Source organism: Maritimibacter dapengensis (assembly GCF_019218265.1).
GTDB lineage: Bacteria > Pseudomonadota > Alphaproteobacteria > Rhodobacterales > Rhodobacteraceae > Maritimibacter > Maritimibacter dapengensis.
The window spans coordinates 1,182,311-1,236,032 of sequence record NZ_JAHUZE010000001.1 but is presented as its reverse complement, the minus strand read 5'-3'; the positions used below and the strand labels follow the sequence as shown (position 1 = coordinate 1,236,032).

Below are 53,722 nucleotides of genomic sequence, written 5' to 3'. Positions count from 1 at the left end.
AACATCCCCAAATCGCTCCCTCAATCCTTTGAGGAAGCTTCTGAACAGAAATATCAGGGGGGTCACTTTTGGACGCCGATTACCCCAATACAGGGGTCAATCTTGCATGCCGGTTCACAGCCATCGGTCAGGGTAAGTGGGTCAACTGGATGCAGAACCAGATGGAGAGGGTTCCAGCCCAGGCTGGCACTCTGGGACGTTATGCCATCGTGGCACGGGACACAGCGCTTTTCAAAGGCATGAGCCGGGCCACCATGTATGGCGACTTCCTGGCCAAGGCGGTGATGTACGATCACATCGTCAAGGAGGAGAAGAAGACCCATGAGCGGGCAATGGAGGAGATCACGGAAGAATTCGTGAACTACAACCTCCTGCCCGGCCGGACGCGGAGCTATGCCGAGAGCATGGGCCTGACGTGGTTCTGGGCCTACAAGCTGCGTTCCATCAAGATCGCCCATCGCCGGATCCGGGATAACCCGTTCCGGGCTTTGATGACGACTTTGGGATCGCCGTTCCTGCCGGAATTGCCGGGGATCTCGATCGGGTCTCCGATCACCGACAACTTCTTCTCGACATGGGCGGATGGACGTCTGGGATACTCGGTGGGGCCAGGCATGGCGTTCAACGCACCGGGCCTGAACCCCTGGGTGAACCTGGCTTACTGAAGGGCCTGACGAAGCCTTTCTGCAAATTTCCAACCGTCCGGGGTGAGCGAGATGACGCGAAGCCTCCGGTCGGTTGGGTGCGGTTCGACAGTGAGCATATTCGGCCCGCTGTTGACAAGACCTTGAATCAAAAATAAAATTCTTTGACAGGCGTGACACAACGGCGCGTTTCTAACAGTCGTTTGTCGCCTTAATGGGCCTTGCCAAAGTGCAACCCAAGTCTACGATTAAAAACGGCGCCCTCCCCGTTCGATCAAACACACGATCGACTATCTCCGTGCGTCTGTTCTCCTGAGGAGTGTCTAATGCCATTCAAACGAAAAGGTTCGCCCTTCTATCAATACGACCTCCAAATCGGAGGTGTTCGATATCGCGGATCTTGCGGCACCGAAGACTACGAAGAGGCGAAAGCGGTAGAAGCTCAGATTCGGATGGATGTGAAGTCCGGCCAAGTCAACACCGACCGCTTCACGCTCGGACAGGCCTTCGGCACCTACCAGCATGACGTCATTTCCGGAAAGTCTTCTGAACGCACACACCTGAGCCAGGCTCGAGCCGTCATCGGCATCCTTGGCTCGGACACGCCCATAGACAAGATTACCCAGGCTGACATCGTGCAGCTCGTCACGTCGTCGAGGCGCCGTGTAACACCCGCCACGATCAATCGGTGGCTGGAGCACCTGAAACGGGCGATCGAGCATATGGGCGCCACCCATGCGGCCGCCCTTCCCAAGATCGACTGGAAGAGGCTCAAGCAGAAGGAACCAAAGGAGAGGATCCGGGAGCTTTCCTTCGACGAACAAGGTCGATTGTTCCACCATCTTCGGGAGGATCTTCACCCGATGGCGTGGTTCGCCCTGATGACCGGAGCCCGGCGAGAAACTGTCTGCACGCTCCGCTGGAACGATATTCATTTCGACCGCAACCGGATGCACCTACCGGTCAAAATGGACAAGACCCTCATCTTTCCGATGAACCAGGAGATCCGAGAGCTTCTCACGAATATGCCTCGGGCAAACACCCCTGGAACCAGAGGCTACGTCTTCACATACCTAGGCACCGATGGCAGCCGTTACCCGATCAATCCGACGGGCGGGTACATCTGGGTTCAATGGCGAAAAGCGCTCTCTGACGCCGAGATCGAGGATTTCAGATTCCACGATCTGCGCCATACGTTCGCCACAAGGTTGTTAAGACAGACTGGAAACCTCAAGCAGGTGAGCCGTCTTCTTGGCCATGAGAGTATCGAAACCACCATGCGATATGCTCATGTTCTCGAGACCGACCTCGAGGATACTATGAACAGCTTCTCGGCGGCCTCTCCCACAGTTTCTCCCACACTTTCTAATAACGTATTGAAATTTAAGGACTAGACGTCAACTTCCCAAGCTGACGACGAGGGTTCGATTCCCTTCACCCGCTCCATCTCCCAGTCAAATAGATCATCATGGTTCGCGGACTTTCTCGCAGTCTCCGAAGGCACTTTCGTTTCCCATTAGCGGCCATGGACGGCCGGTTTGACAGACGCAGAGCTATGGATCGATTTTACAGCCCCTCCCATCAAACGCTCGGGGAAATTTGGCCATTTGCGCCGTGCTCGATGATGAAGGGAAACCTTACAAAAAATTGCCTAAATAAGTAGCTGACATACCGTCGCTCACGGGGATCAGTGGGTTCAACCACCCACGCCTGCCACTGGAGGAAATAATTACGAGTATGTTTCGTTTGGCATGAGCTCAGTGTCCCGAAACCACGGACAGGCCATTCGAGGCCAACGTGGAAAATAAGTCGCTCAACGATCCATCTTTTTTCGGTGAACGGTAGTGCAAAGCTTGTTACGATCCTTGGCAGAGGATTAGGAGTTTGTCATGAATTTTAGGATGAGAAAGTCTGTCGCAACTCCGCTTGCGCTCTTGGCACTTTCGTTTTTCCAAGTAGGCGACGTGCAGGCGCAAACGTCTGCAAGTGAGTTGATCGCCAAGGCTACTGGCCAATCGGAGGAAATCGGTCTGGTCCTCGAGACACTCCAGAACGGTGATAAGTCCACGCAATACGCCTTGGTCAAACTGTTGTTGGAAGAACAAGATCCCGCGCTAAGGCGCGCTGGCCGCGAGTTCGCGCTTTTTTCGACCGACCCGGTGCTGAGGAACCTGGCTATTGTCTCCGTCTTCAATACGAACAGCGCATTGCGCCTCGAAGTCTACGATGCAGAAGATCCCAGTGTTTATGGTTGGGTCGAACAGGTGGGTGGTGCCTCGAATGGCGAACGTGCAGCAGTCGTGTTGGAGACCCTCGAATTCGACGGATCATGTTGGGGAGGCCGAACTTGTCGGTGGCAGGTGCGAGGAGACCATGTTCAATTCACCGACAAGTTCAATAGTAGGTACGCGCAGGCCGATCTTACACTGGGTTCTGATGGCGTGCTGCGCGGTGCGATCGTTATGAATACGGGGCGGGCGCAACTGGCAATTGATCTGAAGGAATAAGGTGGGGACTGAATAGGGTTGGATCAGACTCGAAAGTAAAGAATCAAACGCAATTTTGGTCACCAAAGCGCACACGACAGCACCATTTGCGCGGGAACCTAACGCAGTATTATTTCACTTAATGATACCGGACGGCCGGAGTCCCATACGGTGTTTATCTTCAATTTGACCCGTCGAGCAAACGTACCGCCGGTATTGATTGTCAGTTCGCCGGTCGGCGGCATGTCCGGGGCTGAGATATCTCGCCAGAAAGGTGCATCGGGGGTACCCACATCTACTGTCACGCTGATATTCTGTGGTGCCGTGCTGTCTGCATCATCCAGGCCCACGCTCTTGAGTTCGATGATATCCAGCGGCACAGGGTCGCCGTTCGACAGGGTGAATTCGAGCACAATGGGCTCTCCGCTCCAATGCCATCGGGTTTCCCCCTCGAGCCCGCGCAAACCATCATCCGTCTCCACAACCCGTCCTGTAAGCCGATACCCCAAGCTGTCTTCCGAAGGCGAAATCAGGTTTGAACCTGGATGCGCCGGGCCTCGTCCGTTCAGTATGCCATCCAGCAAACTGTGAATATGGTCAAGGCGCAGAAACCGTGCCGTCGTGTTCGTCTCGGCGCTGAGAGCAATACCGAGTGGCACATTGCCTTTCTCGTACAATGTGCCGCTCACACCACTTTCGATCTGGCCCTCGGCCAGCCCACCTTCCAATGCGATATGGAAATGCGTGTTGTCCGCATCGAACACCGTTGCAGCGACACGATCCAGAAACACGCCCCCGAAGTTGATCCGGACGAGAGATCCCGGAGTCGGTTCGGCAAGCACTGCGCCCAGAGGAAGAGATAGAGACCTCCAAGTCAGGCCGCACTCCACAGACAGGTCGCCCTCGACGTAGGCAAGCGCGAGATCCTCATCTGCGTCGCGCCAGAAAACTTGGCCGAGTCCGTTCTTCTGCGGCAAGGCGGACACCAGCGAAACCTCGTCTTTTACAGCCACGTGGCTGGGGATTAGGGCAAAGCAATTGCCGCTGTGGGAGACCAAGACCGCATGACCCCGTTCGCGGTCGACGGCGACCACATCTGCCGAATAGGCCGCGTGGGCCGTGAGGCCGAGGACAAGAAAAGTTGCCCTGACTGGGTCTATGTGCTTTCTTTTTTTTATATTTAGCTGCCTTGTCTCGGAACCGCTTCAGATGCTGACACTCATACGTGGTTCGTTGGTTTTCATCTCAACGATGACACCTGTTCTCGTCATGGGGCAAGACTTACAAACGGTTTCCCCGAACTATTTCGAAGACGTCGATCGCGGCGAAGCGTTGATATCCGCACCGCATTGGCTGCGCGGGGCCTTCTTCGAAGCCGAGCCTTCGGGAAAGTCCCCAAGGCTTTTGGCATTCTTGCCTCAGCCAAACAGTTACGGGGTTCTCTGCGTCGAGGCTACGACTATTAACGGTCGATATGAGGCAACCGCCGAGTACGACGTCGAGTCCAGCAAAGGCGGTTCGGTAGTGGAACTGGCATATAACACTGGCTTCCCCGAGGTCTGGGCAAACTCGTCAGCACAGAATAGTGGCGTCGTCATTTCGACTGGCGCGTGTGATGAGATGGCCTCTGAAACGGAAACCGTGATATTGCCATCCGTGCTCAATGGCGTCGAAAACATCAAGCGTACTGCCGCCGGAGAGACCGTTTTGATCCTCAACCTCCATGCGCGCGGCGCACAGGAAGTGACTGGTAACCTCGCCTATCGGGACGCATCGGTCGAAGTGGAATGCAGGAGGCTGGACCCCGATACCGCGATCGAGTTCAATTTCACCTGCAAGGCGATGCTTCCGCCTGATGCCAGCGGTCGCGCTGAATTCAACTTCAAGAAAATAAGTCGTGGACGCGAAGTCGACGGTCCAACAGCGTTTATCGATATTCCTGAATTTCCATGAGCACAAACCGCCAACAATTGCTCAGCATCGCTCGCCGTCTTGCGGTTGGACCCAATCTACAACGCTCGGTCAGCATATTGCTTACGGTGATGTTCGCACTCGTCGTGGTTTACTACCTGCTTGTTCGTGAACAGTCCTTCACGGTCTACGCACAAACCAATTACGCCGCGTTCGAAGTGACGACGAAGCGACCGCAGCTCTGGATGATCGGCGACGCCACGCTTTGCCAGCGTAGGGTGAAACGTAAGGCCGAAGCGGACCGTGACGGGCTGTGCGACGGACGGCTTTTCGATGTGCAACCCGCCGAATTGGCCGAGATCACCTGGACCGAGGGAACGAACTTCACTTTGTTCGGCGACACCGGCAACCTTGCGGCATTGGCATTCCAAGGCGGCGAAGAGAGTGGCGCGTTTTTCAATGGCGAACCAATTCGTGGAGAAAGTATTCTGTACTTCGCCACTGACTCTCTGGCCAAGGTGGAAACTCTTGTGCTGTCCGCCAAAGTGACGATTGGTGCCAATGCGGAAACTGGTGAAACGGGGCTTTTGCATGATGGCCGGTACGAAATCCGCGAGGTCTTGGCGTTGACATCAGGCGCATCTGTCGTTGCGACCGGAACATTTCTTCCGGGAGATCAGATCCGCGTGATTGACAAAGATGGGTCGCGCCTCTCCATGCGATTGCTGATCATGCCGAGCGACACATCACGCGCAGCATTCGGGATCGTTGCGACGTCTTCGCCTGAGGTCAGCAGCATCGCAATCGACAGAGTGGGGGCTGCGAGAACCCACATCACATCGAAATGGACCGATCGCTTGTCAAACGACTCTCTGCCTCTCGCGCTCTCCATTTTTTTGGGGCTGTTCGGTGCCTCTCTTGGTATTGCGAAAAGCTTGACCGGGGTGCGCGAAAAGTAGCGAAACGTCGAACTGGGTGTGGCGTGGCTGCTCCTGCACAATGGTCAGCGACAACAGGACCCTGGCCAATTGGGCGTTTCGCGAACGCCTGAGTGTCAGCCTCTTCGCTTGTACACTTTGCGCAGAACCTCGCGAAACAAGTGCGAGTTCAGTCCCAAGTCGCACTATTAACTACAAAAGTGCCTCTCCACGAAACCGTGCTACACTCGACATGAGCGCCCTCCCATCAAGGTGGGTGTTATTTGGCGTGATTCCGCAAATTGGACAAAAATATTGAGGACAAGCATGATTTTCAAAACACATCTGAAAGCTGGACGGTCGTTCAGAAGCCTTCTGCGCGCGTTCGCCTTCACGAAAAATACACTTCAAACTAAACGTTCACAGCGTTGCCCGACTGCCATGTGCCTCATCTTGGCGGCGTGTTCGATCGCGATTGCCAATCCGGCAAAGTCCGAGTCAGCTTTCGATCGAGGATACGCCCTACTGCTGAAAGGGACACCTGACGACGTCGCACGTGCCACGCACGAATTGGTCGCAGCGTCGAATGAAGGCGACCTAAGAGCAACATTCATCATCGGCACATTGTTACAGTACGGCGTCGCATACGAGCGCAATGAAGCGGCTGCTTTAAAATACTACCTCCACGCCGCCGACCGGGGTCTACCTGCGGCAGCATTGGCCGCGTCCGACCTTTTTTACTTTCCAAAACAAAACAAGAGCCTGACAGACAACGAGCGCGCTTTTCACTATGCGAAGCAAGCGGCAGCGGCCGGATCGTCTGATGCCATGACGCATCTTGCCAACCTCTACTGGCGAGGGACTGGGGTCGAGGAAAGCCAATCGGAGGCCGTGAGGCTCTTGCATACGGCGATGGAGCTCGGGCACGCTGACGCAGGTACTTGGTTGGGTCGACTGTATCGCGAAGGCACTATAAGCACGGACGGCTTCGACCAGATTGTGCGTAAGATAACGCCTTTGGCTGAGTCAGGAGATCCCGCCGCACAAGTTTCCCTGGCGCGTATCGTCCACTCTGGATGGAATGGCGAGCCAAACCGAGAGGTCGGTGAGAACCTGTTTCGGCGAGCGGCGGATGCCGGGAACTCACAAGGACAGTTCACGATGTGTCGCTTCGCCCGTCGCGACGGTCAAGCGTCTGCCGCCTACAAGTGGTGCAGCCTCGCCGCGCAACAGGACCACGTCGGGGCTATGAACCTCCTGTCCTTCGCGCATCTTAAAGGCGATGCAGCTCCCCGCGACACCTCCGCCGCTTTGCACTTGGCTTGGAGCGCCGCAATTATGGGTTCCCGTGAAGGTCAGAGACTGGTCAAACGCGTCTACGACGAAATCGCGAAACAAAAGGTGCTCGCAGCCGAGGCGGCTCGAAGAGAAAAGAACCGAGAAGCCATTCTTAGGTTCATCGGTTGGGCACTGACGCCCCCCCCTCCCGAGAAAGATCCATATCTCTCGAGACAATGGGATCAATTCCAACAGGATCAACAGCGACTGCAAAGGCAGGTCAATGAGCTGTCCGCAATCGCGTGGTCCGGCCTGTAAGATTTTCCCGAAGGGACGCTACGGCAAGAGCTTCCAGAAGGACGGACGCGTTTCGGAAAAGACCTCTGATCTGCACGCGCGCTGCAGGACGAAAGAGCTTCGCCCGCGACCTGTGGTTGGACTCTGCATTGCCACTCGGGCCGCGCTCATTTCATCGGTGGAGACAGCCCTTCGGCCTCCAACGTTACTTGAAGTTTGGCGTCGCGCTCAAGCGCTCTCTGCACGCTCGGACGCGCCTCCATCCGTTCGGCATGGGCCGCCCAATTGGGGTAATCCGTTCCGGGAAAGCCAACGCCGGTCACGCGGAACCAGACCCAGTAGACATAGGCGTCCTGTATCGACCATTGATCGCCATACCACCACGGCCCCTCTCCGATGGCCACATCGATCGCAGCCGCATGGGGGGCCAACGCGTCCATCGCCTTTGCGCGCACCGAGGCTTGTGCCTCTTCGCCGTCGGCCATGAATATCGGCATCCGCATTCGCGTCACGATGGGATGCAGGGTTGACGCGACATAGGCGAGGTTCGCAGTGATTTTCGCCTCTTCAAAGGCATTTGCCGCCTCCGGCAACAGACCGGGGAAGTGCCCTGCGAGGTAACGCGCGATCGCCACGTTCTCGGACAACGGGCCCTCGGGCGTAATGAGCAACGGCACCTTGCCCGCAGGGTTCATGGCCAGATATTCGGCCGTGCGATGCGCCCCGCGCATGAAGCGAACAAGCTCGATCTCGAACTCTGCTTCCGCCTCTTCCAGGGCCATCATCGGAACGCGGCTGCACGCACCCGGTGCGGCGTACAAAGTGTAGGTCAATTCCCTGCCTCCTGTTCAGATCGGTTGCGCCATCAGCCCCATGGTCTGCCCGTTCAGGGCCCCCACGTCTACTGGCGGCACCTTGCCCATTTGCGCGTCGCCTATCAGGATCGAGGTCTTGGCCACATGGACGACACGCGGCATCCGGCGCGCACGATAGGCACTGAACGCCGCGTCCGGTGTATCGTGCTTGCCCAACTCGTCCGCCAGAACCAGCGCGTCCTCAATCGCCATTCCAGCGCCCTGCGCCAGATGCGGGGTCGCGGCATGGACCGCATCGCCGATCAACACCACGCGTCCCTTGTGCCAGTCGTCGTCCAGCAAGATCACCTCCAGGGGCCGCGCGACGACCTCGGCATCATCCGTGATCTGGTCGAGATACGCCGCGATCTGGGGCGGAGCCATGGTGCGCCGCGCCCGTTCCTGCATTGCCGCCGCCGAACCTTTGACCGGCAGCTTGAACCCCTCCGGTTCTTCGCTCAAGAGAAACATGTACATCAGATCCTCGTTCAACGGCGTCAGCCCCGCGTTGCACGGACCAGCGAAGATGTGGATGCCCTCGACCTCGGGCGGTCGCGGCAGGTTGTAGCGCCACACCCATTGCCCCGTGTAGCGGGGGGTGGGCGCATCCGGCAGGATCATCCGCCGCGTCGTCGAAAACACACCGTCCGCACCAACGACGATGTCATATCGGCCTGAGGAACCGTCCGAGTAGGTCACGTCGACCCCGGTCCCGTCGTCATCCATATCGGTCACGGTCAGCCCCAGGCGCACGTCACAGCCAACCTCGGCCACTTTGTCACCCAGCACTTTCTGCAGGTCCCGGCGCAAGATGCCCGCGTTCGACGGATACTCGGCGCCCGCCAGTCGCGGCGCGTCGAACTCGGCCTCTTTGTGGCCCTGCGGTCCGACGAAAAGCGTAGTGCGGTCGAACCCGTATGCCCGCGACAGATAATCATCGAGCACCTGAAGCTCGTGCATTGCGCGGATCGAATTCATCTGCTGGATGATCCCCACACCGTAAACCGACCATTCCGGGTCCCGTTCGATGATGTCGACCGCGATGCCCTTTTGCCTGAGCGCGATCCCCGCGCAAAGACCACCGATACCGCCGCCTATGACGAGCGCGTTCCTGACGTCCATGTCCAATGTCCTCCCTGTTTGGCGCCAAGGCTAGAGAGGCATCACGCATTTCGGAAATTGAAAGGTCGGATGCGGCCCATCCACAGGATGAATATCAATCCACCGCGGGGAGGGCCGCCGCAGCTTCAAGCACCAGATCCCGAAGCCAGATCAGACCGGGGTCTGTGTCACGCAGCACATGCCACTGGATGATCTGGCGCAAGGGCGGCGCGTCGAACGGGAACGGATGAACGACCAACTCGTCAGCGTCGGGGATCATCGCCGCCAACCGCCCGTGCACCGTCGCGATCCGGTTGGTGCCGCTGATCAGACTTGTGAGAGAGGTGAACGCGAAGGTCGTCACCTCGATCCGCCGGTCGACCCCATGTTCGGCAAGGGACACGCCTTCGACCGTCTGTGCCTTTTGCGGCGGCACCATCACCACGTGACCGGCCTTCTCATAGCGCTCACGGTCCAGCGTGCCCTTGCCATATGCACCGTGTTTCCATGCGACCACCTTGTATTGGTCCTCATAGACCAGCGCCGAGGGATGCTCGGACGAGGTGAATTGTTCCGGCGCCACTAAGAGGTCGACCTCCCCCCTTTCGATCAGCGTATAGGGGGCCGCGGTCTGTGCCCGCAGGTTGAATTTCACCGTGGCGTCATGCGCTTCGGCGCGGCGTAACACTTCGGGCATCAGCACGTTAAGCGCGTAGTCGGACAAAAGCAGGTTGAACGTCCGGTCCGAGCGATCAGGGTGGAACTGGGGCCCCCGATCAATGGCCGCTTCGACCCGCACCAAGACGTCGCGGATCGCAGGACGCAAGGCTTCGGCCCGTGGGGTCAGCTCCATGCGCCGCCCGACCTGAACCAGAAGCGGGTCGTCAAAATAGGTGCGCAACCGCGTCAGCGCATTCGACATGGCCGACTGCGACATGAACATGTGCTCCGCAGCCTGCGTGACCGAGCGGTGCTCCAGCATGTGATCCAGAGCCACCAGCAAATTGAGATCGAGTTTCTTGAACCGCATTCAGATCCTTCGGCGCTTGGCATTTCCCTGATCCATTAAATACATCGAAATTATCCATTTTTGAAATGAGTCGATTTCCCCTAACCTGCTTCGACGGTTTGGGGAGGACAGATCTTGGAAGAAACACTGAACGCACCCCAAGGGGCCGACCGCTGGGTGCGCGATATCACGGGGGCCATTGCAGTGGTCGCCATCGCCGGCGTTCTCCTCGGAGCCGGCGTCATCGTCATGGATGTCTTGGGAAAATGGGTCTTCAACAAGAACGTTTTCGCACTGAATGAAATCATGTCACTCGTGTTCGCCATGGCCGTCGCCGCGACCTTCCCGGCAGGTGCCGCGAACCGTGTGAACCTGCGGATCGACCTCCTCGCCCCCATAACCGGACTGCGCATGACGGCCTGGCTCACAGTGCTCGGGTCAGTCGTGCTTTTGTGTTTCTACCTGATGCTCGCATGGAGCATCTGGGGCCTCGGGCTGCGTTACAGCGATCAGGGCCGCGCCACCGCATTGCTCGAAGTGCCATTGGCCCCCGCCTACTTCGTGATCTCTGTCGCCATGTGGGCCTCTTCAGCGGTGCAGGTGTTCAATCTCGTCGAAGATACGCGCAAGGCCTTGGCAACACCCAGGGGCCGAGGCACCGGCGGCGTTGTCATCGCCCTAATCATTCTGTTCGCCGCGCTGTGTCTGGGCATCTTTTACTGGACCATGACCGACATGGGCAGCCTCACGAATTTCATGTTCACCAGCCCCGGACTGGCCGTGCTTATCGCCTTCGCGCTCTTGTGGCTTGGCGTGTTTCTGCAAATACCTCTCGCCTCTGTCACCGCGATGATCGGCGTGGTCGGTGCGCTGACGGTGCTCGGGCCGAATGCAGCGATGAACACCTTCGGCGGCGATTCCGCCGACTTCCTGCGCAACGATCAGGTCGCCACCCTGCCCCTCTTTCTCATCATGGGTGCGTTTTCGGTCGCGGCGGGCGTGTCACATGACCTGTTCCGGTTGGGCCACGCGCTTCTGGGGCCGTTCCGAGGCGGGCTGGCCTATGCCACGATCGCCGCTTGCGCGGGCTTCGGCGCGGTCTCCGGCAACTCCGTCGTGACGTCGGCCACCTTCGGGCGCATGGCGCTCCCCGAGATGCAGAAGCTGGGCTATGCGCCCACGCTCGCCACCGCCACCGTTGCCGCTGGCGGCACTTTGGGCGCGCTCGTGCCTCCCTCCGGCGTCATCATCCTCTTCGCGCTTCTCACCGAGGAAAGCATCGGCGCGCTCTTCGTGGCCGCCATGCTCCCCGCCGCCCTGGCCATCTTGCTCTACATCGGTGCGGTCTTCGCAACGGTGTCCCTGTCGAAAGAGACCGTGCCGGCCGCCGCCCCCGTGCCCCTGTCGGAAATCCGCTCGGCGTTCATTGCCGCGGGCCCCGTTGTCGGCATGTTCGCCGTGGTGATCGGCGGTCTCTATTCCGGCCTCTTCACCGTCACCGAAAGTGCCGCAGTCGGCGCCGTGTGCGCGTTCCTTCTCGCCATATTCCGAGGCCGCCTGAACCGCGCCACACTCCTGCGCGTGTTCTCGGAAACCACCACGACCGTCGCCATGATCTATGCGCTGATCTTCGGCGGACTCATGTTCGCCTTCTTCGTGAACCTCAGCGGCGCGCCCGACCTTGTGGCAAACTGGGTCTCGGGCATCGACGCGAAACCCGTGCTGATCCTCGCGCTTCTCGTCGTGATCTATCTGCTGCTCGGCTCGGTCATGGACAGCTTCGGCGTCATGATCATTACCCTCCCGGTCGTGACCCCGATCATCCTGCATATGGGCTATGACATGCTTTTCTGGGGCGTTCTGATGCTGGTGGTGGTCGAGATCGGCATGATCACTCCACCCTTCGGCATGAACCTGTTCATCATCAAGAACATCGACCCGAAGATCAGCCTGACGACGGTGATGAAAGGCGTCTTTCCCTTCATCATCGCGGACCTCGTGAAGATCATCCTGATCATCGCCTTCCCCGCCCTGTCGCTCTGGCTGCCCTCGACGATGAATTAGACCGCGCGCATTGACCGCTGCCCCACGTTCCACGCACAAAAAAAACGCCGGTCAGGATCACCCCGACCGGCGTTTTCGCCTCTAGTCCAGCGGGATCTTACGACCCGTCACCAAGCTCGGCCCGTGCCGCAGACACGGCGTCCTGCCACTTGGCCACCAGATCGGCGCCACCCGGCACCCGCTCGTCAAATCCTTGGACGATCATCGGGAAGACGTTCTCCTGCAAAGCCGCCAGCTCGTTCGGATCCACTTCGTTGAAGGTATGGCCCTCTTGCGACATGACGAACCCCTTGGAGTCCGCCTCCCACTGATCCACGATCGCGCCCACCTCACGGGTCTTGTCGCAACCGCCGTTGGCATCGAGCGCCGCTTTGGCGTCGTCCGAGAGCGCCTCGTATCTGGACTTCAGCATGAAGACCATGCCCGTCGCGCCACCCAATGGCACATCCAGATGGTCGGTCGTGACCTCATGCAGCTTGAAACCCGGGAATGCGGTGTAGTTCATGAACGTCCCGTCCGCATTGCCGCGCTGAAGCGCCTGATACTGCTCTGGCAGGATCACGGAGAGCGGCGAGCCGCCATTGGCCGACACGATCGCAGCCGCCACCGGCGAACCTGTCGCCACCTTCTTTCCCGCCAGATCCCTGACCGAGGTGATCGGCGCGTCTTTCATGTGGATGTTGGTCTGCGGGAACGGAACGAAGAACACCGGATGATAATCCGCGAACTCCTCGCCGAAAGCACCCTCTTCATAGAGCGAGCAGAACGCCATCGCAGTGGCTTCGGCCTTGCCCTCGATGAACGGCGTCGTCGAGACGAGCGAGCGCGGGAACCGGCCCGGATCGAACACGAGCATACCCCACGCCAACTGGACAACGTCGTCCATCACGCGGTCAACATAGTTGTTCGGGCTGACGATCGTCGGACCGTGACGCACCTCGATCTGAAGCGCATCGCCGCCCGCTTCGTTCACCGCGGCGGCCCACGGCTCCATGATGCGCTGGTTGATCGGGTGCATCGGCACGTTGCCGGTGCCAAAGACCAGCGTTTCGGCAATTGATGCCAGCGGCGTCAATGCAGTCGCGGCCGCAAGCGCGCCCGCCAGAAGTTTCTGTTTCATTGGTTCCTCCCTGAAATCTCGAACCCTACGCGCCTGCGGGGTCGCGCCAGTCTAGGCACTGGCCCAAGGGTTTGAAAATTTGATTGATTAAATAGCATCCATTGGTGTGCTCAATGGATGCTCGCCCCGCATTCTCTTTGCTCAATAGCGGGCCAGATCCTCGCTCAGATGCACCGCGCCCCCGAAGACCGCCTTGATCCGGGCGGAATAGTCCGGTGCCGATTCCGGCGTCACCATCCCCGGCGAAAAGTGGATCGCGACCAGTTCGCCCGCGCCCGACCGCGCTGCCATCTCGCCCAATTGCTCGGGTCTGAGATGATGCTCGGCAAGGTGCGACCCGATCATCTGAATCCGGTCCACCGGCATGTCGGGGTTCGCCGCGCGAACCTTCTCCATGGTCTGCTCAACGTCCATCAGTTCACCCACAAAAAGGTCCACGCCCTGTCCCAACGCCTCGACCGCACGACAGGAACCTGTATCGCCCGTAACCAGGATCGAGCGATCGGGGGTGTCAAACCGAAGCGATAGAGACAAATACCCTCCCTGCCCGTGCTGATCCTCGCCACGGTAATGGGTGTTCTCGCAGCAGGTCATCCTGACCTCTCCGATCATCACCTCGTCGCCAGGAGCGATCTCTTGCACCACCGTGAAATCCCGCGCATGCGGCAGCTTCTGACCCGGCACGCCAAACCCGATCTCGTTCGGAACGTCACAGGCGTCGATCAACGACGCGACGATTTTCTGCGTACCGGCCGGACCATAGATGCGCAAAGGATCGCGGCGCTGGGTCATCATGCTCAGCCCCAGAAGCGCGAACAGGCTGCCGATGTGATCGAAGTGGTGATGGGTCAGGATCACCGCCTCAAGCTCGCGAAACCCGACACCGGCACGTGTCAGTTGCCCCAGCGCCCCTTCGCCACAATCGATCAGGATGTTCTGGCTGCCCGAGGTCAGAAGATGCGCGGGCTGAGACCGACCGGGCTGAAGGATCGGCCCGCCGGCCGTGCCCAATGTGGTGAATGTCGTGGCCTGCTCCATTGCGCGCCTCCCTGTAAATCGCCGTTCGCGGGACCGTAGCAAGCGCGGATGCATTCGGGAAATTGCAATGTAAAATCGCACCCATTGATTTTTGGAATGGGGCGATTGGCAGCGAACCACCCGCCCGCCAGGTCGCGGCACGGATGTATCTACATGCGCGAAACCCAGTGTTGCGGCGTGGTCAAGTGCAGCTCACCCACCTCACCAAGGGTGTTCGATCGCGCTTCGAATCCGTTCGGCTAAGAAACGACCGACCCGCTAAAGGCCAACCAACACAGCGTTTAAGCACGGAGCCGTCGCAGATGGCTGGCTTGAAACCGCACTCCCAACCGAAACGCCGGGCGAACTCACCGATGGCCCTGCACGAACGCGACGAGCGCCTGTGTCGACGGGTCTTTGTCCGCACCGTCCTCGTCGCCCGCAAGCACCGGCGCAAGCGCAAGCGCGAGTTCCTTGCCCAACTCCACGCCCCATTGGTCGAAAGAATTGATGCCGAGGATCACGCCTTCCACGAAAACCCTGTGTTCGTAGAGCGCAATGATCCGGCCCAGCATGTCAGGCGTCAGCATCGGATAGACGAGCGTCGTCGAAGGTCGGTTGCCCGGAAAGACGCGATGTGCGGACTGCCGTTCCAGCTCGTCGCCTTCGAAACGCTTGGCCTTCATCAACTCGCGCGCCTCGTCAAGCGTCCGGCCCTTCATCAGGGCTTCGGACTGGGCAAGGCAGTTCGCCACCAGAAGCGCGTGCTGATGCGCGAGATCCTCCTCGTGCCCCTTCGCCGCGACCATGAATTCGCAGGGCACCACTTCGGTCCCTTGATGGATGAGCTGATAGAACGCGTGCTGACCGTTGGTCCCCGGTTCGCCCCAGACGACCGGACCCGAGGGAACCGTCAGGGCGCTCCCGTCCATCGCCACGGACTTGCCGTTGCTCTCCATCTCAAGCTGCTGGAGATAGGCGGGCAGTCGTGACAGTCGCTGGTCGTATGGCAACACGGCGCGGGTGGGATAGCCACAGACCTGCCTGTGCCAGATCCCCACGAGCGCCAGCATGAGCGGAAGGTTCTCCGCCCCCTCGGCCTCGCGGAAATGCCTGTCCATCGCATGACCGCCGGCAAGGAACTCGCGGAACCGTTTCGGCCCGACCGCGATCATCAACCCCAGCCCCACCGGGCCCCAAAGCGAATAACGCCCCCCGACCCAATCCTCGAAGCCGAAGACACGGCTCGGGTCGATGCCCCAGGCGGTCGTCTTGTCGACCGCCGAGGACAGCGCCGCGAGATGCCGCCCGACGCTGTCATTGCCAAGCGCATTGCGCAGCCAGTTGCGGGCCGTCTCGGCGTTGGTCATCGTCTCGATCGTGGTAAAGGTCTTGGACGCGACGATCACCAGTGTCGTCTGCGGATCCAGCCCCTTCAACGTGTCATGGATATGCGCACCATCCACGTTCGAGACGTAGTGTACACGCGGACCGTCATGGTACGGAGCCAGCGCGAGCGTCGCCATGGCCGGCCCGAGGTCCGAACCGCCGATACCGATATTGACCACATCCGTGAAGCGCCCGCCGGTGACCGAGCGCACCTTTCCGCCGCGCACGCCGTCCGCGAACTCCTCCATGCGGTCAAGTGTCTCGTGGACGCCGGGCAGGACGTTCTCCCCGTCCACCGTGACCGGTTTCGGCCCCGGATCCCTGAGCGCGGTATGCAGCACGGCGCGCCCTTCGGTGTCGTTGATTTTTTCGCCCGCGAACATCGCATCGCGTCGCCCGGTCACATCGGCCTCTTTGGCCATGGCCAGCAGAAGCTCGCGCGCGCCCTCGTCGATCAATGTCTTTGAATAATCGAAAACCGCGCCGTCGAGGCGAACCGAAAATTGATCCGCACGATCTTGGTCTTCAAAAAGGTCCGCGATGGTCAGATCGCCCTGCCCCTCACGGTGAGCCTTCAGCTCGTCCCACGTCATATTGCCCCCAGTCCCGGTGTCTTCGAAGCGAAATGCCTTCAAAGGTGATCGTTACATCACTCCGCCCAGTGGACCACCATATCCTTGAGGACAGAGGCCACAGGTGCCTGCTCGTGATCCCGTGTCTTTGCGGCTTTTTCAAGCGCTGCGCGTTTTTTGGCGCCGGTTATTACCAGATGTTTCGACATTGCACCATTCAGGACACGCGCCGAAAGGGTTATTCGCGCTTCCTGCGCACCTGGCGCCCGCATCGGAAGCACTGCTGGCGCGCCCCGGCTCAGCGCCTGCGTCAGCCTGTCGGCACCGGGAAAAAGGCTTGCCGTATGCATGTCTTCGCCCATCCCGAGAAGCAGGACCGACAGCGGCAACACGCCCTCGACCGCATTGATCACGGTGTCGATCGACGCCTCCGGCTCTTCCGTCCCGCCATAGAACGGCACCAGATTGGCCGCCACCGCGTGGTCGACCAGCAGCCGCTCGCGAAGAAGTCGCGTGTTCGAGCGCTCCGAGCCTTCCGGCACCCAGCGTTCATCGGTCAACATCACGTCGATACGCGCCCAATCCAGATGCACCGCGCTCAGCGTGTCGAAAATCGGCCCCGGCGTCGTGCCACCGGGCACGGCAAGCGATACGCGGTCCTCGTGATCCAGCGCCCCGCGCAGCTCCGAGGCAATGCGGTCCGCCAGGTCCATCATCATCAATTCGCGGTCGGGATAGGCCTTGAACTCGTAATTCATGCCCGAAGCTCCCGCCACCGACGCTCATCCTTGTGCAGCAGGATCAGAGCCTCCTCCGGCCCGGTCGAACCCGGCTCATAGGGTTTCGGCTTGTCCTCGCGAGCCTCCCATCCGTTGATGATCGGATCGGTCCAGGCCCAGGCCGCCTCGACCTCGTCGCCCCGCATGAAGAGCGTCTGGTTGCCCCGGATCACGTCCATGATGAGCCGTTCATAGGCGTCCGGCACATCCGCCGCCTCCTCACCCAAGGCCTCCGCAAAGGTCATGTCGAGCGGCACGTCGATCAGGCGCATGCCCCCCGGCCCCGGCTCCTTGATCGTCACGGTCAGGTCCATGCCCTCGTTCGGTTGAAGCCGGATGGTCAGCTCGTTGGCGCTCTGCCCGGTGTCCTCCTCGAAAATCGAATGGGGCGGCTCCTTGAAACGCACGACGATCTCCGAGACGCGTTCCTTCATCCGCTTGCCGGTCCTGAGGTAGAACGGCGTGCCGTTCCAGCGCCAGTTCGCGATATGCACCTTCATCGCGACAAAGCTTTCGGTCAGGCTGTCCTTGTTCTCGACATCGACCAGATAGCTTTCGTCCTTCGACCTGTATTGCCCGCGCACGATGTCATGCGGCTCGACCGGCTCCAGCGCACGGATCACCTTCAGCTTCTCGTCCCGCACCGCGTCCGGGTCGAATTTCGAGGGCGGTTCCATCGCGGTCAGACACAGAAGCTGCATCAGGTGGTTCTGCACCATGTCCCGCATCGCGCCGGATCGGTCATAGTAATCGCCCCGCCCACCGACACCCACGGTCTCGGCAACGGTGATCTGGATATGGTCCACGTATTGCGCGTTCCACAGCGGCTCGAACAGCATGTTGCCGAAACGGACCGCCATCAGGTTCTGGACGGTCTCCTTGCCGAGGTAATGGTCGATCCGGTAGATCTGCGTTTCGTCGAAATGCCGGGCCAGCGTGGCGTTCAGCGCCCGCGCGGTCTCAAGGTTGTGCCCGAACGGCTTTTCCACAACGATTCTCGCATCATCGTCGGCGATCTTGAAGCGATGCAGCCGCTCCGCGATATCGCCGAACAGGCTTGGACCGACCGAAAAGTAATAGGCTTTGACCACCCCGTCGCGCATCATGCCCGCGAGTTGCTCCCAGCCGTCCTCGCCCCGGGCATCCACGGCAACGTAGGACAATCTCTCGATGAACTGGTCCAGAAGCTCACTGTCGCATTTTCGCTTCGAGACGAACTCCGTCACCGCGTCGCGCACGAAAGCGCGGTAGCTGGCTTCGTCCATCTCTGACCGGGCCGCCCCGATGATCCGCGCTTCCGGCGGCATCTGACCGTCCCAGAACCGTCGATAGAGACCCGGAAGGATCTTGCGACGGGCGAGATCGCCGGTGCCTCCGAAAATCACGAGGTCGAAAGGATCGACGGGAATTACGCGACTGACCATGATGTCTCCGTTCCGGGCGCTGGCCCTGTTTCGTGGCGTCGTTCCGAGGTGCGGTGTTAGCGCAAACAGCCTCCACCCCGCTCTTACCCTTCCGATCGCCGCGAGTCTAGCACGGCCATTCGACTTCACAACCGCGTCACAGGGGACCGCCCGCCTTTTGTCTCGCGCGGCAATGGGCTAGCCATAACACGAAAGGCAGGACGATGGATCAACGTGTTATCAGAGCGAACGAAGGGAAATTCCGCGACCCCGACGTCACGGCAGACGGCGCGCCGCGCGCCCGCGTATCGCTGACCAATCCCGAAACGCTGTGGTTCAACACCGGAACGCTGTGCAACATCGAATGTGAGGGCTGCTATATCGAAAGCTCTCCCACGAACGACCGGCTCGCCTACATGACATCGGCGGAGGTCTCAAACTACCTCGCGCAGATCACCGAACGCGGCTGGCCCGTGCGCGAAATCGGCTTCACCGGCGGCGAACCGTTCATGAACCCGGAATTCCTGGGGATGCTGCGCGATGCGCTTTCGGCCGGGTATGAGGTTCTGGTGCTCACGAACGCCATGAAACCCATGCTCCGCCCGATGCAGCGCGAAGCGCTGGCGCAACTCGTGAAGGGGTTCGGCGACAAACTTACCTTGCGGGTATCCCTCGACCACTGGACCGCCGAAGGGCATGACGCAGTCCGTGGAAAGGGCAGTTTTGCCGCGACTCGCGAAGGGCTCGCCTTCCTCAGGCAACATGGCGCGCGCATCACGATTGCCGGCCGCGCCCGCTGGCAGGAAAGCGAAGCCGAAGCGCGCGCGGGATACGCGCATCTGTTCGACGAACTCGGCCTCTCCATCGACCCGGCGAACCCCGCCGAACTCGTGATCTTCCCGGAAATGGACCTGTCCGTCGAAGTGCCCGAAATCACCACCGCCTGCTGGGGCATCCTGGGCAAGAAGCCGGAGCAAATGATGTGCGCCTCGTCGCGCATGGTGGTGAAACGAAAAGGGCAGCGTCCCTCGGTCGTGTCCTGCACCCTCCTGCCCTACGAAGCGGAATTCGACCTCGGCCCCCGGCTTGCCGATGCCGAAGGCTCAGTCGCCCTGAATCACCCCCATTGCGCCAAGTTCTGCGTGCTGGGCGGGGCTTCCTGTTCCGGCTGATCGGCGCCCCTCAGAGACCGTCGCAACTGGTGCGGGTTTTCAATCCATCGAGAGCAGCGGCCGAGCCGGTCAAATCGAAGGTCGACATGACCTGCCCGCCAAGCGTGACGTCAACCGTCGTTCCCGCACGCAGGGCGCTCGTGATGTCGCGCATCTGGCTCACGGGCCAGGGCTCGCCACCCAGCATGAAATCCTGGTAGCATCCGTGTGGTCCGCAGGTCGCGGGCATCTGCAAGCCCGGCTCCGCGCCATCCACCCTGAAGAAGATCACCGCGCCGTCATCCACGAACATGAGCTCTTCGGGCCGTGTGTCGGGGGTAAGCGAAATGCCGATAAGCCCCCCGTTGCCGCAACCGATATCGAGCCGATGACCCTGCTCGTTCTCGACATAGGCACTTCCGTTGTCGTCGCTTGCCTCCGGGCTCCGCAAGACCCACTCGGCCTGTGCGGTGCCCACCCAGAACATCGTCACAGCAAGGAAAGCAAAAGTCTTTTTCATCAATGTCCCGCGAAGGGTCGCCCCTCACGCCTCCAGTTCGGCATCCCAGTAGAGGAAGTCCATCCAACTGTCGTGCAGGTAGTTCGGCGGGAATTTCCGCCCCATGTTGCGCAGTTCCTCGGCGCCCGGCTGGCGCGGCGGCTTGCGCAGCGACAGACCCGACTGATGCAGGTGTTTCGACCCTTTGCGCAGGTTGCACCGCGAACAGGCCGCGACGACGTTTTCCCAACTCGTCACGCCGCCACGGGCGCGCGGCACCACATGGTCGAACGTCAGATCGCCCTTCGCACCGCAATACTGGCAGCAGAATTCGTCCCGCAGAAAAAGATTGAAGCGCGTGAAGGCCACGCGCTTCTGGGGTTTCACATAATCCTTCAGAACCACCACGCTGGGGATCCTGATTTCCATACTCGGACTTCTGACGACCTCGTCATATTCCGCAATGATGTTCACCCTGTCGAGGAATGCCGCCTTGACCGCCTCCTGCCAGGGCCAGAGGGATAAGGGATAATAGGACAACGGCCTGAAATCCGCGTTCAGCACCAGCGCGGGATGCGCCCTGGGGTTGCCGTGTTCCCTTACGAAATGTGTCCTGAAATCGCCGTCCATCGCCTGTGACTCCGCCCTCGCCCTGTGCCTCGAGTATTTGCTCGGTGTCAGGGCGGGGACATCCCGCCCCGTCTGGTTATATCATGGACTATATATGGGTCAGAGAACCTGACAAGCCCCATGATCTGGACGCAGCCTGCCGCATTCCCATGTCAGTCGTGTGACAGGTGAAAGCACCTGCAGAAATTTCGACATCTGCCGGGTTTTTAGGCGCATTAACAACGCGCTGCGCTCATCCCTCGTCAGGCGTGATGCCAAGCCGGTCGGCCATGAAAGACAGCGCCACCGACAACCCGTCGGGCGCGATTCCGTGGCCCGTGCCCTTCTGGATATGACCGTAAACGGTGAATCCCGCCTGTTGCAGCACCGCACCCGCTTCGTCGAAATGCGCCACTGGCACCATTTCGTCCTGATCGCCGTGGACGAGCAGGATCGGCGGCTTCACCTTGACGTGTTCCGCGTAGCTCTCCGGCTCCAGGATCCGCCCCGAGAACGCGACGATACCGGCGATCTCGGTGTCGCGCCGGGGAATCACACGAAGGCTCATCATCGTGCCCTGACTGAACCCGAAAACGATCAACTTGTCGGGCGTGATCCCCTCATCCGTCAGCACACGGTCGAGAAACGCGTCGATATCCGCATGTGCCATATCCGCGCCCTCTCTCGCGGCCTCCTCGCTCGACCCGTCGAGCCACGGGATCGGGAACCACTGAAACCCGAACGGATTGCCCGCGCATTTCTCAGGCGCATCGGGCGCGACGAATGTCGTGTCCGGCATATGCGGCGCGAGCGGATCGGCAAGACCCAGAAGATCGGCACCGTCTGCGCCGTATCCATGCAAAAACACCACGACCGATTTCGTTTCGCCCGAGGCTGCCCCTTTGCGTTTGAACTCCAAGTCGCGCGTCATGGTCCGATCCCTTCCCGTTGCTTCACCACCCGGTAGTAGGCCCATAGAAGCCGAGCCGCAACGCCCCGCCAGGGCGACCAATATTCGGCCATCCGCCTGAACGCCGCCTCGCGCGGGCGGTCGTCGAGGTCGAACAGAACCCGCGCCGCCTCTTGCAGCGCCAGGTCACCGGGGGCGAAGACATCCGCGCGCCCAAGCGAAAACATCGCATAGATTTCCGCCGTCCAACGCCCGATCCCCGGCACTGCAACCAGCGTCTCCACCACTTCGCCATCCGGTAAGTCCCGGAGCCCGTCGTAGTCGAGCCGGGCCCCAGCCAGAGCCTGCGCATAGCGTATCTTCTGCCGCGACAGCCCCACCGCCCGCAATCCGTCGTCGCCCGCCGCCATCACGGCCTCGGGCGCGGACAGACCCGCCGCCTCGATCCGTCCCCAAATCGCGGACGCTGATGCGGTCGAGACCTGTTGCGATACGATGGCCGAGAAGAGCTGCGCAAAGCCATCGGGCCGGCGACGAAGGGGAACCTCGTCCACCGCCTCGACCGCAACGGCGAAACGCGGCTCCCGGTCGCAAAGCCATGCCACACCTTCCGCGATGCACCCCGGCCCCTCGATGATCCGCCCGACCGTCACAGCACAGCGACCCAGTCCAGCGCCGCCTCGACCGTCTCGACCTTGGCGCCGGGCGGTTGCGCAGAGCGTGCAACCATCACGACGGGCAATCCCAGCTCGCGCGCCGCCGTCAGCTTCGCGCGTCCCCCCGCGCCGCCGGAATTCTTCGCCACGATCATGTCGACGCCCTCTTTCTGAAACAACGCGACCTCGTCTGCGACGGCAAACGGTGGACGAGCCACCTGCCACTCCCCATTGTCGTGCGGATAGGCTTCGCGCGTCGGGTCGATCCGTCGGCAGATCACACGCCCGACCGGAAGCCGCCCGATCCGCTCGACAGCACCTGGTCCCGTGGCAAGAAGCACCGTCGACGCTCCTGTGACCGCCGCACGGACTTCGTCGAATGACCCGATCATGCGCCAGTCATCGCCCGTGCCCGCCCGCCACGCCGGACGCAGGACCTGCACGTATGGCACACCCAGACGCGCCGCGATCTTCTGCGTCCTCACGGATATCGCGGCGGCGAACGGATGCGTCGCGTCGATCACCGCTGCGACCCCCGCGTCGTCCATGAACGCCGCCTGCGCCGCTTCGCCGCCAAAGCCACCGCGCCGCACCTTCCCCGCGATCTCGCCATGCGTGGCCGTTGCCGCGGCAAGCGATACCATCAGATCCACCCCCGGCAGCGCGTCGAGCCGCTTCGCCAAAAGGCGCGCCTCATAGGTTCCAGCCATCAAGAGGATCTTCACCATCGCCCCCGGCGTCTTGAAATCATCGCCGGGACTATGGGCGAGGCGACGCGGGAATGACAGGGCGAAGCGCGGACTTCTCATCCCCCGATGTGCAAGGCATAACGCCCTCATGACCGACTCGACCTCTCTCCCCCCCGGCGACTGGCCCGCGATGCAGCCCGGCTGGGTCTGGCTCTGCGGCGCGGGCCCCGGAGATCCGGGCCTGCTCACGCTCCATGCGCTCAATGCCCTCGCACAGGCGGACGTGATCGTGCATGACGCGCTGGTGGATGACCGTATCCTCGGCTGGGCCAACCCCGCCGCCGAGCTTGTCTATGCCGGCAAGCGGGGCGGAAAACCGTCGGCCAGGCAAAAGGACATTTCGCTTCAGCTCATCGACCTCGCCCGCGCGGGCAAGAAGGTCCTGCGCCTCAAGGGCGGCGACCCGTTCGTTTTCGGGCGCGGGGGCGAAGAAGGCCAGACGCTCGTGCAGCACGGCGTCCCGATCCGCATCATCCCCGGCATCTCGGCGGGCATCGGCGGTCTGGCCTATGCTGGTATCCCGGTCACCCATCGCGACGTGAATCAGGCCGTGACCTTCGTCACCGGCCATGACCGGCAAGGTCGCGTGTCCGGGGTCGACTGGACCTCCGTGGCGAAATCCTCAGGCGTGATCGTGATATATATGGGCATGAAACACCTCGCGGACATCGCCGCCGATCTCATGGCCGCCGGGCGCGGGGCGGACGAACCGGTCGCGATCGTGGCGCAAGCCACCCTGCCCGACCAACAGGTGCTCGAGACGACACTCGCCACCTGCGCCGCCGACGCCGAAGCCAGCGGCATCGGCGCGCCCGCCGTGATCTGCGTGGGCCGCGCCGCACTCCTGCGTCAGGCGCTCGACTGGCAGTCCCTGGCGATGGGCACACCGCCCCGCAACGCCGACCCGCTCGGGCTGGGTCGCCCGGTCGAGGACGGATGAACGGTCGCGGCCTCATCTTCGCCGCCCCCACGTCGGGCAGCGGAAAGACCACGGTGACGCACGGCGTGCTCCGCGCGCTCGCCAGACAAGGCGTCGCGGTGCGCGGCGCGAAATCCGGCCCTGACTATATCGACCCACGCTTCCACGAAGCGGCCTCTGGCCAGCCTTCGGTGAACCTCGACGCCTGGGCGATGGACAAACGGCACCTACGTGGCCTCGCCCAGGGCGACGGGTTGCTCATCGTCGAAGGCGCGATGGGGCTGTTCGACGGCGCCCCGCCCGATGGCGACGGCGCTACCGCCGACCTCGCCCGTATCCTCGGTCTACCGGTCGTCCTGGTGGTCAACGCCGCGCATATGTCGCACTCCGTCGCGGCGCTCGTCCGCGGCTTCGCCTCCCATGACCCCGAAGTGCGCGTTACGGGCGTGATCCTGAACAACGTCGGCTCCCCCCGACATGAGGCGATGCTGCGCAAGGCACTCGCGCCTCTGGGCCTGCCCGTGCTTGGCGCGCTCCACCGCGACACCTCGCTCGCGCTGCCCGACCGGCATCTCGGGCTGGTGCAGGCCGCCGAACATGCCGACCTCGACGCCTTCCTCGACCGCGCCGCCGACGCCGTGACCCGGCAGATCGACCTCGACGCGCTCACCGCGCTCGCCCGTCCGCTCGCCCCAGGCCATCCCCTGCCTGTCGCCACAGCGCCGCGGCGCATCGCCATCGCCCGCGACGCGGCCTTCAGCTTCGCTTACCCGCACCAAATCGCCGCATGGCAGGCCGCTGGCAGTACGCTCCTGCCGTTCTCGCCACTCGCAGACGACCCCGTCCCCGAGGCCGATTTCGTCTATCTCCCCGGCGGCTACCCCGAACTTCACGCCGCGCGCATCGCTTCCGCCTCGACCTTCCTGACGACGCTGCGCGACAGCGCCGCGACCGCCGACATCTACGGCGAATGCGGTGGCTACATGGTGCTTGGCGAAACCCTGACCGACGCGAACGGCACCGAACATCGCATGGCCGGTTTGCTCGGCCTCGCCACCTCCTTCGCCACGCGCAAGCTTCATCTCGGCTATCGTCGCCTGACAAGCCATTGGGGCCCGCTCCCCGGCACCCGCATGGCGCATGAATTCCACTACGCCACGACGCTCGCAGCTGACGGCGCCCCGCTCTTCGACGCCGAAGATGCCGAGGGCAACACGCTCGCACCCATGGGTCTGATCGAAGGCCGCGTTGCCGGCTCCTTCGCCCATGTGATCGTTTGACCCCTTCCCCCGGACCGAGGGAACATATAAGCGAACTTGCATGACTGACCTGACCTTCGACCAGACCGACGACCGCAAGGCCAAGCGCAATGTCGCGATCCTCGTGATCGCGCAGGCCCTGCTGGGTGCGCAAATGCCGATGATCTTCACCATCGGCGGGTTGGCCGGTCAGGCGCTCGCCCCCAACCCCTGCTTCGCGACACTGGCGATTTCGGCAATCGTGCTGGTCTCGATGCTGTCGGCCAACCCGATGAGCTGGATCATGCAGCGCTTCGGTCGCCGTGTCGGGTTCTGGACGGGCACCGCAGGCGGCACGATCGGCGCAGGCATCGCCGCCCTCGGCCTCCTGCAATCGAGCTTCACGCTCTTCATCATCGGCTCGGCCTTCACCGGCATGTACATGTCTGCACAGGGGTTCTACCGCTTCGCCGCCGCCGACACCGCGTCGAACGAGTTTCGCCCCAAGGCGATCTCTTATGTCATGGCAGGCGGCCTCGTCTCGGCCATCCTTGGCCCGCAGTTGGTCAAGGTGACGGCGGACGCGACCGTGGTGCCCTTCCTCGGGGCCTACGCGACCATCGTCGTGATCAACGTGGTCGGCTCGCTGCTTTTCCTCGCGCTCGATATTCCAAAGCCCCCCGTCCCCGAAGAAGACGCGCCCCGTGGCCGAACGACATGGGAGCTGCTCACCACCCCGACCATCGCCGTCGCGATCATCGTCGCGATGGTGAGCTATTCGCTGATGAACCTCGTGATGACTTCGACGCCGCTCGCCGTCGTCGGCTGCGGGTTCGAACAGAACACCGCCGCCGACGTGGTCTCGGCCCACGTCCTCGCCATGTTCATCCCCTCGTTCTTCACAGGCCACCTCATCGCCCGCTTCGGCACGCGCAAGATCATGGCGACCGGGCTGGTGATCCTCGCAGGCGCGGGTGTCGTCGGGCTTCAGGGCGTGGAGCTTGAAAACTTCTTCATTGCGCTCGTGCTTCTGGGCGTCGGCTGGAACTTCGGCTTCATCGGCGCGACCTCGATGCTCGCCGGCGCGCATGAGGCGCATGAGCGGGGGCGGATTCAGGGCATGAACGACATGATCGTCTTCGGCGGCGTCACGCTGGCGTCGCTCGCATCCGGCGGTCTGATGAACTGTTCGGGGGGCAATCCGCAGGACGGTTGGATGGCCGTAAACCTCGCCATGGTCCCGTTCCTCGCCCTCGCGGGCGCCGCGCTGATCTGGCTGGTTATGCGCCCCGCGGACGACGTCTGACGACGCGCTACCAGCGCCCGCGCAGGGTGCGCCACGCCAATCCGAAACTCCGCGCCGCGTCACTTTCCGGCGCCGCATCCAGATCACCCCGCGCTCGTTTGAGTATGGCCGGCACCCGCGACGCGGCCCGCGCCGCCGGTGTCGCTTCACCGAACCGGCGCGGCAGGCCCGAAAGATCGGCCAGAGCCGTCTCCACCATCCCGGGCAGCATCGCATCATCGACCGCGACCCAGCCGAGCGCCGCCAACTCGCGCCGCGCCGTGAGGAACGTGGCCAAACCCTGCGCGCGGCCAAGGACCCGCGCCTGATCGGGCGCCCTATGCCCAAGCCCGGCCATTGCCGCGACCATCAATGCCCCGGCGGTATTCTCGAGGTAGGCCCACAGATGCGCTGGTGTCTCGAAAGGCTCCCGCTCGATATCCGCCGCCCGCGCGTCGATCATCTGATGGAGCGGCGCAAGCGGTATGTGCCGCGCCCGGATGGCCTCGGCCAAGGGCAGCGCCACCTCATGCGCCCGAGGCACCTCGCCCGCCTCGACCTCGTCCAGCACGTCGCGCCAGAACTGGAGCCGCATCTGCGCGATGAGCGGCTCTTGCGTGAGCCACGGTGCCTTGGCGACTTCGAGGTTGAAGGCATAGAGCGGAAACAGCACCTCGCGGTCCGGCACCGGCGCGGTCATGGCCGATGCGAACCTGTCCCGGTCATTGGCCTCGACCATCTCGGCGCAGGATTGCACGCTCATGTCTGGCTCATGCCGGACGCAGCCCGTCGTCCAACAACTTCCACACCACCGCGTCCAGAAGCGCCGCGAAGCTTGCATCCACTATGTTCGCCGAGACGCCCACGGTGGACCAATGCTTCACACCATCGGTGAAGTCGATGATGACGCGGGTCACGGCCTCGGTCCCGCCCTGCGTGATCCGCACCTTGAAGTCCGTCAGCTTCACCGGCTCGATCGACGCCTGATATGGCCCAAGATCGGCCTGCAACGCCTCCCACAATGCGTTCACCGGGCCGTCGTCGGACATTTCCTGCGCGTGCTCGTTCTTGTAGAAAGACGTGCGCTCCTCGCCACCCGCGAACCGGACCGAGACCATCGCTTCGGATTCCACCACGATCCGGCCCTTGGCGTTGCGCCGCCGTTCGGAAATGACGCGATATCGCTCGACGTCGAAAAAGCGCGGCAGGCTGCCCAGTATGCCCCGCGCGACCAGTTCGAAACTCGCCTCCGCGCTGTCATAGGCATATCCCTGATCCTCCCGCGCCTTCACGGCATCGAGGATTTCCGAAAGTTTCGGATCACCCTTTTCCAACGTGATTCCAACAGCTTCCAGCCGCGCCTTCAGGTTCGATTGCCCCGCCTGGTTGGACATCGGCACGACCCGTTCGTTGCCCACGATGGCCGGGTCGATATGCTCGTATGTCGTCGGATCTTTCAGGATGGCCGAGGCATGCAGCCCCGCCTTGTGAACGAAAGCCGACGCGCCGACATAGGGCGCGCTCTTGGTCGGAACACGGTTCAGGATGTCATCCAACTGCCGCGAAACGCGGGTCAACGTACCGAGCGCCTCGCGCGGAACACCGGTCTCGTATGCCGACCTGTACGGCTCTTTCAACAGAAGCGTCGGGATCAGCGTGATGAGGTTGGCATTGCCACAACGTTCGCCCAGCCCGTTGAGGGTGCCTTGGATCTGCCTCGCGCCCGCATCCACGGCGGCCAGCGAATTGGCGACCGCGTTGCCGGTGTCGTTGTGCGTATGGATGCCGACATGATCGCCGGGGATCCCGGCCTCGATGACGGCCCGCGTGATCGCCTCGACCTCGCGCGGCAGCGTGCCGCCGTTCGTGTCACACAACACGACCCAACGCGCGCCGGCGTCATATGCCGCCCTCACGCAAGACAGCGCATACTCCGGGTTCGCCTTGTAGCCGTCGAAAAAATGCTCCGCGTCGAACAACGCCTCTCGCCCTTCGCGCACGAGATAGGCGATGGAGGCCGAAATGTTTTCCACATTCTCGTCCAGCTCGATCCCGAGCGCCGTGGTGACGTGGAAATCATGCGTCTTGCCGACGAGACAGACCGCAGGCGTGTTTGCGTTGAACACCTGCGCCAGCACATCGTCATTCTCCGCCGACCGCCCCGCCCGCTTGGTCATGCCAAAGGCGGTAAAGGTCGCGCGTGTCTCGGGGCGGGACAGGAAAAACTCGCTATCCGTCGGGTTCGCCCCCGGCCAGCCACCCTCGATATAGTCGATGCCCAGCGCATCGAGGCTCTGCGCAATCGCCATCTTCTCCGGCGTCGAAAACTGCACACCCTGCGTCTGCTGCCCATCGCGCAGCGTGGTGTCGAAAAGGTAGAGACGTTCAGTCATGAGGAGCCTCGCCGGTTGATTTGCCCCACACGTCCCGGGCTCGACCCGGGACCTTTGCGGATGAGGCGAGGCCCCGGGTCAAGCCCGGGGCGGGTGTCGTTCGTGTCATCATGACAGCCCCTCCAACTTGGACGAGTCGAAGCCCTTGCCGGGGAGCAGTTCCACGCCCTCCTTGGACATTCGCACTTCGACGCCGGCCGCCTGCAATCGGGCTTTCATCGCGTCCAACGCTGCAAAATCCTTGGTCGCCATGGCATCCTTCCGCAAATCCGCGAGGGATTGCGCGAGCACGGAAAGGTCCACGCCCGTGTCCCAGCCGCCCAACTCATCGGTCAGAAGACCAAGAAGCCGCGCCGAACCAAGCATGACGCCTTTCTCATAAAAGCAATCCTTCTGCGGATTGGCCGCGATCTCCTTGGCCATCGCGTGCAGTTTGGTCAACGCGCCTGCCGTATTCAGATCATCGGCCAGCGCCGCGACCACATCCGTATCCGCGCCCATCGGCTCGGCATCGGCCAGCAGACGCCGCCAAACGCGCAAGGTCGCCTCCGCTTCCTCCCGCTTCTTCTCCGTCCAATCCATCGGCTTGCGGTAATGCGTCCCGAGGAACACGAACCGGATCACCTCGCCCGGCACACCCTGTTCCAGCAGATCATGCACCGTGAAGAAGTTGCCCAGGCTCTTGGACATCTTCTTGCCCTCGACCTGCAGCATCTCGTTGTGCAGCCAGAACTTCGCGAACCCCGCGCCCTCATGCGCGCATTTCGACTGGGCGATCTCGTTCTCATGGTGCGGGAACATCAGATCGTTGCCGCCCCCGTGAATGTCGAAAGTCTCGCCCAGCAATTCATAACTCATGGCCGAGCATTCGATATGCCAGCCCGGTCGCCCCCGCCCCCAAGGGCTGTCCCAGCCCGGCTCGTCGTCCTTCGCGGGCTTCCACAGCACGAAATCCATCGGATTGCGCTTGTAGGGCGCGACCTCGACCCGTGCGCCCGCTATCATGTCGTCCACGGACCGCCCCGACAGCTTGCCATATTCGCCGTAACTTTCGACCGAGAAGAGCACATGCCCCTTGGCTTCATAGGCGTGGCCGGAGGCAATCAGCCCCTCGATCATCGTGACCATGTCGCCGATATGCTGCGTCGCGCGCGGCATCTGGTCAGGCTCCAGCGCCCCCAATGCGCCCATGTCGTCGAGATACCATTGCGTCGTAGACGAGGTAATCTCGTCGATCGGCACGCCGCTTTCGTTCGCCCGCTGGATGATCTTGTCGTCCACATCGGTGAAATTGCGCACATAGGTCACATGCTCCGCCCCGTAGACATGGCGCAAGAGCCTGTAGAGCACGTCGAACACCACCACGGGCCGCGCGTTGCCCAGATGTGCCCGGTCGTAAACCGTGGGCCCACAGACGTACATCCGCACGTTCTCGGGGTCGATCGGAGTGAAGACCTCCTTCGACCGTGTGGCGGTGTTATGCAGTTCGATCTCGACCATGGCGTCCTCGCACGCGTATCCCGCGGCGGGCTTATCAACTGGCTTTTTGGAAAGAAACAGAGAAACGGCCCGCCTGACGATGTCAGCAGGGAATAATGCAGCAAATGATGATGTTGCGTTGTCCGTTCATGCGGCGTGCATAGCAGGCTTCGCGCGGTCTGCCAAGCGTGTTAGGCTGGCCGCATGTCGCGTGAACTGGTCAACCAAATCTGCGGGGAATACCCCGGCGCCGAGGTCTCGGACCCCTGGGGCGGCGGGCATGATGCCTGGAAAGTCGGCGGCAAGATGTTCGCCTCCATCGGCGCGATGGGGCAAGGCGTGGCGGTGAAGTGCCCAGACATTGAGACCGCCAACATGCTCAAGGATGCAGGCGTGGCCCAACATGCGGCGTATTTCCACAAGTCGTGGGTGATGCTCCCCTTCGGCCCCACCGCCGAGGACGAATACCGCCACCGCATCCGCGTGAGCTACGACACCATCCGTGCAGGTCTGCCAAAAAAGGTGCAAGCCGCTCTTGGCCCTGTCGACTAGACCTGGGACGCGTTGGTTTTGACCGCCAGCATCCCCTTGGCCCAAAGCTGGTTCACCTTCCACATGATGACCGGAATGGCGAGCGTCGCGGCGACCAGGGCCGCGCCCCCGATATACCGGAATACCTCGCTGTATCCGGCGGAGCCAAGAAGCATCATCAGGCTCGCGAAGGCCGCGAGCGGAAAGGTGAACGCCCCCCAGAGCGGTGAAAAACCGGATTCCGCCATCCAGAACGGCCGCAGGATCAGAGCAGCGAAGATCAGGGTGGACACGAGCCCGAGCACCAGCGCAAGGGTCTGATACCCCAGCAACAACGCGACCGTGCCCAAGACCGCCGCGGGCGCAAGATGGATCGCAAGCAAGGGGCGCAACGGTGCTGGCACCCTCTGACGCGCATATTGTGCAGCGGACGCGCCCCAGACGAAGGCGGCAATGGCGAGGCTGGCCCAGAACACGACGAGCGACCACGTGGTCCAGCCCAGCGGCATTCCGGCGATGGGGCTGATGATGAAACCGACGAAGGTCAGGTGCCAGATCGGCGTCACGCTCTTCGCTTCCCGGGGTCCCGTCGCGATCAGGTAGACGACCGTCACGAACAGCACCGCATGCATGATGACCGCTATGGCAAGCACCGTGGCAGCCAGCGCCTGCGACCAGTGGATCAGACCCAGCGCCATGAGCATCCCGGACAGCGACATCGCCGCCAGCCCGCCGCGCCCCGGCAGGATCTTCGCGTCCTCCACGTAGGTCGCGGGCCGGCGCACGACCTTGGCGAAGTAAGCGACCAGCAGGAACAGGTAAAGGAGCGTCACCGCGCCGAACAAAAGGTCCGACACACCGTCGCCCACCGAGAACGCATCGCCGGCACGACGCCACGCCACGGCCAGCCCGAACAGTCCGAAGACCGGCGTGAACAGCGCCGGCGGCGTGCGGGTCCAGAGGCGTGTTTTCTGCGGGGCTGGCGGAAATTTCGGCGGTTGCATCGGCTCACTCCATGACTGCGGCTCTCATGCGACAAATCGCATGTTTGCGCCATGCGCCCGAGGGTCGCGGGCGGTGCTCAGTAGCCCAGCGACTTGCGCAACATGTTCCCGGCAATGACCAACAGGAACACACCGAACACGCGCTTCAGCGGCTTCGGGTCCAGCCCATGCGCGATCTTCGCCCCCAACGGCGCGGTCAGCGTGGTCATCGCGATCACCACGAGAAACGCAGGCAGGTTGACCGCCCCGACCGTCCAGGGCGGCGCAACGGCGATCTTGACGAAGAGAAACGCGATGACGGACGGAATGGCGATGATCGCCCCGAACCCCGCCGCCGTGGCGACCGCGCGGTGGATCGGCACGCCGTGCAGCGTCATGATCGGAACGCCAAAACTCCCGCCCCCGATCCCCATGAGGACCGAGAGGAACCCGACGAGCGTCGACAGGGCCGAGCGAAGCCCGAGACCGGGCATCTCGTCGGCCAGTTGCCATCGGTTGCGCCCGAACAGCATGTAAAGCCCTATGGTGAAACCGAGCCCGCCGAAGATCCCCTGAAGCGTGGTCGAGCGCAATTGCGCGGCCACGAGCACCCCGATCACCGCCCCGATGACGATGCCCGGCGCCCAACCCCTCAGGATCGACCACTCGACCGCGCCCTTCTTGTTATGGGACGACACCGACCGCGCCGACGTCACGATGATCGTGGCGAGCGAAGTGGCGAGGCAGATCTGCATAAGCTCGGGGCTGTCGTATCCGAGGCCCGAAAAGGTGTAATAGAACGCAGGCACAAGGACGATCCCACCACCGACTCCAAGCAGCCCCGCCAGCACCCCGGCCAGCGCCCCGATCCCCAGTAGCAGACCCACAAGCGGGATCAGCGTCGCCATGTCCATGATCGTCTCCCCTTCAGGGGACCGATAGCGCAGGCTGTTGTGCATGACCAGAGGCCGCGACGATCGCGCCACCTTGAGAGAGATGTAGATTTTCGGTCAAACGGATGGCTTGCGCAGGGCCGCGCGCACTACCGGATCGCCACTTTCGCGCGCTCGTAACGGCCGACTTCCGTCGACCCGTCCGGGAAGTCCACCTCCACCGTGATCGTCTCCACCGACCCCAGCGGATATGTCAGATAGGGCAGGATGTCCTCGGCATAAAGCGCATTGGGGGTGGCATCATCTGCGTGACACGGCTCATGCTCGAGCGGTGCGGGCGGCTCACCATTCACACCGAAGCGGATGTCCTCGACGCCGCAGCGCCACGCCAGAAGATTCGTGAAATACAGAAGATCCTTGCCGTCATACTCCCGTACGGCCACCCAATTCTGCCGCGTCAGGGTCAGGATCTGCTTGGCGTCCTGCGCCTGCATGGGCGACGCCACGAGCGCAAGCGCAACGGCCAGTCCGAGTTTCGCCAACATCTTGCTCCCATATCCGGAATTTTCCGCACGGCACGTTTCCCGCCGGGCATCTCGCTGGTATAGTGGCAGAAAAATCGGGCACGGGCAAAGCGAGCGACGGACAGATGGCGGAAAACCCCTCACCTCAGGCCAGGTCGCTTCCGGGCACGCCCTTCAACATCCTCGTCATCGGTCAGGGCGGGCGCGTCGGATACGAGGCGCTCCTTTTCGCGGCATCGCTGCGCCGCAACGATCCTGGCTTCAAGGGCCGTCTGATCGTCGCCGAACCGCAACCTGGACCGCTCTGGGGGGACACCGACCCGCGTCTGTCCCACGATCAACGCGAGGCGCTCGAGAAACTCGACGCCGAGATCGTGCCGTTCGAAAGCCGCCATTTCGGCGCCGCCTATCCGCAGGGCAACAAGATCGAGGGACTGGCCTGCCTGCCTCCCAACGAGCCTTTCGTCTTTTTCGACAGCGACACCATCGTCACCGGCCGCCTGTCGCACGTGCCCTTCGACTTCTCGCGCCCCTCTGCCTCGATGAACCGCGAAGGCACATGGCCACAGATCGAACTCTATGGCCCCGGATACACCGAAATCTGGCGGTCGCTTTATGACCGGTTCGAGCTCGATTTCGAAAGCTCGCTCGACACCTCCGAGCCTGACGAATACTGGGGCCGCTACCTGTATTTCAACGCCGGGTGGTTCTTCGGTGACGACCCGAAGGCCTTCGGCGAACGTTTCCTCGACTACGCGCTGACCATCCGCGACGACCGGCCCGAGCCGCTCGTCGTGCAGGAGCTCTACCCGTGGCTCGACCAAATCGCCCTGCCTTTGGTGATCCATTCCTTTGGCGGTGGCCGACCCGGCCCGGAACTGGCAGGGCTTGATGGCGACATCACCTGCCATTGGCGCGTGCTGCCCCTCGCCTATGCACGTGAAAGCGACGCGACGATCACCGCGCTTGAACAGGCCGCGAGCCCGAACAAGGTCAAGAAGGTACTCAAAGCCCACGAGCCGATGCTGAGGATGATCTACCAAGGGCGCGGTCACAAGGTGCGGGAGATGTTCGACCGAGACGACCTTCCCCGGCAGGAGAAGATCATGCGCAACCGGATCAAGAAAGAAGGCTTCTGGCTCCGCTGAGACGTCAGAACACCTTGGCCCCCAATACCTCCTTCCAATGCGCCATCCGCGCCTCGGCTTCGGTGTCGCGCGCCATGTCGCTAAGCTCCGGGTCGAGCCGTTCGACCAGCTCGATCTCGACCGTGCCCACCACGTGGTAGGCCTCCGCCATGTCCGGCAGAGGCGCGGACCCCGTGCGCATCGTGAACCCCATCCGCCGCTCGAAGGCGGCAGGGTCAGAAACCAGCTTGAGCCAGACCCCGTCCCCGATCCGCACAGCCATGATCGCCCAATCGGCCTTGCGCTCCTTCCAGGCGTCGCGCGCCTTGCGTCGGTCGGTCTTGTCCATGATTTCCTCTTGCGCCTGTTTTTATCCGGGTGTAATTCACCTGTCAGGATTTTACCCGGATGTAAATATGGAAACTGACACCTTCACCGCTTTCATCGGCCCCGACCGCGTCGCGCAAGGCACGCTGGACGAGGTGACAGCCGCCCTCGCCCCGTCCGGCCCGCACCCGGACGGGCTTCTGGTCTTTTCCGACCGGACCGGGCGCGTCACCGATCTCGACCTTACCGGGGCGGCACCGCGCCCGCGCGGCCGCCCGAAACTCGGGGTGAAGGCGCGCGAAGTCACGCTCCTGCCCCGCCACTGGGACTGGCTCGGCGCACAACGCGGCGGTGCCTCTGCCGCGCTGCGCCGCCTGATCGACGCGGCCATCGCCGCCGAAGGCACCCCGCCGACGCCGGACCGGGCCTATCGCTTCCTGTCCGCGCTCGCGGGCGACTTTCCGCATTACGAGGAGGCCCTGCGCGCGCTCTATGCCGGTGACGCGTCCGCCTTCGCCGCCCATATGGCCGACTGGCCCCGCGACATCCGCGACCACGCGCTCGCACTGGCCCGCCTCGGCTGACAGCGCCGCCCGATAAATCGCAGGATCCGAATGTGTTACGCGGCACCGGTTTCAAATTGCCGGGGCCGCGCAAATCTCCTAGCGTGCCCACGTCCAACTGGGAGGTGAAACATGACAGATGCACAAATGACCGGCTTCGACACCCTGCAAGTCCACGCAGGCACCGAACCCGACCCGGCCACCGGCGCGCGCCAGGTGCCGATTTACCAGACCACGTCCTACGTGTTCAAAGACGCGGACCACGCCGCGCGCCTCTTCAACCTCGAGGAAGTGGGCTACATCTATTCCCGCCTCACGAACCCGACCGTCGGCGCGCTCGCCAACCGGATCGTCGCGCTCGAAGGCGGCGTGGGTGGCGTCTGCACCTCCTCGGGCCACGCGGCTCAGATCATGGCGCTCTATCCGCTGATGTCACCGGGCAAGAATATCGTCGCCTCGACACGGCTTTACGGCGGCACCTACACGCAGTTCACGCAGGTCTTCAAACGCTTCGGCTGGTCCTGCACCTTCGTCGATTTCGACGACCCGGCGGCGATCGAAGCGGCGATCGACGATGACACCCGCGCCATCTTCTGCGAGTCGCTGGCGAACCCGGTGGGCCACCCCATCGACCTGGACGCGGTCGGAAAGGTGGCCGACAAGGCCGGCCTCCCCCTCGTCGTCGACAACACCTCCGCCACGCCCTATCTCTGTCGCCCGATCGAGCACGGCGCGACGCTCGTCGTCCACTCCACCACGAAGTACCTGACCGGCAACGGCACCGTGACCGGCGGCGCAATCGTGGATTCGGGCAAGTTCGACTGGTCGGCCTCGGGCAAGTTCCCGTCGCTTTCCGAACCCGAACCTGCCTACCACGGCGTGAATTTCCATGGCGCACTTGGCGAAATGGCGTTCACCTTCCACTCCATCGCGGTCGGACTGCGTGACCTCGGCATGACCATGAACCCGCAGGCCGCCCATTACACGCTCATGGGGATCGAAACCCTGAGCCTTCGGATGCGCAAGCATGTCGAGAACGCACAGGCCGTCGCGGAATGGCTCGAAAAACACGACAAGGTCGCGAAGGTGAATTATGCCGGACTCGCCTCCTCGCCGGTCCATGACCGGGGCAAACGCATCTTCCCGCGCGGCACAGGCGGCCTGTTCACCGTGGAGCTGAAGGGCGGCTACGAGGATTGCGTCAAGCTTGTCGGCAACCTCAAGCTGTTCAGCCATGTCGCGAACCTCGGGGACACCCGCTCGCTCGTCATCCACTCGGCCTCGACCACCCACCGCCAGCTCACCGACGAGCAACGCGAAGCGGCAGGGGCGAGCAACAACGTGGTGCGCCTGTCCATCGGGATCGAGGACGCCGACGACATCATCGCGGATCTGGATCAGGCGCTCGCCGCACTTTGACCCTCAGCGCGCAGGCGGGGTTTCGACTTCGCCTGCGCCCTCCTCCGGCGCGGCACCGCCCGCCACCGGCGTCAGGTATTTCATCGTGAAACCCTGCCGGATCACGACCTCGGGCATCCGGTCTTCGGGGTAGCCCGGCACGTGCCACCGGGTCGACACCTTCACGTGGCTGGCCACGCAATTGCCCACGCCGTCACGAAGCAGCCCACAGGCATAGCGCGCGCGGTCGAGCGCCGCGCGAAGCGCGTCGCGATAGGCCGAGACATCAGGCACGCGCAGAATGCCTGCATCGGTCGGATCGACCCGTTCCTCCATCAACACCGCTGTCTCGCCCACGGGAAGCGTCCCGACATTCTCGCCCGGCGTGAAGTTCAGCGTGAAGCTCACATGGCGTCCGCCAATGAAGGCGATCGGCGTCAGGTCCCAGTTCAGGTCCGACACATGAACGCTCCCCGGCAGACAGGTCGCGGCGAACCTGCTCTCCACGATCATATCGCAAAAGTCGGTCATCAGTGACGAGGCGCGCGCCTGAATGAACAAATCGGCCAGAGCAGGCTCCGGTACATCCTCGCCCGGTCCCGCAAGGCTCAGAGGCGTAAGCACCATGTCCAGTTCGATCGTTCGCGACCGCGCCGCGCCGTCGGGCACCAAGAGCGCCTCCGCCGACCGGATCGACCGCACGTCGCCAGCGGAATTGACGATCTGCTTCACCCCCGCCGCCTCGGCCTTTTCGACCTTTTGCACCTCTGCGATCGCACTTGCGGCGTTGATGTCCTGCATCTTCACGACTGTCGCGATGTCGTCCTGCACGCCTTGAACCACGAACAGGTGGACCCCGGCATAAACCAGCGCGGTGAACATGGCCAACAGCGTGACGAGCGTCCCGACCCGTTCCATGTCAGAAACCCTGCGCGGCGAACTTGCCTGCGCCGAAGACGGTGCGGGGATCGCCGCCTGCGACCTCCGTGGCGAGTGTCAGAACGTCGTCCTGAAACGCCTCGGGCCATTCATGCCCGCCCTTGAACCTGAGATAATCCTTGGCGGAAAGCGTCACGACCGCGCCCGCAAAGGGGCGATAGACCGGGGCTTCCCCCTCGGCAGGCGCCGGACCGACCCGCAATCCCCGCGCGAAATCCATGCCGCGCACATTGGCGAAGTGATCGACCCCGAAGCTCTGCTTGAACCAACTGGCATAAGCTAAGGCATCCGTTCGGTATGCCGAGACATCCGGCGCGATCTCCTCGCGGAGACGCCGAGCGTCATTTCCGTAAAGCGTCCGTTTTTCGCGCGCGATGTCCCGTTCGAACTGCTCGACCCGCCGGTAATGGCGCTGGACCAGCCCGCAATCGACGAGGTTTTCGTCCGTGACATGCTCGACTCGCACGGTCTCCGACAAATTAGCTACCCCCCCAACGGCACCCCCGACGATGGTGACGCCGCTGATGTCGACGCCCTCGGCAAGGTGAAAATTGTAAATCTTCTGCGTCGGTGTGTTCTTGTAGGCCAATTGCTCCAGCACCACGTGGACTGGATGCCCCACCTCGGTCACAGCCACGTCGAGCACCTGGTATTGGTAACTGGCGACCGGTCGAGGCGCGTTGCTCGGCGGCATGCCGAACCGCCCGTCATCGGGATTGTAGCCCTGGATCGACTTGATCCATTGCTCGGCCACATCCGCGACCTGCTTTGTGGAATACGTCCAGAGCCGCACATCCGCGCCACCGCCCAAGGTGTAGAACGCGGCGACATGCGCATTTTCGGCGGGCGGTGTCGGCACGCATCGCTCGACCTCGGGCAACAACCGCAGTTTCGCGACCACGTCATGTCGTGTCGCTTCGCGCCATCCCGCGATGGTGGACGTCATGAAGTCGGGCATCCCATCCGATGTCGCTGCAACCGGCCCGGTCGCGTTCGCCAATCCGTCGCGGTAATGCCAGTGATCCTGCGGCGCGCCCTCGGTCAATTCAGCCTCGGTGCGAACTTTCGGGCCGGCGAGGTTTTCGACCTCCTCGATGCCGCTTTTCAGAAAAGGCACCCCGACGGCGAGCACCAGCCCGCCAATGCCAAGGATCTTCAAACCGTCATTCATGCCAACCGTCCCAAATCGTTACACGATGAAACATCGCGTCCCGTTTGGGCGAAATCAGGGCAAGTGTTTGACTGGGATGAGGAATGTTCACCTCAAGCCCCGGCATGTGTCCTCAATCCGTCATCGTCGCGGACAAGGGGGCAAGGTTCACGGTCTGCGCCCGGTTTCCAAGCGACCATTCCAGGATCGCCTGAAGGCTGTCGGGCCGCACCCGTGCTATCGCCGTGACGCCGTCCTCGTTGCGGGCGCGAAACGCGACATTGTCCAGGAACCGGCGGATCACGTCCGGCGCCTGCCCATCGGAATCGAGGTCCCGGAACACCAGAGTGGCGGGAACGCCCTCGCTGACTGCGATCTTGTGGCCGGTATTGAGGCCCTCGGGATACGTGACGAGGCCAAGACCCCGCTCTTCCAGAACGGTGACGACCTGTTTCGCAGCGTCTCCAAGCGACTGGAACCCCGCATCCTGCGTGAACAACACGGCCACCGATTGCTCCAGAAGCGGCTCATAAACCTGCAAGGTCACATCCACGTCCGTAGCGGTCGCACCGTCGGGGAGCGGCACCATGAGAACGATTTCCGCACCTGACTCGCGATAAAACCGGATCGCGGTCTCGGCGTCCGGCGACGAGGCATCGACCGCAACCGTCAGGGGGAAGGGCATCACCGCCAGATCCCCCACATCCTCGCGCCCCGGCCCCTCGTCGATCAGAACGATCGCCATCTTCGGAAGCGCCGGATCGCCGCCATAGGAAATCGCGTTCCGTTCGATCGCCGGTCGGGCTTCCGCAGCTTCCACCGTGCCGTTTTCCGCCCCGATGGTTGGCAATCGTCCGGTATTGGCGGAGGGCAGCGGCGCGACGTCGGCAAGTCCGTCGCTCGCGTTCGGCCCATCGTCTGCAAGATCGTCGCCCTCCGGCCCCTGCGCGGTCTGGTCGCTGTCCTCCCCGGTCGTGGCCCCGATTGACGGCAGGCGATCCGTCACCACGTCCGGTGCGGTCGTCGGGTTGTCCTCCGGTTCGGCGATCAACGCAGGGTCTTCGGCAGGCTCGGGCGAGGCATCTATCGTCTCGGCCGGCGCTTCGGGGGCCGGGTCGGACGCAGGCGGCGCTTCGGCCTCTGGCGCGGCAATGCCGCCCGGCGCCGTCGAGGTCTCCGGCGGATTGGCTGTCTCGGGGAGACCACCCGGCAGGTCCTCACCCGGAGGTTCCATTGCCGTGACCACGTCTTCCGTCGGTTCCGGGGCCGGTTCCAGCGCGGTGTCCGGCGCAGGCGGGTCCGGCTGCGGTTCCGCCTCGACCAATCCGGGCGCCTCCCCCGCCAAAGGCGCGGGCGCTTCCATCGCGGCCCGTGGCACGTTTCCTTCGTCGGGCAGGACCGGCGAAGACCCGGCATTTTCGACGACCTCCGGGGCGGCAGCGGGCTCTTCCGACGCAACCGTGTCGGCCTCTTCCCTCTCTGGTTCGGCCTCTTCCCCTTCGACCGGGGCATCCGCGTCATCCGGCTCGGCTTCCGGTGCGTCATCCGGCGTGTCCACCGGCTCGCCCTCCGTCACAGGTGCCTCTGCGTTTTCGCCCGCGTCAGCCTCCGACACCTCCGCCTCGGCCTCAGCCGCTTCTTCCATGACGGCCACGCTGTCGTCAGACACCGGCAGGACGACCGGCTCCACCACGAATGCGGCGGTGAAGATGCCAATGGCCGAAACCACGGCCCCCCAGAGAACGCCCGATATCGTACCGCGTGCCAATTGGAACTCCTGTCGACCTCATCCCGGCGACCTTGACCCTTGGCACCGGCTCTGAACATGTATAACCCGACGACCACTCGATAAAAGCCCCCAAAGGTGCGGCCATGATCCTGCTCATCGATAATTACGACAGCTTCACCTACAACCTCGTCCATTATTTCGGCGAGCTCGGCGCGCCGGTCGAGGTGCATCGCAACGACGCGCTGAACGTGCAGGAGGCGATGGGCATGCGCCCCGAAGCGATCATCCTGTCCCCCGGCCCCTGTGACCCCGATCAGGCGGGCATCTGCCTGCCCCTCACGCTGGCTGCCGCGGAAGCCGGCGTGCCGCTTCTGGGGGTATGCCTGGGGCATCAGACCATCGGTCAGGCCTTCGGCGGCAAGGTCGTGCGCCATTCCGAGATTGTTCACGGCAAGATGGGCGAAATTCACCACGAAGGTGCAGGCGTCTTCGCGGGCCTGCCCTCGCCGCTCCAAGGCACCCGGTATCACTCATTGGTCGTGGAACGTGACAGCCTGCCCGACACGCTTGAGGTGACCGCATGGCTCGCCGACGGCACGATCATGGGACTCCGCCATAAAGAGCTACCCATCGAAGGCGTGCAATTCCACCCGGAAAGCATCCGGTCCGAACACGGCCACGCGATGCTGAAAAACTTTCTCGACCGCGTGGGGGAACCGGCATGAGCGACACGATGAAGCCCCTGATCTTCGCCGCCTCCGAAGGCCCGCTGTCGCGTGCGCAAGCGGAAGCGGCGTTCGAAGAACTGTTCGAAGGCACTGCGACGCAGGCCCAGATGGGCGGTCTGTTGATGGCGATGCGGGCACGCGGCGAAAGCGTTGCGGAATACGCCGCCGCCGCCGCTGTCATGCGCGCCAAATGCGTGCCGGTCAAAGCGCCCGACGGCGCGATGGATATCGTCGGCACGGGCGGTGACGGCAAAGGCACGCTCAACATCTCGACCGCCACCGCCTTCGTCGTGGCGGGCGCGGGCGTCCCGGTCGCAAAGCACGGCAACCGCAACCTGTCGTCCAAATCCGGTGCGGCAGATGCGCTCGGCGCCATGGGGATCGAGGTCATGGTCGAAGCCCCGGTGGTCGAGCGCGCGCTGGCCGAGGTCGGTATCGGCTTCATGATGGCCCCCATGCACCACCCGGCGATCAAGCACGTGATGCCGGTGCGCATGGAGTTGGGTTGCAAGACCATCTTCAACATCCTTGGCCCGCTGACCAATCCGGCAGGCGTCAAACGCCAGCTGACCGGTGCCTTCGCACCCGATCTCATCTGGCCGATGGCAGAGACGTTGCAGGCGCTCGGCTCGGAAAAAGCATGGCTCGTCCACGGGTCCGACGGGACCGATGAAATCGCCATTTCCGGCCCCACGGATCTCGCTGCTCTGGAAAACGGAAAGGTCACGGGCAAGACGATCCACCCCGAAGATGCGGGCCTGCCGGTCCATCCGTTCAAGGACATCATGGGCGGCACGCCCGAAGAGAACGGCAAGGCTTTCGCGGCCCTGCTAGATGGTGCGCAGACCGCCTACCGTGACGCCGTGTGCCTCAATGCCGCCGCCGCTCTGGTGGTGGCCGACAAGGCCGCGGACCTCAAACAAGGCGTCGAGATGGCCCGCGAAGCGATCGATTCCGGTGCTGCGAAGTCCAAGGTCGAGGGCCTCGCCAGGATCACCCAGGGGGCATGATCCTCAACCCGAACCTCGCGGCCACGCGCCCTTCGCCTGTCGTCGAGGCGAAACGCTGGATCGCGGGCAAGGATTTCTCGCCCGACGCGCCCCTCATCAACGTGAGCCAGGCCGCGCCGATCGACCCGCCGCCCATCGCCCTGCGCGAAGCGATAGCGGATATCGCGATGAACCTGCCGAGCGCCCATGTCTACGGCCCGGTTCTCGGCCTGCCCGACCTGCGTGACGAGGTCGCTTCGCATTTCGGCACGGCGTACGGCGGCGTGCTCACCTCCGAAAACGTCGCGATCACGCAGGGCTGCAATCAGGCCTTCTGCGCCGCGCTTGCCACCCTCGCCGCCCCCGGCGACGAGGTGATCCTGCCCACGCCGTGGTATTTCAATCACCAGATGTGGCTCGACATGGCGGGGGTGAAAACGGTACCGCTGCCCACCGGGGACGAGCTTCTGCCGACCGTGGCCGACGCCGAGGCCCGCCTCACCGAGCGCACCCGCGCCATCGTGCTCGTCACCCCGAACAATCCCGGCGGCGTCGAATACCCGGCGGACCTCGTGATGGGGTTCTACCGATTGGCGAAGAAGGCCGGCATCACGCTCATTCTCGATGAGACTTACCGCGATTTCGACTCCCGCACGGGCCGGCCGCACGATCTGCTCGCCCAGCCGGATTGGGGCGACACGGTGATCCAACTCTACTCCTTTTCAAAGGCTTACCGCCTGACCGGCCACCGCGTCGGCGCGCTGATCGCCGCGCCCGAGCGCCTGCTCTCGGTCGAGAAATTCCTCGACACGGTCGCGATCTGTCCAAACCAGATCGGCCAGCACGCGGCGCTGTGGGGGATGCGCAATCTCGGCGACTGGCTTGCAGGCGAGCGGGACGAGATCCTCGCCCGCCGCCTTGCCGTCGAAGAAGGCTTCGCCAAGCTCGACGGTTGGCGCGTCCTCGGCGCAGGCGCATATTTCGCCTATGTCGAACACCCGTTCGATGACCCCGCCGAGGCGCTGTGCCGCCGCATGGTGGACGAGATCGGCGTGCTCGCCCTCCCCGGCTCGATGTTCAATCCCGAAGGTCAGGGCGAACGCCACCTGCGCATCGCCTTCGCCAACATCGACCGCGACCAGATCGCCGTGCTCTTCGCCCGACTGGCCACGCTCACCTGACCCGCGATCTCGACCGGCAACGCCCCAGCCGCTAGACTCTGACCATTCTGCGGGGCACCCCATGTTTCACGCCGTCAAAACCCTGTTCTTCTGCACCGCGCTCGCCCTCGCAGGCCACGCGCAGGCGCAGGACGGGCCGGAGCTACACGTGGTCGCCGTCGGCAAGGGGCGACAGACCGATGATTTCTATGCCCTGCCCGAAACCCGGATCATGGTCGATCGCCCCGGCCAGAGCGTCGCGCTCGTCCTGATCGACGGGGGCGAGATGCAGTGGCGCATCGACATGACCGAAGGGACGCGCGTCCTCGATGTCATCCGCAGCGGCCCGGACCCCGAAAACAGCGCAATCATGCTCGCGGACATCCCGATGACCGGGATCGACGTGCCCGGCTTGCCCCTCGTCCGCAACCCGGTCGGGCAGGATTTCCGCAAGCTGGTCAAGACCTTGACCGAACGCTACGCGACTGACCGCCTCCATAGCTTTCAAGCCGCGCGCCTTGCGCCAGCCGCTCAGATCGTTGTCGATCAGGTGCAGTCGGACCCGGCGCTCGCGCACGAATACCTTGCACAGGCACTCGGGCGGAAAGACGACCTCCCGCCCGGCATCCGTGACGGCTCCGGTATGCAGCCCGTCAGCAGCGCAACCGTTACCTTCGACACCAAAGGCGTGCGCCTGACCGATGCGACCGGCACGCGGGACTTTCCCGTGACCCCCGACGTCCCCCGCGTGCTCCTTCCGGTCGCCAGCACCCATGATCCGGCGACGGGAACGATCTATGCCATGACCTACGGCGGCGAGGGCTACATCTACACCATCGACACCAAAGACGGCGCGTGGCGCGTGGTGACGAGCCTCGAGGAATACGACGCGCGAACCCTTCTCTTCGACCCGACAACCCGCGCACTCGTCACCACCGGCGCGTTCTCCCGCCCCGGCGAGATCAAGGTGTTCGCTCCGGACGGCGAGACCACATCGCTTTTCGTCCCGACCACTGCCTTTCCCGGCCTGACCGACCTGTTCGACTACGGCAACGAACATGGCCCGCCGCTCGTGCCACGGCGGCTTGAAGACGGCTGGCTTCTGCTCGACGCCGAGGCACCCCACGACGACAGGTCCAACACCGCCCCGGCGCGCCGTTCCTACGCACTCGACATCGACACCGGCGACGTGCGGCTTCTGTCCTACCGCAACCCATAAGCCCGGCGCTTCACATCCGCGCCAGCACCGCCCCTTTCCCCTGTTCACATTCGCCACGCGCACGGATACAACGCCGTGACGCAAACAAGGAAACGCCCATGTTCTCGAACATCTCGCGCTTTTTCGTCTGGATCATCATGGGGATGGTCCTGATCGGTCTGGTCGGCTTCGGCTCGTTCAATTTCGGCTCCTCCGGCAATTCCATAGGGCGTGTCGGCGACACCGATATCGACGCCTCCGCCTATTTCCGCGAATTAAACGCAGAACTGAACGCGTGGCAGGCCGAGACCGGCCAGAACCTGACCATGCAGCAGGCTCAGTCCATCGGGCTGGACCAGCAGGTGCTCTCCCGCGTGATCGCGCAGGCCGCGCTGGACCACGAGACGAGCCGCCTCGGCGTTTCCGTGGGTGACCGCGAGCTTGCCGACCGCGTGACCGAGATCGAGGCGTTCCAGAACGTGGGCGGCAATTTCGATCGCGAAACCTATGATTTCGTGCTCGACCAGTCCGGCCTCACTGCCCGTGAATTCGAGGAAAGCCTGCGCAACGACGTGGCCCGCACCGTGCTTGCCGGAGCCGTGACGCAGGGCATCACCCTCCCCGAGGTCTATACCGCGACGCTTTATGGCTGGGCGCGTGAGACACGCGACTTCACATGGGCCGAAGTGACGCCGGACGCGCTCGAGGAACCCATCGGCGCGCCCACCGAGGAGGAGCTTCAGGCCTATTACGAAGCCAATCCCGACGCCTTCACCCTGCCCGAGACGCGCCAGATCACCTATGCGTGGCTGCGACCCGAAGACCTGATCGACAGTGTCCCGGTCGATGAAGGCCAGATTCAGGCCGCCTACGACGCCCGTCTCGACGAATACCAGGTGCCCGAGCGCCGCCTTGTCGAACGGCTCGTCTACGGAAACGCCGAAGACGCGCAGGCCGCGCTGGAACGCATCGAATCCGGCGAAACCACCTTTGACGGCGAGGTCGCCGCGCGCGGTCTGGAACTCGACGACGTGGACCTTGGCGACGTGACCGAACGCCAGCTTGGCGACGCCGCCGAAGAGATCTTCGCGCTCGAGGAACCCGGCGTGGTCGGCCCGATCGAGACCTCGCTCGGCCCCGCGCTTTTCCGCATGAACGCCGTGCTTCAGGCGCAGAACACCGCGCTCGAAGAGGTCGAGGACGAGCTTCGCGCCGAAGTCGCCGCCGACGAGGCCGCACGGCAGGTCCGCGCGCGCGCGTCACAGATCGACGAGGCGCTGGCCGGTGGCCTGACGCTCGAAGACCTTGCCGCCGAACAGGACGTGCCGGTCGCCAAGATCGGCTGGTTCGAGGGCATGGAGGACGGCATTGCCGCCTATGACGGCTTCCGCGAAGCCGCCCGCGAGGTGACGACAGACGACTTCCCCGAAGTGACGGAACTCGAGGACGGGTCGATCTTCGCCCTGCGCCTTGACGGGATCGAAGAGCCGGTGCTGCAACCGCTCGAAGACGTGCGCGCCGAGGTCGAAGCGGGCTGGCGCGCGCAGGCACAATCCGAGGCGCTGCAAGCGCGGGCACAAGAGCTGATCGAAGCCATCGACGCGGGCGAAACCCCTGCCTCGTTGGGTCTGACCGAAGTGGCCGAAGAAGCGATCCCGCGCACCGGCTACATTCAGGGTGCGCCTGCGGCGATGGTCGAAACCGTGTTCGACAGCGAACCGGGCGGCTGGATGACTGTCTCGGGCGGCGGTCGTGTCGTGATCGTTCAGGTCGAGGCGGTGAACGCCCCGGATCAGGACAGCGACGAGGCGCAGCAGATCAAATCGAGCTACGGCCAGCGTGTCTCGCAATCCGTCGCGCTGGACATTCAGGAAGCCTTCGCCACCGCCATCGAGGACGAGGCCGGCGTCACGCTCGATCAGGCGATGCTGAACGCCGTCCACGCGAACTTCCCCTGAGGCGGCACATGGCCCTGACCCCGACATACGAGGATTTCGCGCGCGGCTGGGACACGGGCGCGAACCAGATCGTCTATACCCGCCTTGCCGCCGATCTCGACACCGCCGTGTCGCTGATGCTCAAGCTCACCGAGGCCCGCAAGGACAGCTTCATGCTGGAAAGCGTGACGGGGGGCGAGGTGCGCGGGCGCTATTCCATCATCGGGATGAAGCCCGATCTGATCTGGCAATGCCACGGCGACACCGCGCGTATCAACCGTCAGGCTCGCTTCGACCCGGACGCGTTCGAGCCTGTCTCGGACGACCCCCTGACCAGCCTGCGCGCGGTGCTGGCCGAAAGCCGGATCGACCTGCCCGACGACCTGCCCGCCGCCTCCGCAGGTCTCTTCGGCTATCTCGGCTACGACATGATCCGGCTGGTCGAGCATCTGCCCGACGTGAACCCCGACCCGCTCGGCCTGCCCGACGCAGTGATGATGCGCCCCTCGGTGGTGGCGGTTTTGGACGGTGTGAAAGGCGAAGTCATCCTCGTCTCGCCCGTGTTCCAATCCTCGGGCCTGTCGGCCAAAGCCGCCTATGCGCAGGCCGCCGAACGGGTGCAGGACGCGCTGCGCGATCTCGAACGCCAGCCGCCGACGACCCACGACCTCGGGGACACCGCCAAGATCGGCGAGCAGGTCTCGAACTTCACGCATGAGGGCTATCTCGCCGCTGTCGAGAAGGCGAAGGAATACATCAAGGCCGGCGACATCTTTCAGGTCGTGCCTGCCCAACGCTGGACGCAGGATTTCCCGCTCCCGCCCTTCGCGCTCTACAGAAGCCTCAGGCGCACCAACCCTTCGCCTTTCATGTTCTTCTTCAACTTCGGCGGGTTTCAGGTCGTCGGCGCGTCGCCCGAGATTCTCGTGCGCGTCTTCGGACGCGAGGTGACAATCCGCCCGATCGCAGGCACCCGCCCCCGTGGCGCGACGCCGGTCGAGGACAAGGCTTTGGAAGAAGACCTCTTGTCCGACGCCAAGGAACTCGCAGAACACCTTATGCTGCTCGACCTTGGGCGCAACGATGTGGGCCGGGTGGCCAAGATCGGCACGGTCCGCCCGACAGAGGAATTCATCATCGAACGCTACAGCCACGTCATGCACATCGTGTCGAACGTGGTGGGTGAGCTGAGCGAAGACCACGACGCGCTGTCCGCCCTGCTCGCGGGCCTGCCCGCAGGCACCGTGTCCGGCGCACCAAAGGTCCGCGCGATGGAGATCATCGACGAGCTTGAGCCGGAAAAACGCGGCGTCTACGGCGGCGGGCTCGGCTATTTCTCGGCCGGTGGCGACATGGACATGTGCATCGCGCTCCGCACGGCGGTCGTGAAGGACCAGAAGCTCTACATCCAGGCCGGCGGCGGGGTCGTCTACGACAGCGACCCCGAGGCAGAATTCATGGAAACCGTGAACAAATCCAAGGCCATCCGCCGCGCGGCGGAAGACGCAGGCCGGTTCACCGGGTCGGGCAACAGCTAGGCCTACCCGTTCTGAGGAAAGAGATTGATCGACAGAAGACGATTTGACGACATTCGACGCCAACACGGCACCAAGGGAGGGAGTTGGGCCGTTTGGGCAAACCCAGATACCAAACAAAAAACTGGGATCGGCGAATTGTCCCTATTGGACCCAGATCGGAACCCCGATTTGTTGTCCGAATTACATGCCGATTTCGTCTTGGTTGCGTTGAATCTTTCTGGCGAAGATGATGGGAAAGAAAAAGAGCCTTTTCGAAACTTCCACAACCCAGGAAGACACAACCAAGACTTCAAGCTTCGATATGCTACCTTCGGGACACCTCTTTGGGGCAGCTATTTGACAGACCTATTCAAGGACACATACGAGACCAGCAGCACGAAAGTAGTCAGTCACTTTACAAAGAACCCCGAAGAGTTGGGACCCCATATCATTAATCTTGAAAAGGAACTCTACGATCTAGGCGCGGGTGATTCGACGATGCTCGTGGCGCTCGGGGGGGCAACACACAGATTCCTTTTGGAGGCATACGGCCTAACGCGAAGTATTGGTCGGATTCGTCACTATTCTTCGTACATATCCCTCGAAGATTACCGTGACGAAGTTAGGCGGGCATTCATGCCGCCTTCGGAGCGCTATTCTTCCCGTTAGGCCCTTGGTTTTTGTGTCTGAGCCAGATTTGTGCGTACCCTTTCACCGACCAGAGGCTGATTGAACTGAGTTAGGAATCCATCTGCCTCTGGTGTATTCGTTGTCTTCCGTCGCGCCCTACTCCACCGGCATCGCCATCACCTTCCCGCCCTGCATGAGCGGGACGAGCACCATGTTGTCCATCACACCGATGTCGGCGGCCCCGGCCTCGGTCGTGGAAAGCGTGGTGAGCGCGCCGTTTTCATAAGCCACGATCTCGCCCGTCGGGTTGTCCGAGTAAATCAGCTTGCCACCGATCTCCACGACCCCGTCGATCGCCCCGGTTTCTTCGGCCCCTTCGAGCACCTGCTTCTCGCCCGAGCCATAATCCACCGCGACCAGCGCGCCGGCGCCCTCGATCCGACCTTCAGCCATGACGAACTCCTTGCCCATGGACCCGACCACCAGCCGGTCCTGCGCGGCCCAGATGCCGTTCGGAAGATCGAGCGTCCCGGCAGGCACGAACATCTCGGCCGCACCGTCCATCACCTTGTAGACACCGCCTGCGAACATGTCGGTGACATAGATCGCCCCGTCCGGGCCCACGGCCACGTCGTTGGGGAACTGCGCGCCTTCCAGCGTGATCGTCTCATCCAGCGCGCCGCTGGCGATATCGACGACGTGAAGCCCGGTCGCGTCGGCGACGTAGAGCTTGCCATCCATCGACGCCATGCCCTTCGGGTCCATCAGCCCCGTCACCCAGTCGGCATTGACCATCTCGCCCTCCGGCGAAACCAGCGACAGCTTGCCGTCCTGCCCGCCATCCGGGCCGAAGGTGCCGATGTTCGACACGACGATCTGCCCGCTGTCCGCATCATAATAGGCGGATTCAGGGGCGGTGAAGCCCTCGAGCGTCCAGCCTCCGCCATGGCTCGCGGCCATCGCGCCTCCCGCCGCCACGCAGGCGACAGCGCAAAAAATGTATTTCATGGTATCCTCCCTAAGCCTGCGGCCAAGGGTGCCGTTGCGCGGGGAATTCGACCATCAATATGAAAAATTGGCGGCGGCAATCCGCCCAGACCTCACTCGGCGGCGGTCTCCATCGCCGGGCGTATGATCGTCTCGAGGATCTGCTCGGTGATCGGCCCGGCAAATCGTTTCACCACCACGCCGTCGGAGTCGATGACGAAGGTCTCCGGCACACCGTATAGCCCCCAGTCAAGCCCTGTGCGCCCCTCGGTGTCGGCTGCGACCGCCCGATAGGGATTGCCGAGTTCATCCAGGAATCCCAGCGCCTTGGGCGCTTCGTCCTTGTAATTGATGCCATAGATCGCCACGCCCTCGTCCGCCAGCGCGACCAGTTGCGGATGTTCCGCGCGGCACGGCGCGCACCAGCTGGCCCAGAAGTTCACAAGCTTGACCCCGTCGCCCAGCAACACGTCCCGGTCGAACTCCGGCTGATCGGCCAGCGCCGTCGTCGTCAGCTCCGGCACCACTCCGCCTTCGCGGGTGCTTTCCAGCGCGTCGCCCCCTTCCCGGTTCATCCCGAACAGGAACAGCGCCGCAAGACCGGCGAACAAAAGCGGAGGCAGGATCATCAGAGGACGCATCACGCCCCTCCCTTGCGCCGCGCCTCGGCCGCATCCAGCGCAGCCTTGACCCGGCGGGCCTGCACCCAGCTGACCGCGACCAGAAGTCCGATCAACCCGAGCGTGACGCCCCACGACGACAGGACAGCGCCTGCGTATTTGCCAAGCTCAAGCATCGCGCATCCTTTCGCGGGTCATCAACGCGTGCACCCGGCGCTTGCGCACTTCGGTGCGGGCGCGCACCAGCACCAGCACCACGAACAGCAAGCCGAACCCGACCAGCGTCAGGACGAGCGGCTGCCAGAACACGTCCGCCACGTTCTCTTCCTTGTCGAGCGACAGCGACGCGCCCTGATGCAGCCCCTGGTTCCAGAAGTTCACGGCATAGCGGCTGAGAAACGCGAAAACGCTCCCCACGATCGCCAGAACGCTCGTCAGATCGGCGGCAGTGTCCGGGTTCTCGATCGCGGCCCAGAGCGCCATGTATCCGATATAGAACAGAAAGAGGATCAGGAAGGATGTCAGTCGCGGATCCCACGCCCAATAGGTTCCCCACATCGGCTCGCCCCAGATCGCCCCGGTGATGAGCGCGATCACGGTCATGGTCAGCCCCACAAGCGCCGCACCCTTTGCGGCGAGCGCGCCGACATGGTGGCGGCGGATCAACCAGATCAGCGAAGCGACGACCATCATGCCCCAGGCCTGGATCGCCATGAAAGCCGATGGAACGTGGACGTAGATGATCTTCACGCTGGAACCGAACCCTTCGGCTTCCGGCGTGAAGAAAAAGCCCCAGATCAGGCCGGGGACAAGCGTAATCAGCGTCAGCCCGATGAACCACGGAAGCGCCTTGCCGGTCCAGGCCATGAACTTGACCGGATTGGCCCAGGCCCAGAACCAGTTCCACCGGTCGTTGTGCTGTCTGACACGCGTATCTTCCATGCGCAGTTTCCTATGTGTGAAGTCGCCTCCGGGCAAGGAAAACCGGATCACATTATCGCAGATTGATACGGATTGCCGCAGCCGCCGCGAACGGCAGGATCGCGATGGACCCGGCACTGACCCCGGCCAGGATCGCGAAGGTCTGCGCATACTCCATCCCCATGATCGCCCGCCGCGCGGTTTCGGCCCCGAAAAGCAGCGTGGGGATGTAGAGCGGCAGGACCAGAAGGCTCAGAAGAAGCCCACCCCGTTTCAGGCCCACCGTAAGCGCCGCGCCGAAGGTGCCGATCATCGACAGGGCGGGCGTTCCGATCAGAAGCGTGACGAACACCCAGAGAAAGCCCGCGGTCGGCAGGCTCATGAGCCCGCCGAAGAACGGCGCGGCCAGCGTGAGCGGAAGACCCGTGGTCAGCCAATGCGCGAGCGCCTTCATGGCCACCGCACCCTCCATCGGAACCGGCGCGGTTGCGAGCAGATCGAGCGACCCGTCCTCGAAATCGAGCTGGAAAATGCGGTCTAGGGACAAAAGGCAGGCCAACAGCGCCCCCACCCAGAGGATCCCCGGCGCGATCCGGGCAAGGAGTGCGCTTTCCGGCCCGACACCGAATGGCACCAGCACCGTGACGATCAGAAAGAACGCGAGCCCGAGGCCAAAGCCCCCGCCCGCCCGGAACGTCAGGCGCAGGTCACGGATCAGAAGCGCGATCACAGGAACGCCTCGTCGAATGCGCCGTCACCGGCGGTCGCGTCCGGATCGGCCTTGAACGGCGTCACGTCGAAAATTGCGGCGTCCAGGCCGAGGTCGATATGTGTCGCGATCAGAGCCGCCCCGCCAGCGGCCACATGCGCGCGCACCGCATCGGCGAAAAGCGCCACGCTGGCCGCGTCGAGCGAGACGGTCGGCTCGTCCAAAAGCCAGATCGGACGCCCCGTGACCAGCAATCTCGCCAGCCCCAGCCGCCGCTTCTGCCCTGCCGAAAGGTTGGCGGCGGGACGATCCCGAAGCGCCACGAGGTTCATGTCCACAAGCGCGCGCTCGATGTCCCGCGTGCCATAGACGCTCGCCCAGAATGCAAGGTTCTCTGCGACGCTCAACTGGCCCTTCAACCCGTCCGCATGGGCACCATAAGCGATCGCCTCGGGCGGCAGGCTGATCTCGCCCGCAAGCGGCGGCTGCAACCCGGCGAGCGTGCGCAACAACGTCGTCTTGCCCGATCCGTTCGGCCCGCGCAGCACAAGCACCTGGCCGGACGAAAGCCGGAATCCGAGGTTCTCGAGCACCGGCACGCCGCCGCGCGCAACGGTCAGACCCTCGACCAGCAGCTCCATCAGATCGGCAACACCGCAAGGGCCACGCGCCGTCCTTCGGACAGGGTGACGTTATAGGTCCGGCAGGCCGAGGGCGTCGCCATCGGCTCGACCCCGATCCCCGCCGCATCAAGACGTTCGGCCATGGTTTTCGGCGCAAAATCCATCTCGGACCCGGTGCCCAGAAACAGCACGTCGACCTCTCCCGCGAGGTCGAGGAGCGCTGCGAGATCATCGAGCCCGCCCCAGCTCTTCGCGCGTTTCCCGGTGGCCAGCATCGGCCCGCGGATCACCTGCCCCGCGACACGAAAAAAACCCGGGCCGTAGCCCTCAATCGGTTGTGCGCCGTCATATGTGACTTCATGCATTTCCATGCGCGTTGGGTAGCTTGAATAGGGCGAAAAGAAAAGCGTTCCCGCGCGGTCCGCCCTGCGACCACTTCGCCCCGGTCACTCGATCACCGGAACACCGGCAAGCCCGTGACGATGGCCAACGCGATCACTCCATAGGCAATCGCGCGATAGGTCTTCTCCCGGTCCGGTCGAAACGCCCTCTGCCCCACGACGATCCCAAGCGAATAGGGAACGGCGAGCCACAGCGCGAGGGCCACGTCGCTCCAACCGACCAGTTGTCGGATGCCCAGATTGACGATGATGCCCACGTCCAGCGCCGCGAGGAACAGGATCGTGTTGGCGCGCACTTTCGCGGCCCCGCCCGCCCCCGCGAGGTAGAACAGGATGACCGGCGGGCCGGTCAGCCCGGTCGTCCCGCCCAGAACCCCCGCGGCCGCCCCGACCGCGGCCAGTCCCGGCG

54 protein-coding genes (1 of these 54 only partly in view) are annotated in these 53,722 nt (G+C 63.1%); 22 read left to right on the top strand and 32 right to left on the bottom strand.

Annotated elements, in window-relative coordinates:
• Positions 1-68 precede the first annotated feature (68 nt).
• The 3 genes from KJP28_RS06240 (at position 69) to KJP28_RS06230 (ending at position 3,151) form a co-directional block, all read left to right on the top strand.
• Positions 69-665 (top strand): hypothetical protein, encoded by a 597-nt coding sequence (locus KJP28_RS06240; protein WP_218391648.1) that lies wholly within the window; start codon positions 69-71, stop codon positions 663-665.
• A gap of 305 nt (positions 666-970) precedes the next feature.
• Positions 971-2,038: a tyrosine-type recombinase/integrase gene (locus tag KJP28_RS06235; protein WP_218391647.1), complete on the top strand. Its 1,068-nt coding sequence runs from the start codon at positions 971-973 to the stop codon at positions 2,036-2,038.
• A 495-nt stretch (positions 2,039-2,533) separates the two neighbouring features.
• Positions 2,534-3,151 (top strand): hypothetical protein, encoded by a 618-nt coding sequence (locus KJP28_RS06230; protein ID WP_218391646.1) that lies wholly within the window; start codon positions 2,534-2,536, stop codon positions 3,149-3,151.
• 98 nt (positions 3,152-3,249) lie between these two features.
• Here KJP28_RS06230 and KJP28_RS06225 read toward each other — a convergent pair whose 3' ends face one another.
• Positions 3,250-4,224: a hypothetical protein gene (locus tag KJP28_RS06225; RefSeq protein WP_218391645.1), complete on the bottom strand. Its 975-nt coding sequence runs from the start codon at positions 4,222-4,224 to the stop codon at positions 3,250-3,252.
• 115 nt (positions 4,225-4,339) lie between these two features.
• On the opposite strand from KJP28_RS06225, the gene KJP28_RS06220 reads away from it, so the two are divergent.
• The 3 genes from KJP28_RS06220 (at position 4,340) to KJP28_RS06210 (ending at position 7,554) form a co-directional block, all read left to right on the top strand.
• Positions 4,340-5,083, top strand: coding sequence for a hypothetical protein (locus tag KJP28_RS06220; protein ID WP_218391644.1), 744 nt, complete (start codon positions 4,340-4,342; stop codon positions 5,081-5,083).
• Positions 5,080-6,000, top strand: a complete 921-nt coding sequence (locus tag KJP28_RS06215) for a hypothetical protein (protein ID WP_218391643.1) — start codon at positions 5,080-5,082, stop codon at positions 5,998-6,000. The genes KJP28_RS06220 and KJP28_RS06215 overlap by 4 nt, the downstream gene beginning before the upstream one ends.
• A gap of 285 nt (positions 6,001-6,285) precedes the next feature.
• The gene (locus tag KJP28_RS06210) at positions 6,286-7,554 is read left to right on the top strand and encodes a tetratricopeptide repeat protein (RefSeq protein WP_218391642.1); all 1,269 of its coding nucleotides are present in this window, start codon (positions 6,286-6,288) and stop codon (positions 7,552-7,554) included.
• A gap of 146 nt (positions 7,555-7,700) precedes the next feature.
• On the opposite strand, the gene KJP28_RS06205 is transcribed toward KJP28_RS06210, so the two are convergent.
• The 3 genes from KJP28_RS06205 to KJP28_RS06195 all read right to left on the bottom strand — a co-directional run bounded on the left by KJP28_RS06205 (position 7,701) and on the right by KJP28_RS06195 (position 10,518).
• Positions 7,701-8,366 carry a glutathione S-transferase family protein gene (locus KJP28_RS06205; RefSeq protein ID WP_218391641.1) on the bottom strand — a complete coding sequence of 222 codons (666 nt, stop codon included), beginning with the start codon at positions 8,364-8,366 and terminating at the stop codon, positions 7,701-7,703.
• Between the two features lie 15 nt (positions 8,367-8,381).
• A complete protein-coding gene (locus tag KJP28_RS06200) occupies positions 8,382-9,509 on the bottom strand; it encodes an FAD-dependent oxidoreductase (RefSeq protein ID WP_218391640.1) in 1,128 nt (375 codons plus the stop codon).
• Positions 9,510-9,603: 94 nt separating this feature from the next.
• On the bottom strand, positions 9,604-10,518 hold the full coding sequence (locus KJP28_RS06195; RefSeq protein WP_218391639.1) for a LysR family transcriptional regulator: 915 nt from the start codon (positions 10,516-10,518) through the stop codon (positions 9,604-9,606).
• 114 nt (positions 10,519-10,632) lie between these two features.
• On the opposite strand from KJP28_RS06195, the gene KJP28_RS06190 reads away from it, so the two are divergent.
• Entirely contained in the window at positions 10,633-12,561 is a 1,929-nt protein-coding gene (locus tag KJP28_RS06190; RefSeq protein ID WP_218391638.1) for a TRAP transporter large permease, read from the top strand.
• Between the two features lie 97 nt (positions 12,562-12,658).
• On the opposite strand, the gene KJP28_RS06185 is transcribed toward KJP28_RS06190, so the two are convergent.
• The 5 genes from KJP28_RS06185 to zwf form a co-directional block, all read right to left on the bottom strand.
• Positions 12,659-13,681, bottom strand: a complete 1,023-nt coding sequence (locus KJP28_RS06185) for a TRAP transporter substrate-binding protein (RefSeq protein ID WP_218391637.1) — start codon at positions 13,679-13,681, stop codon at positions 12,659-12,661.
• Between the two features lie 141 nt (positions 13,682-13,822).
• Positions 13,823-14,719: an MBL fold metallo-hydrolase gene (locus KJP28_RS06180; RefSeq protein ID WP_255552191.1), complete on the bottom strand. Its 897-nt coding sequence runs from the start codon at positions 14,717-14,719 to the stop codon at positions 13,823-13,825.
• 347 nt (positions 14,720-15,066) lie between these two features.
• Entirely contained in the window at positions 15,067-16,680 is a 1,614-nt protein-coding gene (gene pgi, locus KJP28_RS06175) for a glucose-6-phosphate isomerase (RefSeq protein WP_218391636.1), read from the bottom strand.
• 56 nt (positions 16,681-16,736) lie between these two features.
• Positions 16,737-17,417: a 6-phosphogluconolactonase gene (gene pgl, locus KJP28_RS06170; RefSeq protein ID WP_218391635.1), complete on the bottom strand. Its 681-nt coding sequence runs from the start codon at positions 17,415-17,417 to the stop codon at positions 16,737-16,739.
• Positions 17,414-18,862 (bottom strand): glucose-6-phosphate dehydrogenase, encoded by a 1,449-nt coding sequence (zwf, locus tag KJP28_RS06165; RefSeq protein ID WP_218391634.1) that lies wholly within the window; start codon positions 18,860-18,862, stop codon positions 17,414-17,416. Before zwf ends, pgl begins: the two co-directional genes overlap by 4 nt.
• A gap of 203 nt (positions 18,863-19,065) precedes the next feature.
• Here zwf and KJP28_RS06160 point away from each other — a divergent pair, with 203 nt between their 5' ends.
• Positions 19,066-20,013, top strand: coding sequence for a radical SAM protein (locus tag KJP28_RS06160; RefSeq protein ID WP_218391633.1), 948 nt, complete (start codon positions 19,066-19,068; stop codon positions 20,011-20,013).
• A 10-nt stretch (positions 20,014-20,023) separates the two neighbouring features.
• Here the strand turns inward: KJP28_RS06160 and KJP28_RS06155 are convergent, their stop codons facing one another.
• The 5 genes from KJP28_RS06155 to KJP28_RS06135 form a co-directional block, all read right to left on the bottom strand.
• Complete coding sequence (locus KJP28_RS06155; RefSeq protein WP_218391632.1) at positions 20,024-20,512, bottom strand: invasion associated locus B family protein; 489 nt, start codon at positions 20,510-20,512, stop codon at positions 20,024-20,026.
• Positions 20,513-20,536: 24 nt separating this feature from the next.
• Positions 20,537-21,121 (bottom strand): HNH endonuclease, encoded by a 585-nt coding sequence (locus tag KJP28_RS06150; protein WP_218391631.1) that lies wholly within the window; start codon positions 21,119-21,121, stop codon positions 20,537-20,539.
• Between the two features lie 232 nt (positions 21,122-21,353).
• Complete coding sequence (locus KJP28_RS06145; protein ID WP_218391630.1) at positions 21,354-22,031, bottom strand: alpha/beta hydrolase; 678 nt, start codon at positions 22,029-22,031, stop codon at positions 21,354-21,356.
• Complete coding sequence (locus KJP28_RS06140) at positions 22,028-22,663, bottom strand: DNA-3-methyladenine glycosylase family protein (protein WP_218391629.1); 636 nt, start codon at positions 22,661-22,663, stop codon at positions 22,028-22,030. The genes KJP28_RS06145 and KJP28_RS06140 overlap by 4 nt, the downstream gene beginning before the upstream one ends.
• The gene (locus KJP28_RS06135; protein ID WP_218391628.1) at positions 22,660-23,475 is read right to left on the bottom strand and encodes a precorrin-6A/cobalt-precorrin-6A reductase; all 816 of its coding nucleotides are present in this window, start codon (positions 23,473-23,475) and stop codon (positions 22,660-22,662) included. Before KJP28_RS06135 ends, KJP28_RS06140 begins: the two co-directional genes overlap by 4 nt.
• 28 nt (positions 23,476-23,503) lie before the next feature.
• Between KJP28_RS06135 and cobA the strand changes: the two genes are divergently transcribed.
• Genes cobA through KJP28_RS06120 form a run of 3 tightly spaced genes read left to right on the top strand, consistent with a single transcriptional unit; the run spans position 23,504 to position 26,878 of the window.
• Positions 23,504-24,355, top strand: coding sequence for a uroporphyrinogen-III C-methyltransferase (gene cobA / locus KJP28_RS06130; RefSeq protein WP_218391627.1), 852 nt, complete (start codon positions 23,504-23,506; stop codon positions 24,353-24,355).
• Positions 24,352-25,614, top strand: coding sequence for a cobyrinate a,c-diamide synthase (locus KJP28_RS06125; protein WP_218391626.1), 1,263 nt, complete (start codon positions 24,352-24,354; stop codon positions 25,612-25,614). Before cobA ends, KJP28_RS06125 begins: the two co-directional genes overlap by 4 nt.
• A gap of 40 nt (positions 25,615-25,654) precedes the next feature.
• A complete protein-coding gene (locus KJP28_RS06120) occupies positions 25,655-26,878 on the top strand; it encodes an MFS transporter (RefSeq protein WP_218391625.1) in 1,224 nt (407 codons plus the stop codon).
• A 7-nt stretch (positions 26,879-26,885) separates the two neighbouring features.
• Here the strand turns inward: KJP28_RS06120 and KJP28_RS06115 are convergent, their stop codons facing one another.
• The 3 genes from KJP28_RS06115 to cysS form a co-directional block, all read right to left on the bottom strand.
• Positions 26,886-27,620 (bottom strand): squalene/phytoene synthase family protein, encoded by a 735-nt coding sequence (locus KJP28_RS06115; protein ID WP_218391624.1) that lies wholly within the window; start codon positions 27,618-27,620, stop codon positions 26,886-26,888.
• Positions 27,621-27,627: 7 nt separating this feature from the next.
• Positions 27,628-29,250 (bottom strand): citramalate synthase, encoded by a 1,623-nt coding sequence (gene cimA / locus KJP28_RS06110; protein WP_218391623.1) that lies wholly within the window; start codon positions 29,248-29,250, stop codon positions 27,628-27,630.
• Positions 29,251-29,358: 108 nt separating this feature from the next.
• Positions 29,359-30,750 carry a cysteine--tRNA ligase gene (gene cysS, locus KJP28_RS06105; protein ID WP_218391622.1) on the bottom strand — a complete coding sequence of 464 codons (1,392 nt, stop codon included), beginning with the start codon at positions 30,748-30,750 and terminating at the stop codon, positions 29,359-29,361.
• Positions 30,751-30,933: 183 nt separating this feature from the next.
• On the opposite strand from cysS, the gene KJP28_RS06100 reads away from it, so the two are divergent.
• Positions 30,934-31,281 (top strand): MmcQ/YjbR family DNA-binding protein, encoded by a 348-nt coding sequence (locus tag KJP28_RS06100; protein WP_218391621.1) that lies wholly within the window; start codon positions 30,934-30,936, stop codon positions 31,279-31,281.
• On the opposite strand, the gene KJP28_RS06095 is transcribed toward KJP28_RS06100, so the two are convergent.
• From KJP28_RS06095 to KJP28_RS06085, 3 genes are all read right to left on the bottom strand, one after another.
• Positions 31,278-32,264 (bottom strand): TDT family transporter, encoded by a 987-nt coding sequence (locus KJP28_RS06095; RefSeq protein WP_218391620.1) that lies wholly within the window; start codon positions 32,262-32,264, stop codon positions 31,278-31,280. The two genes, KJP28_RS06100 and KJP28_RS06095, sit on opposite strands and share 4 nt — an antisense overlap.
• A 77-nt stretch (positions 32,265-32,341) precedes the next feature.
• Positions 32,342-33,157 carry a sulfite exporter TauE/SafE family protein gene (locus KJP28_RS06090; protein ID WP_218391619.1) on the bottom strand — a complete coding sequence of 272 codons (816 nt, stop codon included), beginning with the start codon at positions 33,155-33,157 and terminating at the stop codon, positions 32,342-32,344.
• 128 nt (positions 33,158-33,285) lie between these two features.
• On the bottom strand, positions 33,286-33,681 hold the full coding sequence (locus KJP28_RS06085; protein WP_255552190.1) for a hypothetical protein: 396 nt from the start codon (positions 33,679-33,681) through the stop codon (positions 33,286-33,288).
• Between the two features lie 104 nt (positions 33,682-33,785).
• On the opposite strand from KJP28_RS06085, the gene KJP28_RS06080 reads away from it, so the two are divergent.
• Complete coding sequence (locus KJP28_RS06080) at positions 33,786-34,808, top strand: hypothetical protein (protein WP_218391618.1); 1,023 nt, start codon at positions 33,786-33,788, stop codon at positions 34,806-34,808.
• Between the two features lie 4 nt (positions 34,809-34,812).
• On the opposite strand, the gene KJP28_RS06075 is transcribed toward KJP28_RS06080, so the two are convergent.
• Positions 34,813-35,136 carry a hypothetical protein gene (locus KJP28_RS06075; protein WP_218391617.1) on the bottom strand — a complete coding sequence of 108 codons (324 nt, stop codon included), beginning with the start codon at positions 35,134-35,136 and terminating at the stop codon, positions 34,813-34,815.
• A 67-nt stretch (positions 35,137-35,203) separates the two neighbouring features.
• Here KJP28_RS06075 and KJP28_RS06070 point away from each other — a divergent pair, with 67 nt between their 5' ends.
• Together KJP28_RS06070 and KJP28_RS06065 are read left to right on the top strand one after the other, a co-directional pair.
• The gene (locus KJP28_RS06070; RefSeq protein ID WP_255552188.1) at positions 35,204-35,698 is read left to right on the top strand and encodes a DUF2239 family protein; all 495 of its coding nucleotides are present in this window, start codon (positions 35,204-35,206) and stop codon (positions 35,696-35,698) included.
• Positions 35,699-35,809: 111 nt separating this feature from the next.
• On the top strand, positions 35,810-37,096 hold the full coding sequence (locus KJP28_RS06065; protein ID WP_255552187.1) for an O-acetylhomoserine aminocarboxypropyltransferase/cysteine synthase family protein: 1,287 nt from the start codon (positions 35,810-35,812) through the stop codon (positions 37,094-37,096).
• A 3-nt stretch (positions 37,097-37,099) separates the two neighbouring features.
• On the opposite strand, the gene KJP28_RS06060 is transcribed toward KJP28_RS06065, so the two are convergent.
• From KJP28_RS06060 to KJP28_RS06050, 3 genes are all read right to left on the bottom strand, one after another.
• Positions 37,100-37,993, bottom strand: a complete 894-nt coding sequence (locus KJP28_RS06060) for a hypothetical protein (protein ID WP_218391615.1) — start codon at positions 37,991-37,993, stop codon at positions 37,100-37,102.
• A 1-nt stretch (position 37,994) separates the two neighbouring features.
• On the bottom strand, positions 37,995-39,185 hold the full coding sequence (locus tag KJP28_RS06055; protein WP_218391614.1) for a hypothetical protein: 1,191 nt from the start codon (positions 39,183-39,185) through the stop codon (positions 37,995-37,997).
• Positions 39,186-39,297: 112 nt separating this feature from the next.
• Positions 39,298-40,932, bottom strand: a complete 1,635-nt coding sequence (locus KJP28_RS06050; RefSeq protein ID WP_218391613.1) for a divergent polysaccharide deacetylase family protein — start codon at positions 40,930-40,932, stop codon at positions 39,298-39,300.
• A gap of 104 nt (positions 40,933-41,036) precedes the next feature.
• Between KJP28_RS06050 and KJP28_RS06045 the strand changes: the two genes are divergently transcribed.
• The 7 genes from KJP28_RS06045 (at position 41,037) to KJP28_RS06015 (ending at position 49,091) form a co-directional block, all read left to right on the top strand.
• Complete coding sequence (locus tag KJP28_RS06045; RefSeq protein ID WP_218391612.1) at positions 41,037-41,618, top strand: anthranilate synthase component II; 582 nt, start codon at positions 41,037-41,039, stop codon at positions 41,616-41,618.
• Entirely contained in the window at positions 41,615-42,631 is a 1,017-nt protein-coding gene (trpD, locus tag KJP28_RS06040; protein WP_218391611.1) for an anthranilate phosphoribosyltransferase, read from the top strand. Before KJP28_RS06045 ends, trpD begins: the two co-directional genes overlap by 4 nt.
• Positions 42,628-43,791 carry an aminotransferase gene (locus KJP28_RS06035; RefSeq protein WP_218391610.1) on the top strand — a complete coding sequence of 388 codons (1,164 nt, stop codon included), beginning with the start codon at positions 42,628-42,630 and terminating at the stop codon, positions 43,789-43,791. Before trpD ends, KJP28_RS06035 begins: the two co-directional genes overlap by 4 nt.
• Before the next feature lie 61 nt (positions 43,792-43,852).
• Positions 43,853-44,989, top strand: a complete 1,137-nt coding sequence (locus tag KJP28_RS06030; protein WP_255552186.1) for a hypothetical protein — start codon at positions 43,853-43,855, stop codon at positions 44,987-44,989.
• A gap of 98 nt (positions 44,990-45,087) precedes the next feature.
• Positions 45,088-46,926, top strand: coding sequence for a SurA N-terminal domain-containing protein (locus KJP28_RS06025; RefSeq protein WP_218391609.1), 1,839 nt, complete (start codon positions 45,088-45,090; stop codon positions 46,924-46,926).
• Between the two features lie 8 nt (positions 46,927-46,934).
• A complete protein-coding gene (gene trpE, locus KJP28_RS06020) occupies positions 46,935-48,443 on the top strand; it encodes an anthranilate synthase component I (protein ID WP_218391608.1) in 1,509 nt (502 codons plus the stop codon).
• Between the two features lie 24 nt (positions 48,444-48,467).
• Positions 48,468-49,091, top strand: coding sequence for a hypothetical protein (locus KJP28_RS06015; RefSeq protein WP_218391607.1), 624 nt, complete (start codon positions 48,468-48,470; stop codon positions 49,089-49,091).
• A 117-nt stretch (positions 49,092-49,208) separates the two neighbouring features.
• Here KJP28_RS06015 and KJP28_RS06010 read toward each other — a convergent pair whose 3' ends face one another.
• The 8 genes from KJP28_RS06010 to KJP28_RS05975 form a co-directional block, all read right to left on the bottom strand.
• Positions 49,209-50,060, bottom strand: a complete 852-nt coding sequence (locus tag KJP28_RS06010) for an SMP-30/gluconolactonase/LRE family protein (protein ID WP_218391606.1) — start codon at positions 50,058-50,060, stop codon at positions 49,209-49,211.
• A 92-nt stretch (positions 50,061-50,152) separates the two neighbouring features.
• Positions 50,153-50,680 (bottom strand): DsbE family thiol:disulfide interchange protein, encoded by a 528-nt coding sequence (locus tag KJP28_RS06005; RefSeq protein ID WP_255552185.1) that lies wholly within the window; start codon positions 50,678-50,680, stop codon positions 50,153-50,155.
• Positions 50,680-50,835: a heme exporter protein CcmD gene (gene ccmD, locus KJP28_RS06000; protein ID WP_218391605.1), complete on the bottom strand. Its 156-nt coding sequence runs from the start codon at positions 50,833-50,835 to the stop codon at positions 50,680-50,682. The genes KJP28_RS06005 and ccmD overlap by 1 nt, the downstream gene beginning before the upstream one ends.
• Positions 50,828-51,601, bottom strand: coding sequence for a heme ABC transporter permease CcmC (gene ccmC, locus KJP28_RS05995; RefSeq protein WP_218391604.1), 774 nt, complete (start codon positions 51,599-51,601; stop codon positions 50,828-50,830). The genes ccmD and ccmC overlap by 8 nt, the downstream gene beginning before the upstream one ends.
• Before the next feature lie 52 nt (positions 51,602-51,653).
• Positions 51,654-52,310 (bottom strand): heme exporter protein CcmB, encoded by a 657-nt coding sequence (gene ccmB, locus KJP28_RS05990; RefSeq protein WP_218391603.1) that lies wholly within the window; start codon positions 52,308-52,310, stop codon positions 51,654-51,656.
• Positions 52,307-52,930: a heme ABC exporter ATP-binding protein CcmA gene (gene ccmA, locus KJP28_RS05985; protein ID WP_218391602.1), complete on the bottom strand. Its 624-nt coding sequence runs from the start codon at positions 52,928-52,930 to the stop codon at positions 52,307-52,309. The genes ccmB and ccmA overlap by 4 nt, the downstream gene beginning before the upstream one ends.
• Positions 52,930-53,283, bottom strand: coding sequence for an Mth938-like domain-containing protein (locus KJP28_RS05980; RefSeq protein ID WP_218391601.1), 354 nt, complete (start codon positions 53,281-53,283; stop codon positions 52,930-52,932). The genes ccmA and KJP28_RS05980 overlap by 1 nt, the downstream gene beginning before the upstream one ends.
• An 83-nt stretch (positions 53,284-53,366) precedes the next feature.
• On the bottom strand, positions 53,367-53,722 hold the 3' end of the coding sequence (locus KJP28_RS05975; protein ID WP_218391600.1) for a sulfite exporter TauE/SafE family protein. Its footprint extends 394 nt past the window's final position; the window shows 356 of its 750 coding nt (coding positions 395-750); its start codon lies off the right edge, out of view; its stop codon occupies positions 53,367-53,369.

Excerpts from the sequence above, each read along its gene's own strand:
- KJP28_RS06115 (WP_218391624.1), bottom strand. The coding sequence starts at position 27,620 with ATGAGCGTGCAATCCTGCGCCGAGATGGTCGAGGCCAATGACCGGGAC.
- KJP28_RS06005 (WP_255552185.1), bottom strand. The coding sequence starts at position 50,680 with ATGCGTCCTCTGATGATCCTGCCTCCGCTTTTGTTCGCCGGTCTTGCG.
- KJP28_RS06045 (WP_218391612.1), top strand. The coding sequence starts at position 41,037 with ATGATCCTGCTCATCGATAATTACGACAGCTTCACCTACAACCTCGTC.
- ccmA (WP_218391602.1), bottom strand. The coding sequence starts at position 52,930 with ATGGAGCTGCTGGTCGAGGGTCTGACCGTTGCGCGCGGCGGCGTGCCG.
- KJP28_RS06025 (WP_218391609.1), top strand. The coding sequence starts at position 45,088 with ATGTTCTCGAACATCTCGCGCTTTTTCGTCTGGATCATCATGGGGATG.
- KJP28_RS06200 (WP_218391640.1), bottom strand. The coding sequence starts at position 9,509 with ATGGACGTCAGGAACGCGCTCGTCATAGGCGGCGGTATCGGTGGTCTT.
- KJP28_RS06030 (WP_255552186.1), top strand. The coding sequence starts at position 43,853 with ATGTTTCACGCCGTCAAAACCCTGTTCTTCTGCACCGCGCTCGCCCTC.
- cimA (WP_218391623.1), bottom strand. The coding sequence starts at position 29,250 with ATGACTGAACGTCTCTACCTTTTCGACACCACGCTGCGCGATGGGCAG.
- KJP28_RS06180 (WP_255552191.1), bottom strand. The coding sequence starts at position 14,719 with ATGGAGCAGGCCACGACATTCACCACATTGGGCACGGCCGGCGGGCCG.
- KJP28_RS06095 (WP_218391620.1), bottom strand. The coding sequence starts at position 32,264 with ATGCAACCGCCGAAATTTCCGCCAGCCCCGCAGAAAACACGCCTCTGG.
- cobA (WP_218391627.1), top strand. The coding sequence starts at position 23,504 with ATGACCGACTCGACCTCTCTCCCCCCCGGCGACTGGCCCGCGATGCAG.
- KJP28_RS06150 (WP_218391631.1), bottom strand. The coding sequence starts at position 21,121 with ATGGACGGCGATTTCAGGACACATTTCGTAAGGGAACACGGCAACCCC.
- KJP28_RS06070 (WP_255552188.1), top strand. The coding sequence starts at position 35,204 with ATGGAAACTGACACCTTCACCGCTTTCATCGGCCCCGACCGCGTCGCG.
- KJP28_RS06220 (WP_218391644.1), top strand. The coding sequence starts at position 4,340 with ATGCTGACACTCATACGTGGTTCGTTGGTTTTCATCTCAACGATGACA.
- KJP28_RS06080 (WP_218391618.1), top strand. The coding sequence starts at position 33,786 with ATGGCGGAAAACCCCTCACCTCAGGCCAGGTCGCTTCCGGGCACGCCC.
- KJP28_RS06125 (WP_218391626.1), top strand. The coding sequence starts at position 24,352 with ATGAACGGTCGCGGCCTCATCTTCGCCGCCCCCACGTCGGGCAGCGGA.
- cysS (WP_218391622.1), bottom strand. The coding sequence starts at position 30,750 with ATGGTCGAGATCGAACTGCATAACACCGCCACACGGTCGAAGGAGGTC.
- KJP28_RS06075 (WP_218391617.1), bottom strand. The coding sequence starts at position 35,136 with ATGGACAAGACCGACCGACGCAAGGCGCGCGACGCCTGGAAGGAGCGC.
- KJP28_RS06155 (WP_218391632.1), bottom strand. The coding sequence starts at position 20,512 with ATGAAAAAGACTTTTGCTTTCCTTGCTGTGACGATGTTCTGGGTGGGC.
- ccmC (WP_218391604.1), bottom strand. The coding sequence starts at position 51,601 with ATGGAAGATACGCGTGTCAGACAGCACAACGACCGGTGGAACTGGTTC.
- trpD (WP_218391611.1), top strand. The coding sequence starts at position 41,615 with ATGAGCGACACGATGAAGCCCCTGATCTTCGCCGCCTCCGAAGGCCCG.
- KJP28_RS05980 (WP_218391601.1), bottom strand. The coding sequence starts at position 53,283 with ATGGAAATGCATGAAGTCACATATGACGGCGCACAACCGATTGAGGGC.
- KJP28_RS06100 (WP_218391621.1), top strand. The coding sequence starts at position 30,934 with ATGTCGCGTGAACTGGTCAACCAAATCTGCGGGGAATACCCCGGCGCC.
- KJP28_RS06060 (WP_218391615.1), bottom strand. The coding sequence starts at position 37,993 with ATGGAACGGGTCGGGACGCTCGTCACGCTGTTGGCCATGTTCACCGCG.
- KJP28_RS06185 (WP_218391637.1), bottom strand. The coding sequence starts at position 13,681 with ATGAAACAGAAACTTCTGGCGGGCGCGCTTGCGGCCGCGACTGCATTG.
- KJP28_RS06035 (WP_218391610.1), top strand. The coding sequence starts at position 42,628 with ATGATCCTCAACCCGAACCTCGCGGCCACGCGCCCTTCGCCTGTCGTC.
- KJP28_RS06210 (WP_218391642.1), top strand. The coding sequence starts at position 6,286 with ATGATTTTCAAAACACATCTGAAAGCTGGACGGTCGTTCAGAAGCCTT.
- KJP28_RS06055 (WP_218391614.1), bottom strand. The coding sequence starts at position 39,185 with ATGAATGACGGTTTGAAGATCCTTGGCATTGGCGGGCTGGTGCTCGCC.
- KJP28_RS06145 (WP_218391630.1), bottom strand. The coding sequence starts at position 22,031 with ATGACGCGCGACTTGGAGTTCAAACGCAAAGGGGCAGCCTCGGGCGAA.
- KJP28_RS06010 (WP_218391606.1), bottom strand. The coding sequence starts at position 50,060 with ATGAAATACATTTTTTGCGCTGTCGCCTGCGTGGCGGCGGGAGGCGCG.
- KJP28_RS06090 (WP_218391619.1), bottom strand. The coding sequence starts at position 33,157 with ATGGACATGGCGACGCTGATCCCGCTTGTGGGTCTGCTACTGGGGATC.
- zwf (WP_218391634.1), bottom strand. The coding sequence starts at position 18,862 with ATGGTCAGTCGCGTAATTCCCGTCGATCCTTTCGACCTCGTGATTTTC.
- KJP28_RS06235 (WP_218391647.1), top strand. The coding sequence starts at position 971 with ATGCCATTCAAACGAAAAGGTTCGCCCTTCTATCAATACGACCTCCAA.
- pgl (WP_218391635.1), bottom strand. The coding sequence starts at position 17,417 with ATGAATTACGAGTTCAAGGCCTATCCCGACCGCGAATTGATGATGATG.
- KJP28_RS06135 (WP_218391628.1), bottom strand. The coding sequence starts at position 23,475 with ATGAGAAGTCCGCGCTTCGCCCTGTCATTCCCGCGTCGCCTCGCCCAT.
- pgi (WP_218391636.1), bottom strand. The coding sequence starts at position 16,680 with ATGACGTGGGACGAGCTGAAGGCTCACCGTGAGGGGCAGGGCGATCTG.
- KJP28_RS06120 (WP_218391625.1), top strand. The coding sequence starts at position 25,655 with ATGACTGACCTGACCTTCGACCAGACCGACGACCGCAAGGCCAAGCGC.
- KJP28_RS06085 (WP_255552190.1), bottom strand. The coding sequence starts at position 33,681 with ATGTTGGCGAAACTCGGACTGGCCGTTGCGCTTGCGCTCGTGGCGTCG.
- KJP28_RS06065 (WP_255552187.1), top strand. The coding sequence starts at position 35,810 with ATGACAGATGCACAAATGACCGGCTTCGACACCCTGCAAGTCCACGCA.
- KJP28_RS06215 (WP_218391643.1), top strand. The coding sequence starts at position 5,080 with ATGAGCACAAACCGCCAACAATTGCTCAGCATCGCTCGCCGTCTTGCG.
- trpE (WP_218391608.1), top strand. The coding sequence starts at position 46,935 with ATGGCCCTGACCCCGACATACGAGGATTTCGCGCGCGGCTGGGACACG.
- KJP28_RS06160 (WP_218391633.1), top strand. The coding sequence starts at position 19,066 with ATGGATCAACGTGTTATCAGAGCGAACGAAGGGAAATTCCGCGACCCC.
- KJP28_RS06195 (WP_218391639.1), bottom strand. The coding sequence starts at position 10,518 with ATGCGGTTCAAGAAACTCGATCTCAATTTGCTGGTGGCTCTGGATCAC.
- ccmD (WP_218391605.1), bottom strand. The coding sequence starts at position 50,835 with ATGCTTGAGCTTGGCAAATACGCAGGCGCTGTCCTGTCGTCGTGGGGC.
- KJP28_RS06230 (WP_218391646.1), top strand. The coding sequence starts at position 2,534 with ATGAATTTTAGGATGAGAAAGTCTGTCGCAACTCCGCTTGCGCTCTTG.